This is a genomic window from Pseudomonas duriflava, from assembly GCF_007830155.1.
GTDB lineage: Bacteria > Pseudomonadota > Gammaproteobacteria > Pseudomonadales > Pseudomonadaceae > Chryseomonas > Chryseomonas duriflava.
Map to the genome: position 1 here is coordinate 57365 of NZ_VLKY01000005.1, position 57671 is coordinate 115035.

The following is a 57671-nucleotide window of genomic DNA, read 5'->3' on the forward strand; positions in this document are numbered from 1 at the left end:
CCAACGTAGTAGTTAGAGCGAACCGCCCAGGAGCTTATCATGACGAAACCTGACGACTACCCGGAAGACGTGCCAACCCCTGATGATATTCAGAGTGACCAGATACCTGAGCACAGCAAAAAGGAAAATCTCGACAAGATCAAATACGACTCCGAGGACATTATCCCGCCTGGTGTCTGGTAGATCTAGCCGCGCCACTAAATGCGGAGTGCCGATGACAGCTCTTGGCACCAGGCACTCCCTTGCCTCTGCTGTTAAGGCCGTATAAGACGCCAAAGACTACGGTATGATGCGCAGCCTATCAGTCAGCGTCATACCGGAAAATCTTGGCATGCGAACAATAGGGTATCTACTGGGTGCCGCAGTCTGGACGGTCTCCAGCCTGGCCTATGCAGTGGATGGGTACAAGAACCTGCACTTTGGCGACACCAAGCAAACCGTCCTGGCCAGTAAACTTTGTACGCTCACGGCCAAACGCTCCGCTATCGACGGCCTCGACTATTACGGGTGTGCTGATTTCAAATTAGGCAAGGACATCGTTGAAGCAGGTTTCTTTTTTATTGATGATCAGTTCTTGCGTTTATCTATTGTCACGCCACCTGAAAAGAGCTTTCTGATCGCCCAGGGCCTGAATGAGAAATACGGTCCGCCCTCCTCCCAGTCCACAGCCGAAGCCTTTATTCAGCTGGAAAAAAAGCCTAACCATCAGGCGTTTCTGGCATTTGATCACAATACGATCTTCTACAAGTTTTCGACCACCGCCACCATGAAGCGGCAGGCCTTGCTTATTTACACAGCACCGGATTATGAGCAGCGCTTGTTGAAAAAGCAGATCCAGAAGATCAATCCCGATCTCTGAGCAAATGAAGGCTGTCCGTTAGTCAAAATCCCTATCGCCTCACAGTACTTTTTTAACCGTTCTGACTGGCCTTGCCTGCCTGCGAAAAATTTACTTACATCTATTGAACAGTAGCATTTAGCCATTGTCATAGGCATCGACATGACGCTAGGTAGTCAAATCGCGGCTTATCTGGCGTACATGGCATACAGGGATGTTAAATAGGTCATGGAGGCAGTACGGGCAGCCTTGAAAAAAGCAAGGCCCAGCAGGTCAGGTAGCCGCTTAGCGGTATCGCCGAAATTCCTCGCTCTGGGCAATCTTTTTAATGCTTTTACAACAGGTTTCACGTTTCACTTTCATGAACACTGTACCCTTGTTATAGCCACGAAACCGTTTATCAAGGAAAGCGCGACGGCTCCGTGACGTTGGAGTTACCCAGTTGTTGATTCCATCCAAAACTCATCAAGACGCTTTTACAACAGTGCTTATTTGAATCAAGGACAGTTCAATGAACAGTAGAAATCTGTGGGTAGACTATGCCAAAGCCATTGGCATACTTCTCGTAGTGTATGGGCACGTTATTCGTGGCCTTATTAACGCTGGTGTAATAACAGTCAACATTAAGACGCATATGCTAATCGACAGCATGATCTATGCGTTTCATATGCCTTTATTCTTTTTTCTGTCAGGACTGTTTTTCTACAAGTCGTTATTGAGCCGTGACCGTAAAGGCGTCCTTTTCAACAAGGTCGATACCATCGTATACCCCTATATAGTGTGGTCCATTATTCAGGGCGTAACGGAAGTTATTCTGGCGCGCTATACCAACGGTTCGGCTACGCTGGGCGAGGTATTTTCACTGCTGTGGCAACCACGTCAGCAGTTCTGGTTCCTGTATATCCTGTTCCTGACTTTTGCCCTTTCCATCCTTTTGTACGGTAGCAAATCCAAGAAAGTGTTTACGCCTGTGTTGCTGACGTCTGCCTTGATCTACGTATTTCAGGAATATGCGCCCAGGCAACTGTTGCTCGACCTGACCATCCAGAACTTTGTCTACTTTGCCTTTGGCGTTTGGTTCGTAAACATCGCGGCCGCGATCGAGGCTCAACCCGCTCGGGTTGCTGTTGTAACACTCCTGATTACCGCAGGCTTGCAGTACCAGTTCCATATCGTGTCTCACCACTTCTACATGGAACGTGGGCTGATGACCCTACTGATTGCCATCTCGGCAATCCTCTTCCTTGTTAGCCTGTCGATGATTCTGGCCCGCCATCCGATCCAGTGGTTTGTCACTATTGGTACGCTGTCGATGCCTATCTATCTGATGCATATCCTGGCCGGGAGCGGCATTCGCGTGATCCTGAGCAAGTTCCTGCATATCGACAACGTTTATATACACATCTTTGGCGCCTGCCTGATTGGCGTGATGGCACCCATTATCGCAGCCAAGCTCCTGACAAGATGGAACATGAATTTCCTGTTCCAGGCGCCCACGTTGAATGGCCTGAAACGCCAACACAAGAGCGTCCCCAGAGAGACGACACATTCAGTCGCCTCCTAAGACTATATCTTTCAGAAGCCCGCGCATCCCGCGGGCTTTTTCATGGCTGCAATTTTGCGTTTCACGCTATTCTGCGCTGACGAGTAGCCTACGAAAGAGTGAATTTATGACTGATGCAGTCGAGAATCTTTTGATCGAACTTGAGCACTTCAGTATCTCTAACGATCAGAGCACCAGCGTACGAACCCAGCGTATGCTGAACATTACCCGGGACACTGGGGAGTTTCTGAGCGTTCTGGTACAGGCTACGAGTGCCCGTAGGATACTGGAGATTGGTACATCCAACGGTTACTCCACCTTGTGGCTGGCGAGGGCAGCAGACGTTACAGACGGAATGGTAGATACCATCGAACTGTCGGACTATAAGCTGGAACTGGCACGCCAGAACTTCGAGCGATCCGGACTAAAGCACCGTATCGTTCAACACGCCGGTGATGCCGGTGAGCACTTACGTACCGAAAAAACAGCTGGACTGGACCTCATTTTTCTCGATTCCGAACGTCGCGCCTATGCAGGCTGGTGGCCTGAGCTCAAGCGCATACTGCGCCCCGGCGGACTTCTGATCGTCGATAACGCCCAATCTCATGCTGAGCAAATGGCGCCTTTCAGGGCACTGGTCGAAGCGGATGAAGATTTCACGACCTGCCTTGTTCCGGTGGGCAAAGGCGAGTTTCTGGCGACTCGCCGCCCATGAGCCAATGTGATCGGCGGAGTCCCCAATCAAGGCCCAGGCGATTCAAGTCATCTGCCTCGCCTGGGAAAAGGTATCTAGAGGAGTTTCAGCGCCATTGAGTCGCAGTGAACTCATGGAATAACCCCCACCTCGCACAGCTGCCCCTGCTGCTGCCCATCCTTGCTCTTCAGCGAGCCGGGGTATATCACCCGCCATTCCAAGCTTTTTTATGCTTGATATGGACGCTGGCCATTCGGCTTTTCAACGCCTCGCTCGAAGGGTCGAAAAGCGCATCGCCTTCAGTAGCCAAAGCGGAGTAACTAACTGTATTGATCACAGCAAAAGCTGCAATCTTGCGAAAAAGGCTCATGACGATGTCCTCGCGGTCTGTGGGAAACAGGCGAGTACACAGTAGAAAACCAGGGCTTAACCGTGTCTGAATCAGGCCTTAATGCAGGCTGAACAGAAAAGCTTTAAAGCGAGCTGCCGGCGGCCGTTACAGGCCGCCGGCAGCTAAAGATCACTTATCGAGATGATAAGTGGTAACACGTTCCACTTCTTCCTTTGATCCCAGGAAGACAGCAACACGCTGGTGCAAGCCTTCCGGCTGCACGTCCAGGATACGCTGATAACCGTTGGTAGCCGCGCCGCCAGCCTGTTCGACCAGCATAGCCATGGGGTTGGCCTCGTACATCAGGCGCAGCTTGCCGGGCTTATCCGGTTCACGAGCGTCACGCGGATACATGAAGATACCGCCGCGGGTCAGGATACGGTGCACATCGGCCACCATGGAGGCGATCCAGCGCATGTTGTAATTCTTGCCCAACGGGCCTTCCTTACCAGCCAGCAGCTCGCTCACGTAACGCTGTACTGGCGGCTCCCAATGACGCTGGTTGGACATGTTGATAGCAAACTCAGCCGTAGAGGGTGGAATCGTAATGTTTTCATGGGTCAAAACAAAGCTGCCCAATTCACGATCCAGGGTAAACCCTTTAACGCCATCGCCCAGTGTTAGAACGAACATAGTTTGCGGGCCGTAGATAGCGTAACCAGCCGCTACCTGCTCAGTGCCCTTCTGCATGAAGGCCTCTTCGGTGGTATCACCAAAGGTCGCGCCACCATGGTCCTTGCGTAGGACCGAGAAGATAGTACCGACAGAAACGTTCACATCGATGTTGGACGAGCCGTCCAGCGGGTCGAACATGAGCAGGTAAGCCCCCTTAGGGTACTCACCCGGGATCTGATGGACCTTGTCCATTTCCTCGGATGCCATGCCGGCCAGTGTGCCGCCCCACTCGTTGGCCTCAAGCAGAATCTCGTTGGACAGGACGTCCAATTTCTTCTGCACTTCGCCCTGGACGTTTTCAGTGCCCATGCTGCCGAGCACACCGCCCAACGCGCCTTTGGACACTTCATAGCTGATGCGCTTGCATGCCCGAGCCACTACTTCGATAAGGAAGCGCAGGTCGGCTGGGGTCTTGTGACTACGGGTCTGTTCGATCAGATAGCGGCTCAGGGATACACGGGACATGGAAGGCTCCGGTAGAAATGTTCGCGCAGTGTAGCGCGGATGCTCAAGCTCCGTCTCAAGCCAAACGGCCAGCATGCCTTCGCCCACGGTGAAGGATTCACCGGACGAGTACCTGCAGGCCGTTATGGACGCAGCAATTCCACGGCTATGCTAACACCGCGGCCGAGCGCGAGGCTTTCGGCGCTGGAATAGACTGCGTGATCGAGTTCCAGTTCAGACCGTGCACTATCAAGAAGCAACAACCAGTGATGGCCATCACGCGCCGCAGGTAACCGGCAGGTCTGTGGATGATGCAGAGGCTGGAAACAAAGCCAGAGCCGCTCACCGACCAGATCGCCCGAACCATTCATGGGTGCCAGTAGAAATGCCAGGGGCGCTGGGTCGGGCTGTTTCCACCCGTCCTCGTGTAACGGCTCACCTTCCGGGTCCAGCCATCGGACATCAACCCATTCGCGAGAGGCCTGCCGGCCGATGAAATGTTCAGCCTGCAAAGCCTTGTAACGTCGGCGCAAGGCGATAAGCCGCTGGGTGAAGGCCCATCGCCGCTGTCCGGCAGGACTTGCTGCCAACTGCCAGTCCATCCAGGACATAGGGGTATCCTGTACATAGGCATTGTTGTTGCCATGCTGGGTACGCCCGAACTCATCTCCAGCTGTCAGCATGGGTGTACCGCCGGCCAATAGAAGCGTGGCAAGCAAGGCGCGCTGGTCCGCCGCACGTTGCTCAATAATGTGTGGATCGTCCGTCGGGCCTTCTACACCATTGTTCCAGCTGTAATTATCCTGCGTACCGTCACGGTTCTCCTCGCCGTTGGCCTCGTTATGCTTGTGGGCATAGGTGACCAGGTCTGCCAGCGTAAAACCATCGTGGGCCGTGATGAAGTTGATGCTGGCATCAATATCGCGCCCATGGTGATCGAACAGGTCAGCGCTGCCTGCCAAACGTGTCGCCAGGGCACCGCGCATTCCTGCATCGCCGCGCCAGAATTTGCGTACATCATCACGAAAGCTATCGTTCCATTCGCTCCACGGAGAACGGAACTGGCCGACCTGATACCCACCAGGGCCGATATCCCACGGTTCGGCAATCAGTTTGACCTGACGTAGAACAGGGTCCTGCTGAATGGCCTGCATCAGCGGAGCCTCCACACTAAATCCGGTCTCCAGCCGCCCCAGGGCCGGAGCCAGATCGAATCGAAAGCCGTCTACGCCAGCCGCTTGTACCCAATGGCGCAAGGCGTCCATGGTTAGCCGCAAGGCCGGCTCACGCTGCAAGGCCAGGCAGTTTCCGCAGCCGGAATCATTGATATACACGGCGGGATCATCCGGATGCAGCCGGTAATAACCACGGTTATCCAGCCCCCGCATGCACAGGGTTGGACCAAGCTCGTCGCCTTCACCCGTATGGTTGAAGACAACATCAAGAATAACTTCGAACCCAGCCGCGTGCAGCGCAGCAACTGTTTCGCGCAGCTCCATCAAAGCATCACGTCCCGCCAGACGGGGGTCGACAGCCATCATAGTGACAGGGTTATAGCCCCAATAATTAGCCAGCCCAAGCGCAGGCAGATGACGATCATCCGCCCAGGCGGCAATCGGCAGTAGCTCCAGCGTAGTGACCCCAAGCGTTTGCAGGTAGCTGATCACCGCAGGCTGGCGCAGCGCCGCCAACTGGCCGCGTAACGTCTTGGGCACCTTGGGATGCAGCATGGTCAAACCGCGAACATGCAGCTCGTAGATAATGGTTTGTCCACCAGAGTAACGCGGCCCTTCACCCGAGAAGGGAGCAAGGGCTGGTAGTACGATGGTTTTAGGGACATGGGCGGCACTGTCACGATGATCCGGCCGACCGGGGTGATCGGGATCAAAGCCAAATACGCTGGGGTGCAAGGTGAACGGACGATCCAGTGCCTTGGCATACGGGTCGACCAGCAGCTTGTGTGCGTTGAACAACAACCCTTCAGCAGGTTTGTACTCACCATAGGCACGCAACCCATACCGCAACCCAGCCCGCCCGCCTGGCAGATGCCCATGCCAGACACCGCCACGTTGCTCGTGAAAGACCAGCCGGGCTGTTTCCTGGTTGCCTTTAGCATCGAACAGACAAAGTTCGAGTCGCTCAGCCTCGGGCGACCAGACGGCAAAGTTGATACCATCATCCGTCAGCGTAGCGCCGAGTTCGAGGGGGTTACCGGGTTCCAAATAAAGCGCGTGACGAGGCACTGCCTACCTCCCTAAAAGCGGAATGACCGGCACGCCTTGCTGCGCGTACCGGTTCATCGGACCTCAAAGGGCCTGCCAGATATCCGTGGCGTATTCACGAATGGTCCGGTCTGAAGAGAACCAGCCCATACCTGCTGTGTTAAGAACCGCAGAACTCCACCAGCGATCCGGTTGGTTCCAGCGCTCTTCGACCCGTGACTGGGCGAGCCAGTAATCGTCAAAGTCGGCACAGACCTGAAAGCGGTCATGCCAGGTCAGTACATCAAGCAAGCCGTTGTAGCGAGAGGGATCATCAGGTGAAAAATGGCCGCTACGGATATCCGCCATCACGGCTGAAAGCCGCGGCGAGTTATTGATGATCTCGGAGGAATTACCACCCGTGCGTTGGCGCTCTTCCACTTCATCTGCTCGCAAACCGAAGATAAACATGTTTTCTTCACCAACCCGCTCGCTCATTTCAACATTAGCACCGTCCATCGTCCCGATGGTCAAGGCGCCATTGAGGCCAAACTTCATGTTGCTGGTACCGGACGCCTCAAGCCCGGCCGTGGAGATCTGCTCGGACAGGTCTGCTGCCGGAATGATGACTTCGGCCAGGCTGACGTTATAGTTCGGCAGGAATACCACCTTGAGCAGATCCCGAATGGACGGATCGTTATTCACGACCTTGGCTACGTCGTTGGCCAGTTTGATAATGAGTTTGGCCTGGTGATAGCTGGCTGCCGCCTTGCCCGCAAAGATTTTCACCCGCGGCGTCCAATTACCGTTGGGGTTGTTCTTGATGGCCTGGTACAGCGCGATGGTCTGCAAGAGGTTCATCAGCTGACGCTTGTACTCGTGGATCCGCTTGATCTGAACGTCAAAGATGGCCCCAGGATCAAGCGTAATGTCCATGTTTTTTCTTACCAGATCAGCGAACTGATCCTTATTGCGACGGCGCTGCTGGGCGAAACGCTCACGGAAATTGGCATCGTTCGCGTAAGGCTTTAGCCGGGGCAATACATTTTCAGGATCGTCTTGTACCTCATCGCCCAAGACATCGACCAAAAGATCAGTCAACGCCGGATTGGCCTGGTATAGCCAACGGCGGAACGTAATGCCGTTAGTTTTATTGTTGATTCGGTCCGGGAAGAGCCGGTGCATGGAACGGAAGACCGTCTTGCGCATCAGCTCGGTATGCAGGCCGGAAACGCCATTGATCTTATGTGACCCGATAAAGGCCAGATTACCCATGCGTACCCGGCGGCCATGGCTCTCATCGATAAGAGACACATAGGACAGCATGGAGCCATCGGTCTCGCCCCGTGCGCGCAGTGAGTCCAGGAACTGGGCATTGATCATGTAAATGATCTGCATGTGACGTGGAAGCAGGCGCTCCATCAGGTAGACCGACCACGTTTCCAGGGCCTCGGGCAGCAAGGTATGGTTCGTGTACGACAAGGTTGCTACCGTTGTGTCCCATGCAGCATTCCAAGGCACGCCGTGCACGTCTACCAGCAGGCGCATCAGCTCGGCCACGGCGATAGCGGGGTGTGTATCGTTGAGCTGGATAGCGTTGTGTTCCGGCAAACTCATGATGTCGCCATGCTGCTTGAGATGGCGGCGCGTAAGATCGGCCAGCGATGCAGCTACAAAGAAATACTCCTGGCGCAGGCGCAATTCCTGCCCAGCCTCGGTGCTGTCGGCCGGATAAAGAACACGGGAAATGCTTTCGGCACGGGCCTGATCGGCCACGGCCCCAATGTGATCCCCGGCATTGAACGTATCGAGCTTGATGTTTTCAAGGGGACGCGAACGCCACAGACGCAGCGTATTGGCTCCTTCACCTCCCCACCCCATGATTGGCGTGTCGTAGGCTACGGCTCGCACTTTTTCACTAGGTATCCAGACCTGACGGAGCTGGCTGCCCTCATAGGGCGTCACGTGCCCGCCAAAGCCGATTTCGTAGACGACCTCGGCCCGCTCGAATTCCCAGGGGTTGCCAAAGTCCAGCCAGTTCTCGGGCTGTTCCTGCTGGAAGCCATCGGCAATAACCTGCCGGAACAGACCATGCTCATAGCGAATACCATAGCCGTAGGAAGCGATGCCCAACGTCGCCATACTTTCCATAAAGCAGGCCGCCAACCGCCCTAAACCACCATTGCCCAACGCAGCATCCGGTTCAAGACCACGAATGCGTTCGAGGTCTACTCCCAAGTCCGCCAGAGCGCGGCGCGCCTCTTCGAGAATGCCGAGGTTGGAGAGACTATCGATCAGTAACCGGCCGATCAGAAACTCCAAAGAAAGGTAGTACACCCGCTTCTGCCCAGTCCGATACGCTTCGCGAGTCCGGCTCATCCAGCGATCCACGATGTAATCGCGTGTCGCCAGGGCGGTGGCCATAAACCAATCATGATCGAGTGCGCTTTCAGGGTCTTTGCCAACCTGGTAAGTCAGTTTGGACAGGATATTGGCACGCAGCGCAGCCACTTCATTGGGCGAGATAAAACGGGCTCTCGTCATCTAGTAACAACCTCGACATCAAACGATGGGGGTGACCGGTGAGCATGAGTGGAAATGTCTGTACGAGACGTCTCTACCGGCCCGTTATAACCGTATTACTTTCTTTGTAGGTGCAAACGTCAATAAGATCCAAACAGAAACAGATTTTTATTTAGAACCCCATGGCCCTCCGACTCGACACGCGCTTACCACTGCCATGCCAGACTCAGGCCCACGGCCTGCTGTGAGTCGCCTTCTCGGGCTTTGCTATAGGAATAGTTGGCACGTAGGGACAGGTCTTCGCTCAGTTGCTGCCGTACGCCAAGGGAAACCCGGTCCAGCCGGTCCGACGGGCGATAGCCGGCCAACGTGTAGCGCAGCGTCGGTACGGCGCGCTGTGACAGCGCTAGATCGGCCGCGTTGTCTTCAAACTCCTTTTCCCGCGCCACGTCTAGGAAGAGTTGCGTTGCTGCACCGAGCACAGCCTGCCCCTCCACGCCAGCGCCGAGACGTCTGGAGCGGCGCGTCTGATCGTCCACCGCCAGTGCTGTCGAGCGCTGACTCTGTTCGAGATAGCCATCCACTTCGATTCGGGCGTAATCGGCACTGATATAAGGAGACAAATGCCAGGCGCCTTGTGGTGTGGCAAGGTCAAAGCCCAAGCGGCCGCCAGCCGCCCAGAGCTGACCTCTAGTGTCACCTTTTTCACTGCGTTCGGCCGGGCCTAGGCTAAAAGTCCGTTGAAGATCGTTGTAATCGAGATAACCTCCCGACAGGCTTAGGTCAGCCCACCAGCGACCCTGCTGATACTGTGCGAAGGCTGTAGCGAAGTAACTGCGCAGGTCATACTCAGAATCACTGGCTCCCGTCTCAAGCGTCTGCCTGTAGAGCCCGGCGGCTATGCCCAGGCGCCAGGATTTGTTTACTCGATAGCTTCCGCCCAGATCCAGGCTATAGCCGTCGTTATTCCCGTCAGTGCTGGCCGATTGACTGTCGAGATCCTGTCGAAAGCCACCTGGCGAAATGAACCCCCGCCACTGGCCGATGGCTTGCCACCGATAGCGATCACTTGCCCACTCTGCCTGCAATTGTCTCTGGTGCCCTGTCAGCGAGCCATAGGCCATTTCAGGCAATAACGTTAGCTCCCAGGGTGCAGCAAGGAGCGAATAGGCATAGTCCGCAATCAACCGTTGGCCGGTGCTGGTTGGATGAACGCTGTCGTTGTAGAGCAGCCGGGTCGGGTCCGGTGTGGTGCCGTTCAGGCCATAGGTTGTGCTGGGGTTGTCGCAATCGTCGAAGCACGTCCCTGTCAGGTCTTGATCAGCCGCCAGTCCATAGGTAGCTGGATCAGCCAGCACTTCGTTCAGTAACAGCGGCACGTTTAGGGGAATAATATTGGCCTCGATCATTGAAAGACGCGCCACCAGTTCCGTGTTGAACACATTACTAAGCAGACTGGCGCCGCTTTGCTGGGCAGTACCATTAATATCGGGCGTTAATCCCAGGTCCGGCAGTAACCAGACCATAAAATACTGTCCGCCGGCCTGTTGCAAGGCGCTGACGCTGGCAGCCAGTTGATCGGCCGATGCGGCAGCCGTAGCCGGGCTGGTAATCAAGCCCTGGAGAAAGTCATTACCGCCGCCAGATAAGTAGAACAAGGTATCTGGATCGATACGTGCCCCTTGCTCGGCCAGTTCGACCAGATACCCGTCGCGCTGTCGAAGCGTAATGCCACTTACTGATACTACCGAGCCGTTTTCAGCAGTGATCGAGTCGTAAATTTGGTCGGTTCGGTATCCTCCAACCGCCCAGTTATTGCCATCGGGGAGTCCTAGCACAGCATTGGTCGGCGAGGTCGAAGGTCCAAGAGTTTGGGCGGAAAATCCTAGCCGGCTGCCCAATAGCATGACGCTAGTAGGGCCGATCACTTCGCCGTTGCCTGGCTGATAGGTAGGGCCAACCCGATTGGTGAAGCGTAGAGACGCACCAAGCGGACCGCCTACGTCAGGGAACTGACCGGCATCGCTCAGGCTGTCGCCGAACACCACAAGGTTCGAATAAGCGGAAGGCGCGGCTTGAGCGCTGATAGAAAAGGCCAGCATGGCGAACATGGGTACACACGCGGAGCGGACGGACATGGCATATCCCTGCGGTCTAGGCTTTGGACGATTCGATACAAATCGTCCAAAGCCTAGACCAGAGCCTCACCCATCGCCGCCAAAAAGTATCCGTTGCGACACATTACGCCAGTGGCAACTCAGCGCTGGCACTTTCCGCAGTAGACACTGGCCCGCTGGCCGAGCCGGATTTCCTTAAGCCCTGAGCCGCAGGTCTTGCAGAACTCCCCACCCCGCCCATAAACGAACAGTTCCTGCTTGAAATAGCCCGGCTTACCGTCTCCCCCGACAAAGTCTCGCAGGGTGGTTCCTCCCGACTCGATGGCCAGTGCCAGGATGCGCTTGATCTCTTGAGCCAGACGGTCATAGCGCGCCCGCGAGATACTGCCCGCCGCTCGCCGAGGGTCGATACCGGCGGCAAACAAGGCTTCAGTAGCGTAAATGTTGCCTACTCCCACCACGACGGCGTTATCCATGATGAACGGCTTGACCGCCATTGACCGCCCGCGGGAGAGTTCATACAGACGACGCCCATCAAAGGCGTCAGTTAATGGTTCCGGGCCTAGCGATTTCAAGAGAACATGCTCAAGCGGTGCGTGGGACCACAGCAGGGCACCAAACCGGCGAGGGTCGGTATAGCGCAGCGCCAGCCCTGACTCCAGCTCGATATCCACATGCTCGTGCTTGAGCGGCGGTGTGCCGATCGGCACCATCCGCAAACTGCCGGACATACCCAGGTGGCCAATCAGCGTACCGACTTCCGCACGGATCAGCAGATACTTGGCACGTCGCTCGACGGCTTCAATCCGCTGCCCGGACAGGCGCACGTCCAGATCTTCGGGGATTGGCCAACGCAGCCGGGCATCGCGAACGACAACGCGGACAACCCGCTGGCCCACAAGATGCGGCTCAATCCCACGGCGGGTGGTTTCAACTTCAGGTAGCTCAGGCATTCGGGCGTTCGCAATCAACCAGTGACGGTTCAGTAATTGATGCGTTCAATGCCCATTTCAAGGATGTTTTCCTTGAGCAGAGCAAAGTCATGATCCGACAGGCCTATATAGTCCAGAACGGCGGTACTGATGCTGTTCCATTCCGAATCCTGCCCTTGATTGCCCAATGCGCGATAACAACCGCAGATGTGCTCTGCCATCTTAAGAATGGCAAGCAGGTTTTTCATCGCAGAATCACCGGTAAAGTCGGCGCTAAACACCGTCTGGGCGGTGTGATGGCTGGCAATGGCATCGGCTACAGGGGTAGGCAGACGCCAGGCTCGAGCGATGAAATACCCCACTACCGCATGGTTAGTACTGAAGTGACGGTTCTCCACATCCACGATCCGTACCTCAGCCCCAACCCGACCATAGGCCTCTTCAAGCACGTTCATGTAGGATGGAAAACGCTTGAGCATCAGCGGAATGCCGCAATTATGAAACAACCCCAGGGCATAGGCTTCGTCTACCGGCTGGTAGCCAATGCGCTTGGCCAGGTGCAGGCAGGCATCGGCTACATTCTGGGCTGTATCCCAGAAGCGGTTGAGACTAACGATCGTCTCATCGTCCAGCTCTCCTTTAATCGACTGGGCGTTGATCAGATTGATAACCGCTCGGGTGCCCAGCAGATTGACAGCGCGGCGAATGGAGGTGATGCGGTTGGCCAGGCCGAAGAAAGGCGAGTTCACCAGCTTAAGCAGCGCACCGGAGAGTCCTGGGTCCTGGCTGATCAGACGCGCAATGGCTGTAGGGTCTGGATGAGCCGTAAGCTGCTCGAGATACAGGTCAACCATGATTTGCGGCTGCGGCGGGACGGTAATGCCCTGGAGCGCCTGACGAATCAGTTCATCCGAAAGAATGGGTTGCATGACGGATTCCCTGCGAACAATCCCTCAAGCCTAGCGAAAGAGTTGTCGCGTTACCATACGGATTGAACAGCTTTGCCTTTTTTAACACGCCCGACTGGGTAGATGCATCCCTGGTTGTCAGCCTACCGGCCAGGGCCCGACTGCTGGCAGCCGGGCCCTGCTTCTGTGCCGAGCCTCAGGCCTTTGCCTGAGCCCGAGCGGACAACAGTCTCATTTCACCAGGCCATACCCTACCGGGTACAACGGCGTCCGATTACCTTGATACGCCGCGTTCTCCCGGTTCTCGACCTGCTCCATCGACGCCGGTAGATCGACCGGCAGTTTGCCGGTGTACTTACGGGACTTGATCAACGTATCCAGCAAGACGGTATCCGAAACCCCAAAGTTACCAATCAACGCACCGACCTTGTCTTGCATTTTGGTCAAGATGGCAGGGCGATCCAGATACACGGTGACAATGGAAGGAACACCTTTGGCGCTGGCCTCATTGACCATCATCAAATCTTCGTTGTCGTCCGGATAATCCAGCGAGCCTTCATGCTGCCTGGCCCCAAAGAAGTACCCTGGATGGAGCAGCTCATACGGCGCCGTAGCTCGGATGATCGCCACGTCCGCTTCGTCAAGGCTGTCGACCACCGTCAACCCGGCTGCACGTGCCGCCGCGGCATCAACATGGTAGAGATACACTTTTTTGCTCTTGCCCAACGGTAGAAGATTGGCGTTTTTCAGGAGTACCAGCGAGTCTTTCTGCGCAGCGTCAGCAGCGCGCTGATGAGAGGCATCGCCTACGATGGAAGGTGCCTCGGACGCCTCAACATAGGGGTTTTCGAACAGCCCCACCTGGAATTTCTGAAGCAAGATCCGGTAGACGGACTCATTCAAGCGTCGCTCGGATAGCTTGCCGGTTTTTACCGCCTCAACAAGCAGCTCGCTTTCCTCACTACCCCCGATCTGATCCACTCCGGCCGTAACGGCTTTGGCAGTACGGTCTACCTTGGACAATGATTCAACGCCCCAGGGCATACCGATCGCAATAGACCCATCCGTGCTGCCGTTTTGGCAGATGTCATTGCAGTCGTTGGTAATCGCCCAATCGCTAAGGATGACTCCCTTGAATCCGTATTCCTTCCGCAATAGATCCTGCAACAGGAAACGGCTAAAACCGGCTCCCACCTGCTCTTCGATTAGACGCCCCCGGTAGTACGCATCCTTGAGGATCGAATAGGTGGGCATGACCGAAGCAACGTTGGCATCGAACGCACCGATAAAAGGAGTAATGTGCGGACGGATATCCTTTCCAAAGAAATCGGCATATTTGCCATAGGCATTGTGGCTATCCCAGCCATCTTCAGCTTCACCATAACCGACCCAATGCTTTACAACGGTTACGACACTACCGTCATTAAGATTCTTGCCGTTCTGCATACCCAGCACATAGGCATTAACGAGTGTTTTGGCCAGGTTTTCATCCTGGCCGAACGTACCGCTTCCTCGTGCCCAGCGGGGCTCGCTGTATAGATCCGCCTGGGGCGAAAGGGCCGTGTTGATCCCGACAGCCCGGTACTCCTGGCGCACGATATCCGCGAAGTTTTTTACGACCTTGGAGTCGCCAATCGCCCCCAGGCCAAGCGCCTCTGGCCACTTGGAGAAATAATCGGACTGAACGGTGGCCCCTTCTGTGTACAAAAAGGAGTTCCGCGGGTCGGTGCTGATGCTCAGCGGTATGCCCAAACGGGTTTCTTCAGCCATCTTCTGCAAGGCATTATTGGCGTTGGCAAACGCCTCTGGCTCGGCATCCAGTCGCGTAATAAAGGTGTTCAGCTTTTTGGTTTCAATGAGATCCCGAATAGCATCGACGTCATAGGCCGCGTTTCCCGTCTCGGCATCTGTAATTGTCGCCAACGTACCGTGCATCATGACACCGGCCTTTTCCTCCAGAGTCATGTGCGTGACCAGGTTCCGGGCGCGGTCTTCCGGCTGCAGCCGCCAATCCTCGTAGCGATTCACACGGCCATCGCGGTTCATGTCCTTAAAGCTCAGCTTACCGATTTTGATGATCGGTACGCCGCTTTCAGTAACCAGCTTGGGTTGATTCTGGGCATAGACACTAGCGGAGAGAGCCGCTAGGCCCACCAGGGTGACCATTTTTTTCATCATTGTTTTCCTTTTTTTCTTATGGATACCGACCACTTGGCCCGGAGCCGATAGACCATAAACAGGGTGGTCTATTGGCAGGCATGAGGCGTAAAGAGGTCAGAGACAACGAAACAACGCTGGCAAGACGACAGCTGGCTTCTTGAGGAACGTCTTGGGTTACTTACAAAACATAATCGATTCTATGTAGTAACGCGTACAGTGACGTAACAAAGTGGCGCAGGAATGTCACCGACTCGTTACGCAGCGCATGAGATATCTAGCTAACCTTATGGATTTGATAGTTTTCCTGGGATCTCTCTTCCGGTGAGCAGCAGGCTCGTCATGACATTGCTTAACGGTAATAAGAAATCTCAGGCCGTTCGTTTGCGCCCACTCATCGCATCATTTATCTGGAACAGCCGATCCATGGCCAGAGGAAGGCGGCGCGCCGCCGAGATCGGTATACTTCGTCCCTTTTTTCCGGAGCCATAGAATGTCCTTGCCCAGCCTGCGACTGAAAGCCAATGCCGAGCGCCGTCTGCGCGCCGGACATCTTTGGGTATACAGCAACGAAATCGACGTCGCCGCCACGCCCCTTACTACCTTCCAGCCTGGCGATCAGGCCGTTCTCGAAGCGGCCGGTGGCAAACCACTCGGCATCGTTGCGCTCTCGCCTCATAACCTGATCTGCGCACGCTTGATCTCGCGTGATACCAAGCATGTACTGGACAAGTCCCTGCTCGTGCATCGTTTGAAGGTCGCCCTAAGTCTGCGTGAGCGGCTATTCGACAAGCCGTTCTACCGCCTGGTCTATGGTGACTCTGACCTGCTGCCGGGTCTTGTAGTAGACCGTTTCGGCGATATCGTCGTCGCCCAGCTCGCCTCGGCCACCATGGAGCGGCACAAGGATGACGTCCTGGCGGCACTGCTTCAGGTGCTTAAGCCAGCCGCCGTGCTGTGGAAAAACGACTCTAGTGCCCGCGAGGCCGAAGGTCTGCCACGGTATGTGGAATCCGCTTATGGTGACGTGCCGGAATGGGCTGCACTTGAAGAGAACGGCGTAAAATTCGAAGCGCCTATCGTCGAAGGCCAGAAGACCGGCTGGTTCTACGATCACCGCATGAACCGCGCTCGCTTGGCTCCCTATGTTCAGGGCAAGCGCGTACTGGACCTGTTCAGCTACATTGGCGGTTGGGGTGTACAGGCCGCCGTGTTTGGCGCGAGCGAAGTGATGTGTGTGGATGCATCAGGTTTCGCGCTGGATGGTGTCGAGCGCAACGCAGCACTCAACGGCGTGGCTGAAAAAATGGTGTGCGTCGAAGGTGACGTGTTCGAAGCCCTGAAAGAGCTCAAGAGCGCCGATGAGCGTTTCGATGTGATCGTGGCCGACCCGCCCGCCTTCATCAAGCGTAAGAAAGATCTGAAAAACGGTGAAGGTGCCTACCGTCGTCTCAATGAGCAGGCCATGCGCCTTCTCAGCAAGGACGGCATTCTAGTCAGCGCTTCCTGCTCCATGCATCTACCCGAAGATGATTTACAGGAAATCCTGCTCAGCAGCGCACGGCATCTGGACCGCCATATCCAGCTACTCGAGCGCGGAGGGCAAGGACCGGATCACCCCGTGCACCTTGCCATCCCTGAGACCCGCTACATCAAGAGCCTGACCTGCCGGCTCCTGCCGAGCTGATGCTCTCCCCTACCGCCCGGCCTTGTCCGGGCGGTTTTTTATTCGCCCAACCCTACCAGCGCCATCCATAACGGAACGGTTACCACAGCCAGCATGGTCGAGAGAAATACCGCTGAACTGACGGTGCGGTTGTCTTCGGGCGTTCGGGCAAAAGCCAGCACATTCACCCCGCTCGGACAGGCCGCCATCAGCATCAACACGCTACGCGCCGCCGGGCTCAGCCCTGGCAGCCAGGCGCACAGGTTCCAGACGATCAAGGGAAACACCAGCAGCTTGGTAACGGTCAGCCCCCATACAGCAGCACTGGGCCGCAGCCGATAACGCGACAGGTTCACGCCCAGCACAATCAGGGCACAGGGAAGACCAGCCTGGGCCAGCCAGGTCGCCAGTTGCCAGAGCGGTGCCGGCAGGGTTAGCCCTGACATGTTGAGCGCAGCGCCCAGCATGAGTCCGATAACGAGCGGATTGGCCAGGCTCAGCAGCAATTCCCGTGTACTCACCCGCTCCTGGCCACCAAAGGCGACATAAAAGCTTTGCAGTGCAAATAGCGTCAGGCTATGCAGGGCCAGAACAGCAAACAGGTAGACCAGGTTTTCAGGTCCTAGCAGGCTGGAGACTAGCGGAATACCGATCAGCACATTGTTGGAATAACTGGCCGTCAGCCCCATGGCCGTCGGCGTGCCCAACCGCCTATGCACCACCAGATTAACCAGCAGGAAGACCAGCAACACCGGCCCAAAATAGCCCAATAGCAACATTGGCGACAAACCATGCTGCAGGTCCGCCTTGGCAATTCCGGTAAACAGTACTGCTGGCATAAAGATTTTAAAGGCCAGCTGCGTGAGGCCAGTCATGGACTCCGGACTCAGCCACTGCCGCTTCCCCAATCCATACCCCAATACGATCAATCCGAAGATCGGCAGGATTGCCAGAACAACCACCATGCGTCTCTACTCCTTGACTCACGCGCCCGAGATGCGCCAAAGAGGCAAGCATAGGCGGATGCTCTCGACCCGTCTCGTTTTTCACAGAAAGCACGCTTAGCGCTGCGTGACGTCTCTGGTCTGACCTGGCGGACAGACGTGCCCCATGCACGATAAACTGTGGGGCTGTTTTGGTTGGACTCGTCTCATGATTCTTGCTCACCCTGCCCGTGCCTGCGGTATCGACTTTGGCACCTCCAACTCGACCGTTGGCTGGCTACGCCCCGATACGGATATTTTGGTTCCCCTCGAAGACGGCAAGGCCACACTGCCCTCCGTAGTCTTTTTCAATACCGAGGAGCGACGTCCGGCGTATGGACGTCAAGCGCTAAATGAGTACCTGGAGGGCTATGAAGGGCGTTTGATGCGCTCGCTCAAAAGCCTGCTGGGCTCCAAGCTGCTCAAGAGCGAGACCAGCGTGCTGGGCAGCTCCATGCCCTTCAAGGATCTACTCGGGCTGTTTCTTGGTACGTTGAAAACACGCGCCGAGGCCTTGGCAGACCGGCCTTTCGAGAGCGTTGTGCTGGGTCGCCCGGTTTATTTCGTCGATGATGACGAGGCCGCTGATCGTGAAGCACAAGATATGCTCATTCAGGTGGCTCATAAACTGGGGTTCAAAGACGTGTCCTTCCAGTTCGAACCGATTGCCGCAGCCTTCGACTACGAGCGCACGCTGGATCGCGAAGCCCTGGTCCTGATTGTTGACATTGGGGGGGGCACCTCAGACTTTTCGCTGGTTCGGCTCTCCCCCGAACGTCGTCAGGCAGCAGATCGAGAAACCGACATTCTGGCAACCGGCGGCGTGCATATCGGCGGAACCGACTTTGATCGGCAGCTCAGCCTACATGGTGTGATGCCGCTGTTTGGTTATGGCAGCCTGATGAAAAGCCAGGCCCTCATGCCGACCAGCCACTACATCAACCTGGCAACCTGGCATACGATCAACAGCGTTTATGCACAGAAGGCGCAGATCGCCTTGCGTGACATGCGCTATGACGCTCAGGACACCTTGGGTATGGACCGCCTGTTCAAGCTTATCGAACAGCGTGCCGGCCATTGGTTGGCTATTCAGGTAGAAAGCAGCAAGATCGCGCTCACCGAGGCCAAGCAGCTAACGCTCAACCTGGATCGGATCGAATCCGGTCTGGCCGCTGAATTGACCCGCCAGGCATTCGAGGCGTCCATCGGACAGCTGCTGGATCGCATTCAGAGCGGCGTTAATCAGCTGCTGGCTTCAGCCGGAGTAACCGCCGCACACATCGACACGGTGTTCTATACAGGTGGCTCTAGTGGTATTCCCGCCCTACGCCAGTGTATCGACCAGCTCCTGCCTCAAGCAATGAAAGCAGAGGGCGACCAATTTGGCAGCATTGGCAGCGGTCTCGCCATCGAAGCATTCAAGCGCTACGGTTAACGGAATGGCGGCTTGGCCACTTCTCCGTTGAACTCAGCCAAGCCGCATTCATCAACTGCATTCAAGCCTTTACCTGGAGCTCTACCATGCCGTTCAGTATTGTCGAACTGCCTGCCTTTACTGTTATAGGACTCGAATACATTGCCGATGGCCAGGGCGGAAGCATCGCAGAGCTATGGCACACCTTCTTCCAGCGTGCCGATGCTCTTTCTGTACCTACGCCACCGCATGAATGGTTCGGCCTTATTCTCAGCCCTCCTCCCGCCGTCTTGCGGTATGTAGCTGGGATCAAGGTCGACGAAGACACTGCCACTCCGGAGGGCATGATTCGCTGCAAGGTGCCTGCGCAAAAATACCTGCAGTTCAGCCATGTTGGCCTGGCAGACAATATCCCGGACACGTACGACTACCTCTACGGACGCATACTGCCCGGACGTGGGCTAGAGCCTAAAAAAGCCATAAGCTTCGAGCACTACGATAAGCGCTTCAACGGGCCGGAGGACGAACGCTCGATAGTGGACATCTACCTTCCCATTTTTTAAAGCACCTGTTGGCATCAGGCGCTCCTGTCGCTAACCGATCAGAACATCACTCGAGCCGGTGACAATCACACCGCCATGTTCAGTAGCGCTGCCCAGATAGGCCAGTGGCTGCCCGTTGACCATTACCGTCGCGCTGCCAGTCGCAACTGTGTCACCACAGGCGGTGGAGTCACCGAGGCGCAAGGCAGGCAAGGCGTTGATCAATACATCCGGCGAGCCCGTTACGGCCGGATTTGAACCATGACCTGATTTCGGGCAGGCATTGGTATCAGAGAGACGAGCAGCGGGATAGGCCATGTACGCGTTCCTTGTGAACATGAAAGCGTCTAGTTTAGCGCGATCAACCGTTTTAGTGGCGTACCAGGTTCCACTTCAGTCTGATCGCTGTCTCATCAGCCAGCTTCCTGTTCTTTCAGGCTGGACAGGTAAGTCCCGGTCGGTGGACGATCGCTGAAATAAGCATGCACCCCTTTGAAGATCGACTGTGCCAAGGCGCGCTGATGACGCGCATCGAGCAACCGCTGACTGTCCCGATCATTGGACATAAAGCCGGTTTCGACAAGGATCGAAGGAATATCCGGCGACTTGAGCACAGCAAAACCGGCCTGTTCCACCCGCTTAAGGTGCAATCCTGTCACGCTGGATAGATGTTCAAGCACCCGACTGCCAAGATCCAGGCTCGACGAGATAGTAGCGTTCATGGACATGTCGAGGAGAACACCGGCCAGCACCGGGTCTTTGTTTTTCAGGATTTCATTGGCACCGATCAGGTCTGCATCGTTTTCCCGGTTGGCCAGCCAGCGGGCCGTCGTTGACGTCGCTCCATTTTCGGACAGGGCATATACCGAGGCACCGGAAGCTGTTCGGCGGGGGGCGGCGTCAGCATGTACCGAGATAAACATGTCGGCGTTGTACTTGCGCGCTATCTCGACCCGCTTACGCAGGGGTACAAAGAAATCATCATTGCGGACCAGCCGTGCCTTGTAGCCTTTCTGCTGGTTAATCATCTTTGCCAGGTTCCGGGCGATGACCAGCACTACATCTTTTTCCCGGTCGCCACGCGCGCTCAGGGCTCCTGGATCTTTGCCACCGTGACCTGCGTCTACCACAACAATAATATCGCGGCCCTTGCCTGCCCGATTGACCATCGGCGCAGAGGCCAGCACTGTGGCTGGCTCATCAACCAACGTAGGCACGTTGGGTACTTGAGCAGGCTTGAGGTCCAGCACCAGGCGATGACCGGCATTCTGGGCCGGCCCTAACAAAAAGCTGTCGAGGCTGACCGGCTGGGCCAGCTCCAGAACCACCCGGGTATCGGACGTGTTAAACGGTGCACTACGAATGGAACGTACCGGAGAGTTCTTGAGTACTATGCCATTGAGCGAGCCTGTCAATTGGGTATTGGCCAGATCAATGATGATCCGGTCCGGCGCAGAAAGCCGGAAGGTCTTGTAACGTACCGGACCACTCAGATCGAGGACCAACCGAAGCTTTTCGGCATCCTGCCAGGCACGCGCATTGGTTAACCGCTGAGGAAGCGCCAGTACAGGAAAAGCGACGGGAAGCGTCAGACTGGCCAGGAGCAGATTGAGCAGGCGACGACGGTTCATGTATCCCTCTGACATAGCAAAGAAATAATATAACAATGCAGATCATGCGCTCGCTTGGCGAGGCAATCAACTAGCATCGACAAGACTTCTTCCTTTTAAATCGGAAGGATAGGTGCTTTTTTTAATGTCATCTATAGCAACGACTATAAGCCGACAGTAGGTAGCAAAGGGGAAAAACCTGCCGTTGAAGCCTGTTCTACGGGCTCTAGGAGAGAGGCCAGTACAAAATGTCCTGGTGCTCGACACGCTTGGATACGAAAAACAGCCGAGGCTTGGTAAAAAGCCGACAGGTCAGTATCCGTCCTGAAGCCAAAGGCAAACTTACAGACCTGCCTCTTTCAAGCGAAGAGCATGGTTGACATACAGGCCGACCGGGTCCGTGCCATGCCCTACTACACCGGCCAGCTGATTGATGATATCGAGGTGGTCGAGCGGATAGTCGGAGCGAATCACAGTACCCAGATGGGAACTGAAACGCCCAACAAAACCGTCGTTCTGTTCGGCCTCCCGAGTAAAGGCCTGAGAGAACCGCAGGCAGATGCTATGAGTAGGGTCGAGACGATTGGCACCACGGCCCGAGAAGTGACCGTCGATAATGCCGGACCAGGAGTAGTAGCGCACCCCATTCACTTCAGCATCCCCCATTCCGCCCCAGGTAGACGGCAATCCCTGTGGATACTTGCTGTTGAACACTGCCATTCCGGCTGTGGTAAGCGCCTCCTGGCTTGCCAGAGCGTTTTGCGGACACCGATTGCTGCGATCGAGAAAAGCCATGAACTTAGCCATGCACTGGACATATTCAACGGCCAGTTGAGCCCGCAGGCTACTGGTGCGCATGGAGTATTGAAGTATGTCGGCCAGCTCGGAACCATGATTAGGACCAGCAACGGAGGTGACCGAAGCTACCCGCTCGGGGCAAACCGCGGCAGCATAGCGTGCCGATAAGGCGCCCTGGCTATGACCGATCAGGTTGACCCGTTCGGCGCCGCTGAGCGTACAGATGCGTTCGATTTCCTGTAACAGCTGCTCGCCCAGGACCTCGTTGGCTTGCGCCCCAGACAGGCGCACCGGATAGACCTGTGCGCCCGCTGCTTCTAGAGCCCCGGTAATGCCATACCAGTACGGATAACCGGCAATCCGCACGAACCCCAGCAGGCCATGAACCAGTACCAGGGGGTAGCGCGTCAGCGAAGGTAAATCGGTCATGCCATTCCTCTTGAAAACGTGTTCTTTCTCGATCGAACGTCTGACTCAGGACATTAGGGTACGCCTCCTCCTCCTATTGGGTTCCGCTGAACATCACGCTTTGGGTGAATTTATGAGCAAGCTCACCGTCCAAGCCTTACACAGGAAGAACACCCAGGAGAGTCCCATGTTTAAAAAGTCACTGCTCATTGTTGCACTACTGGCCACTGCGGCCGGTTGTAGTACCGTGAAGGACAAGGTCGATATGGCCAAGGATCGCGTCGAATACCGCGAGCAGCCCCTGGTACGCGACGTGAAGATGGGAATGACCAAAGAGCAGGTCCTGACGCTGGGTGGTACGCCGTCCAGTCAGTACACCCGCAAGGTCAAGCCGGGCTCTTGCAATAATTACGTGTTGAGCCGTGAAGGTCAGGAACAGGTGTATTCCATTGGTTTCGACAGCGCCGGCCGGGTCGACGCCAAGGGCTTCGAAACCTGCGAAAGCGCCGATCATTACTGATTGACTGTCGTCTCACTTCTTTTTTGGTCGTACCGCCAGGGTACGACCAGATCGATGAGCTCATGAATGTTGCTACATTCCGCTTTTATGCCGGCCTGAATCGCTTTCTTCCGTCTGCTCGGCGTCAATGCACGTTTAGCGCGCCGTTCGCCGAGCAGTCTACGGTCAAGCATATGATTGAGGCATTGGGTGCGCCCCACACAGAGGTCGACCTGATTCTGGTTAATGACAAGCCGGTTGGATTTGACCACCCGATTCAGCCCAACGATCGCGTGGCGGTTTATCCGGCGTTTCATGGCTTGGCATTAGGCGAAAACGCTCGCCTGCGCCCACCGCCCGCCGTACTGCATTTTGTAGCCGACGCGCACATGGGCGCCTTGGCACGTTTACTTCGCCTGGCCGGTTTCGACACACTGTACTACCCCAACATTTCAGACGACGAGATTGCTCGCTACTGCGAAACCGAACAGCGTATTGCGTTAACGCGCGACCGCGAGCTGCTCAAACGTAGCGTCATCGTTCATGCCTGCTATATCCGCTCGAACAAACCCGAGCGTCAGTTACAGGAGGTGTTTGAGCGCTATGAACTGGCTACCCATGTCGAGCCGTTCAGTCGCTGCCTGGTCTGCAATGGCCGCCTGTACCCTGTCGATAAACTTGCCGTCCTGCATCGTCTGCCGCCCAAGGTACAAGAGCAACATGAGCGCTTTCTCCAGTGCACCGGCTGCGAACGGGTCTACTGGGAGGGCACGCACTGGGCCAGTTTACGTAGCCAATTGGACGCCTTGCTACCTCCGTCGTAGTGATAGCGCTAGGCGGGATAGCAGTAAACCTTATTGCCTAAGACGTGAAATGGCCTACTGAATGCCATTACCTGCCTTACAAAAACACCGATTTATACAGCTCATTCCTGTTAGCCGTTTCGAGGCTCACTACGTCTCACTAAGCAGAATGGGAGGCTGTTTTACGTCGCTAATCCAGTACTTTCCTTACTTGTCTAACTCACTCGTCAAAAGACTGAACATCAGCGGTAATTAGTCAAAATCTTGTCCACTGCCGCTTGTGATAGTTTTTTTCGACCAATGTCATCAAGTTTTCCGAAAGTTGTTCGATAGATAGGCACATACGGATTTCACGTATTTCTATCGCTGTGGTGACTTGATGCCTAACGTTCAGAATTTGCACTCGACCGCTTTATCGAGTCCTCCAACATCATCGCACGCCGTTGTTACCCTGTCCGCTATTGTGCTCGGCATGATTCCAGCCGCAGCCGGCATTCTGTGGGTGGGCGGTGGTTCACGTCTTAGCTGGAGCCTGGCGCTGATTCTGCTCATTGCAGCCGCAGGACTGGCTGTCTGGAGCCGGTATCGCCATCACGCGCTACAAGACATGCTGGCCCATACCCATACGCTGCAAACCAAGGCGATAGATGAGCAGGAGCGCACCCAGGCCGCTCAAAGCGGGCTGGACGAGGTATGCATCGAGGTACTGCCGGTCTGGGCTCAACAGATCGAGGCGGCACGCAGCCACACGGAAGAAGCCATTATTCAGCTGACTGGACGTTTCGCCGAATTGGCCAGCCATATTCATGCAACGGTCGAAGGTTCACAGGATGGCAGCGGACAGGACTTAATCAACCTGTTGTCTACTAGCCAGAAAGAACTCAACGCTATTGTGGCCGCCCTGCGTGAAGCGCTTTCAAGCAAGGAAGTGCTGCAGCAGGAAATCACGCAACTACACAACTTTACCGGCCAACTACAGGCTATGGCCAAGGATGTAGCGGACGTTGCCAAACAGACCAACCTGCTCGCACTCAACGCTGCCATCGAGGCGGCACGCGCGGGCGAGGCTGGCCGTGGTTTTGCCGTAGTTGCCGACGAAGTACGCAAACTGTCCACCTTGTCCGGCGATACCGGAAACAAGATTGGCGAGACGGTAGCGACCGTCAACGCCGCCATTCTCCGTACCCTTGAAGCCTCGGAAGAATATGCCCGCCGTGACGCCCAGACGCTGGAGACCTCCGGCCAGGTCATCGAGCAGGTTATTACCCAGTTCAATGCCAGCGCCACGCACCTGCTGCAGCAAAGCGACAACCTGCGTCAGCAGAGCGAGACCGTAGGTGCCGAGATCGGCGATGTACTGGTCGCGCTGCAATTCCAGGATCGGGTCAGCCAGATGCTGTGCCATGTGCGCGACGACCTGAGCAAGCTGGAACAGCACCTGATTACTCGACGTGCAAAGGCCGCCCAGGGCGAATATTTGCCTCCAATCGATACCCGTGCCTGGCTCGATGAACTGGCCAAGACCTATACCATGGTCGAGCAGCTTGCCGTGCATCAGGGCAAGGCACCGGCAGCTGCCGCGTCGGCTGAAATCACTTTCTTCTAAGCATCAACCTTTTCGAGGCCATCATGAGCAAGAAAACCATCCTTATCGTCGACGACTCCCTTTCCATTCGGCAGGTCGTCGGCATGGCGCTAAAAGGCGCCGGCTATGACGTGATCGAGGGCTGCGACGGCAAAGATGCGCTGACCAAGCTCGACGGCCGCAAGATTCACCTGATCATCAGTGACGTGAACATGCCCAACATGGATGGTATCGCGTTTGTGACGGCTGCTAAAAAGCTACCGGCCTACAAGTTTACGCCGGTCATCATGCTCACCACGGAATCAGGCGCCGACAAGAAAGCTGCCGGCCAAGCGGCAGGTGCAAAGGCTTGGGTCGTCAAGCCCTTCCAACCTGCCCAAATGCTGGCCGCCGTATCCAAACTGATTCTGCCGTAACCCGCGCAGACGAGTACGTCATCATGTCCGAAGCCGTTGCCCAATCGTGTCATCGTGTGGCCCTGGACGGCCCGCTAACCATTTATACCGCTGCCGACAGCAAGCCCAAGCTGCTTGAGCCGCTCCAGGCTGGCCAGGAGGTCGAGTTCGACCTCGCCGGGGTAGATGAATTCGACTCCGCCGGCCTGCAATTGCTCATCCTGGCGAAGCGTGAAGCTGCCCGCCTGGACTGCCGCCTGAGCTTGTGTAACCACAGCCCGGCCGTAGTCGAGCTGCTTGAGCTGAGCGGCCTAGCCAGCTTTTTCGGCGACCCGCTTCTTATCCAGCCGCACAGCGCCTGAAGGTCACGCCATGAACATTGATGACGTACTGAAGATTTTTATTGCCGAAAGCCAGGAACTCCTCCAGCAAATGGAGGATGCCCTGCTGCAGATCGAGCAGAACCCGCAGGACCCGGACCTGATCAACGCGATCTTTCGGGCGGCACACACCATCAAAGGCTCTGCCGGCCTGTTTGGCTTGGACACTATTGTCAGCTTTACCCATGTAGCGGAAAGCGTACTGGATCGTATCCGTAGTGGTGAACTGGCTTTCGATGATGTCTTGGCGGCCCTGTTTCTCAAGGTCTGCGATCATCTGAATGGATTGGTCTCGCACATCGCGGCGGGTCTTTCGCTGGATGATCTGGATACGGCAGCCCAGGAGCAAGGCATGTCGCTGGTTGCCAGCCTCAGCCAGTATTTCGCTTTTCCGCTGATTGCCCCATCGACTGCTGACGAGACCGATGCAGTGGTAGCTCGCGAGCCGGGCGAAGCGCCTAGTGAGCACTGGCATCTGTCCTTGCGTTTCGGCCCGGACGTACTGCGCAACGGCATGGATCCCCTAGCCTTCCTGCGCTACCTCAATACCTTTGGCCGTATCGTCCATATCGTTACCCTGACCGAACACGTACCGGCCGCTGCCGACATGGACCCGGAGACCAATTATCTTGGTTTCGAGCTGGCGTTCGAGACCACTGCAAGCAAGGAAACTATCGAAGGCGCATTCGAGTTTGTCCGCGAGGACAGCCTGATTCGTATCCTGCCGCCTGATAGCAAGACCGTTGATTACATCCAGCTGATCAATGAACTTCCCGAGGAAGACCTGCGCCTGGGTGAAATGCTGGTGCGCTGCGGCACACTGACTCAAGCCGAACTGGATGATGCGTTACGCAAGCAAGCCGAGCCGGAATCACCGTCCGAACCCATTGGCCAGATCCTGATCAATGAGCAGGCCGTACAGCCTCCCGTGATCAATGCCGCCCTGCAAAAGCAAAAGCAGGTCAAGGAAAGCCGCAGCGCCGAAGGCAACCTGATTCGCGTTGATGCAAACAAGCTCGACCAGCTGATCAACCTCATCGGCGAGCTGATTATTGCAGGCGCCGGTACACAACTGATCGCCCAGCAGAGCGGCATGGCTGAACTGGTGGAATCTACCGGCGTGCTGTCGCGGCTGGTCGAGGAAGTTCGTGACTCCGCTCTAACACTGCGTATGGTGCAGATCGGCACCACCTTCAACCGCTTCCAGCGTGTGGTGCGCGATGTCTCCAAGGAGATTGGCAAAGACATCGTTCTGGAAATCACCGGCGGCGAAACCGAACTGGATAAGACCGTCGTCGAGAAAATTGGCGATCCGCTAACGCACCTCGTACGCAACTCCATGGACCATGGCATCGAGCCGGCGGCGGTGCGTCTGGAGCGCGGCAAGCCCGTCCAGGGCACGGTGCGTCTGAATGCCTATCACGAATCCAGCAGCATTGTGATTGAAGTGTCGGACGACGGCGGTGGCCTGAACAGGGACCGCATCCTGCGCAAGGCCATCGAACGCGGCCTGGTCAATGACGGGCAGAACCTGACCGACAAAGAAATCTTCAATCTGATCTTCGAGCCGGGTTTCTCCACGGCAGATCAGGTCAGCAGCCTGTCTGGCCGTGGCGTCGGCATGGACGTGGTGAAAAAGAACATCACGGCCTTGCGCGGCAGTGTTGAGCTGGACAGCGTGGAAGGCGTCGGTACGACCACCCGCATTCGTCTGCCCCTGACCCTAGCGATTATCGACGGCTTCCTGATCGGCGTTGGCAAGGCCAGCTATGTTGTACCGTTGGACATGGTTGAGGAATGTATCGAACTGACTTCGGACCAGTCATCTGCCGCCCGCCAGAGCCGTAGCGATTATCTTGATCTACGAGGCGACGCCCTGCCCTTCGTACGTCTGCGCGAGCTGTTCGCTATTGATGACGAGCCCCCACGGCGGGAGAACGTAGTGGTCGTGAACTATGCCGGTAACCGCGCCGGATTGGTCGTGGATCAACTGATGGGCGAGTTCCAGACAGTGATCAAGCCCCTTGGCAAGATTTTCGACAACAACCGCGCGCTAGGTGGATTCACCATCCTGGGCAGCGGCTCTGTGGCATTGATCCTAAGTGTGCCAGGCATGATTAGCGCCATCGCACAACGACAGCCTGCGCTCAGCAGTGCTGCCATACCCACCCTTTCCTGATTGAGACGATCATCATGAACGAAACAAGAAAAATGGTGCTACTGGTCGTGTCGGCACTGCTGGGTATCCTGGTTTTGGCAGGTGCTGCGCAGTACCAGATCAGTCGTGTGTTCGAAGCGGCTAACTTTGGTAACGTCAACTCCGTTCCCAGCCTGCTCGCCATCGCCGCTATCAACGATCCGACCAACAAGTCGGTCAGAGCCACGTTTCTCCACCTACAAAGCAACGACCCCGTTGAGAAAGGTCAGTTGGCTCAAGAAGTAAGCGACTTGCAAAACAGCATCAAGGACGCACTAAAACAATACGAGAAGCTTCTCAATAACGACGAGGACCGTCGTTTGCTTGAGCAGGACTATGAGGCGATTACGGCACTGGAAACGTTGCAAAACAAGCTTCTTCTATTGTCCCAACAGGGGCATATGGATGAAGCGCGAGAGATGCTGATGGCCAACCGGCCTGTATTCATCAAACTTTCCGACGCCCTGAACAACCACCGCTTGTTCAACCAGCGCCTCGGTGAGCAAAGCGCCCATGAAGCCGAAGTCATCAAGACCAACGCAACCATCATGTCCATCGTTATCGCCTTGGTCACGCTGGTCGCGATCAGCCTGATCGGCTTCTTCATCATTCGCAATCTGCAACAGGTTGTGGCTGTAGCCAATCGCGTTGCGCTAGGCGATCTGCCTGAGGACATCGTGGTCAAGGCAAACGACACAACCAGTCTGATGGCAGCCATGAAACGCATGGTCGGCACGTTGCGCAGTTTGCTCGACGAAATGAATCACATGTCGAAAGAGCACGACAAGGGTGACATCGAAGTCTTCATTCCAGCCGAAAAATTCGAGGGCAGTTACCGCACCATGGCCCAAGGCGTGAATACCATGGTTGGTAGCCACCTTGACGTTCAGCAGAAAGCCATGGCCTGTGTGAAAGCGTTTGGCGAAGGCAATCTTGATGCCCCCCTGGAGCGTTTCCCTGGCAAGAAGGTGTTCATCAACGACAATATCGAACAGGTCCGCGCCAACATCATGCAACTGATCGAAGACATGCAGCACATGTCGCACGCGCATGACAAAGGCGATATCGATGTTTTCATAGAAGCTAAACGCTTCAACGGTTCTTACCGGGCCCTTGCTGAAGGGATCAATACCATGGTCGATGGACACCTTGAGGTTCAGCGCAAGGCCATGGCGTGTGTAAAAGCGTTTGGTGAAGGCGACTTGTCCTCCCCACTTGAGCGCTTCCCCGGCAAAAAAGCAGTGATCAATGACAACATTGAACAAGTGCGCACCAATATCCAGCGCCTGGTAAGTGATGCCAACACATTGAGCAGTGCGGCCATGGTTGGTCAGCTGGCCACACGTGCCGATGCCAGCCAGCATAAGGGTGATTTCCGCCGTATCGTCGAAGGTATCAACGGGACGCTTGATGCGATTGTAAGCCCCGTTAACGAGGCCATGAGCGTTATGTCTGGTCTCGCCCAAGGTGACCTGAGCCGCACGGTACAAGGCAACTACCAGGGTCAGCTGCTTGAGCTTAAAGAGTCTATTAATAGCACTGTCAACAGGCTAAACCAGGTTATCAAAGATGTTCGTGATTCAGCCGATGCCTTGGCCAGCGCTTCGGAAGAGATCTCCGCTACCGCCCAGTGCATGAGTCAGGCCTCTACCGAGCAGGCAGCCTCGGTTGAAGAAACCAGTGCCTCCATGGAGCAGATGTCTGCGTCCATTACCCAAAATACCGAGAACGCCAAGGTGACCGATGGCATGGCAAGCAAGGCCGCCAAGGAAGCCGCCGAAGGTGGTAAAGCGGTAAAGGACACCGTAGCTGCGATGAAAACCATTGCCGACAAGATCGGCATCGTGGATGACATCGCCTACCAGACCAACCTGCTGGCACTGAACGCGGCCATCGAAGCGGCACGGGCCGGTGAGCATGGCAAGGGCTTTGCCGTGGTGGCTGCCGAAGTACGCAAGCTGGCCGAACGTAGCCAGATTGCTGCCCAAGAGATTGGCAACGTCGCTAAAGGCAGCGTAGATCTGGCCGAACGTGCGGGTACGCTGCTGGACGAGATCGTTCCGTCCATTGGCAGAACATCCGATCTGGTGCAGGAAATCGCAGCGGCTTCGGAAGAGCAGAGTTCAGGTGTCAGCCAGATCAACTCAGCCATGGGCCAACTCAGCCAGATTACGCAACAAAATGCTTCAGCCTCTGAAGAATTGGCGGCAACGGCCGAAGAAATGAGTAGCCAAGCTGAGCAGTTGCAGCGCTTGATGAGCTTTTTCAATAACAGCAGCCATTCAGCAGTAACTGATCTTCAGCGTGCCCTGGATCATGCTCGTCCGCTTACCGAGCAGGTACGCGTCAAGCCCCAAGCCTACCCGCACGCTGCAACAGCGTCGGGCGTGCTACCAGACGGCTTCGTTCGCTTCCAGAACTGACGATCGTAACGGGAGCCTGTTTTCAACCAGGCTCCCTACTAACCCTAGACTTTTTTGACTCAGGTTTGCCAAAGGGCTTACCTGTGAGGCTGATCATGACTGTTACCAAGAAAATGCTGCTTCTGGTGCTCTCTGCCTTGCTCGGTGTAGCACTGCTTGCAGGAACCGCTCAGTACCAAATCAATCGTGTATTCGAAGCAGCCAACTATGGCAACGACAATACTGTGCCTAGTCTCTTGGCTATCAATGCGGTTAACCAAAGCGTCGATAGCGCCATCAAGAATATTTACCTTCACATCCTGAGCACCGAGTCAGCTCAAATGGCTCAGGTTGAACAGACACTTAAGTCTATTCACGAAGACCTTGAGCAAGGCTTGAAGCGCTACGAAACGCTTCTTTCAAACGACCAGGACCGCGTACTGCTTGCCAATGATCGTGAAGCACTCAAAGGCTTGAGTGAGTTGGAAAACAAGGTATTGCTTTTGTCCCGCCAAAATCTTACGGAAGAAGCCAAGGCAGCGATGCTGGCGAGTCTTCATATTCTTGAAAACGTAAGTCAGGTACTTAGCGCCCACATCACGTTCAATGAAGAACTAGGTCAGGAAGGCGAGAAGACAGCAGCAGCCATGAAAGGGGCTGCCACGCTTATCTCCATTCTGATTGCACTGGCCACCCTAACCGCCATAGGACTTATTGGTTTCTTTGTCACCCGTAACCTGCTCCGCCAACTAGGCGGGGAGCCCGCCCAGGTCGTGATTATGGCCAATCGCGTGGCCGCCGGCGACCTGCCGGATGACATCGTGCTCAAGGCGGGTGACACCACCAGCTTGATGGCCGCCATGAACCGCATGGTAGAAACGCTACGTGGCCTGCTCACCGAAATGAATCGTATGTCCACTGAGCACGACAAGGGCGAAACCGATACTTTCATTCCGGCTGAACGGTTTGAAGGTAATTACCGCTCCATGGCTCAAGGCGTCAACGACATGGTCAAAGGCCATATTGGCGACCAGCGCAGCGCCATGGCCTGCGTGAAAGGTTTTGGTGAAGGTAACCTGGACGCCCCGCTAGCTCGCCTGCCGGGCAAAAAAGCGTTCATTAATGACAATATCGAGCAGGTACGTGCCAACATCAAGGCACTTATTAGCGATACCCAGCAGCTCAGCCAGGCAGCCATGGCCGGTCAACTTAATAGCCGTGCCGACGCTACTCAGCATCAAGGTGACTTCCGCCGTATTGTCGAGGGTATCAATGGCACCCTGGATGCCATCGTGGCCCCAGTGAGCGAAGCCATAGATGTTATGGGCGCCATCTCCAAAGGCGACCTGAGTCGCACAATCGAGGGTGATTACCATGGTCAGTTGCAGGAACTCAAAAACTCCGTCAACAGCACCGTAAACAAACTGTCCCAGATCATTGCTGATGTCCGCGATTCGGCTGATGCGCTGGCCAGTGCCTCGGAAGAAATTTCGGCTACCGCTCAGAGCATGAGCCAGGCCTCCTCCGAACAGGCAGCTTCGGTTGAAGAAACCAGCTCTTCCATGGAACAGATGTCTTCCTCAATCGCACAGAACACCGAAAATGCCAAGGTGACCGACGGCATGGCCAGCAAGGCTGCCAAGGAAGCTGTTGAAGGCGGTCAGGCTGTGCGCGAAACCACTACGGCCATGCAAAGCATTGCCGACAAGATTGGTATCGTGGACGACATTGCCTACCAGACCAATCTGCTGGCGCTGAACGCAGCCATCGAAGCAGCACGGGCCGGTGAGCATGGTAAGGGCTTTGCCGTTGTGGCTGCCGAGGTACGAAAGCTGGCCGAGCGCAGCCAGGTTGCCGCCCAGGAAATTGGCAACGTAGCCAAGGGCAGCGTTGCCTTGGCTGAGCGCGCAGGCACGTTGCTAGACCAGATCGTTCCTTCTATTACCAAAACGTCTGACCTGGTTCAGGAAATCGCTGCTGCATCGGAAGAGCAGAGTTCAGGCGTGGGCCAGATCAACTCGGCCATGGGGCAGCTCAACCAGATTACGCAACAAAATGCTTCAGCCTCTGAAGAATTGGCGGCAACGGCCGAAGAAATGAGTAGCCAGGCCGAAAAGCTGCAGCAACTGATGAGTTTCTTCTCAGCCAGCCGTGCAAGCGCCGACCTGCAACGTGCCATTGATCAAGTCGTGCCGGGCTTTAACAAACAAAGCCACAGCAAAGAGCGGGTCGCGGCGTCACGTCCACTGCGTACAGGTTCGTCGCCGGCAGGATTTGTCCGGTTCGAGGAATAAGCCATGAACACTGAACTAACCACTGCCTTGAACGCAGGCGAAGCCGAGCGCCAGCACCTGACCTTTGTTGTCAAAGGCGAAATCTTTGCCGTAGATACCCTTTGCGTGCGGGAGATCATCGAGTACGGCCACCTCACGGTGGTCCCGCTGATGCCCTCCTTCATCTGTGGCGTGATCAACCTGCGTGGTGCGGTTGTGCCCGTGATTGACCTGGAAGCACGCTTTGGAGGTACCGGCACGGTTGTTACGCCGCGTACCTGCATCGTCATTCTCGAAGTTACGGATGATGATCAATCCCAGGTCCTGGGCATCGTAGTGGACGCGGTCAGCGAAGTGCTTGAAATACCCTTGGAGGATGTCCGTCCTTCTCCGGCGTTTGGCAGCCGGATCCGCACGGACTTCATCCAGGGCATCACCAAAATCAACGACGCGTTCGTAGTCCTGCTGAACGTCAGCCAAGTGCTGTCGATCAGCGAGATCGCCGGGCTCGTCAATGTTCCAGAAACCGCTATGGCCTTCGGTAGCGCGCGCACAGCGCTCCCGCAGCGCTCGTTGTAATCTTTCGGAGTCATAGCCATGTTTAAAGACATGCGTGTTACGGCCAAACTTGCCTTAGGTTTTGGCGCCGTCGTCGCCCTGCTCGTCATCGTGATCCTTGTCGGCATAGTCAACATGGGGTCTATGAAAAAATCAGCGGACACCATGTCCCTGGATCGTTTCCCAAAGACGGAAATGAGTAATGACCTTATTCAAAACACATTGAGTAACGGTCGCTTGCTGCGCAATATTTTGCTTAATGACGATGTGAGCAAGCGCTCTGAATACATTGATCGGGTCAATGAATACCGCAGCTCGAATTCTGAAATCATCAGCCAGCTCGAAAAAAGCGTTCACTCCGAAGAAGGTATCAAGCTTGTCAAAGCCGCCATGGCTGCTCGCGACGCACTTCAGAGTAAATATGCGCAATTCTTTAAACTGGCCGAGTCAGATAGAGATCAAGCCGTACATTACTTACTGGATGAGTTCACTCCAACCAATAATGCCTTTGTTGACACCCTTACAGCGCTCAATCAGTACATGAGCGATGAAATGGATGAGGCAGGCGTCCAGGCCACTCAATCGTTTGAGTCCGCTCGCCTGCTCATGATCTCTATTGGGATCGCAGCCGTTGTAATCGCCACGATCCTGGGCTTCATCATTGCCCGCAGCCTGATCAAGCAGTTGGGTGGCGAGCCGTCCTATGCGGCCGCGGTGGTCAGCCGTATTGCCGCAGGTGATCTTAGCGTTAACGTAGAGACCAAGGCCGGTGATACCACCAGCATGTTGGCCGCTATCAAGGGCATGACCGACAAGTTGGCCCATATCATCAGTGAGGTACGCGGCTCAGCCGATGCCCTGTCCAGCGCGTCCGAGCAGGTCTCTGCGACGGCACAAAGCATGAGTCAGGCTTCGTCCGAGCAGGCGGCATCGGTTGAAGAAACCAGCGCCTCCATGGAGCAGATGTCTGCGTCCATCGCGCAGAATACCGAAAATGCCAAAGTCACCGATGGCATGGCCAGCAAGGCTGCCAAGGAAGCTGCCGAAGGTGGCAAAGCCGTGAAGGATACGGTGTCGGCAATGAAGACTATTGCTGACAAGATTGGCATCGTGGATGACATCGCCTACCAGACCAACCTGCTGGCGCTGAACGCGGCCATCGAAGCGGCACGCGCCGGTGAGCATGGCAAGGGCTTTGCCGTCGTGGCTGCCGAAGTACGTAAGCTGGCCGAGCGCAGCCAGGTTGCCGCCCAGGAAATCGGTGAAGTGGCCAAAACCAGCGTGGCTCTTGCCGAGCGTGCCGGCGGTCTGCTCGACGAAATCGTGCCCTCCATTGGCAAGACCTCGGACCTGGTTCAGGAAATCGCGGCAGCCTCGGAAGAGCAAACGTCAGGGGTTGGCCAGATCAACACCGCCATGAGCCAGTTGAGCCAGATCACCCAGCAGAATGCTTCCGCCTCGGAAGAGCTGGCCGCCACATCAGAAGAAATGAGCGGCCAGGCCGAACAGCTGCAACAGCTCATGGAATTCTTCACGCTCAGCAATAGCGTTGGCGCTACTCACTCAGAGGCTCCACGTAGTCAGCCACCGGCTGCCGCACCGGCTCGCAAATCCGCTCCTAAGCGTGATTTCAACCCGGCCTCGGGGCAACTGGCCGGTGTGCCAGCCGGCTTCGTTCGCTTCAAGGACTAATCGCCATGAGTGTTCATAGTGCTAACCGAGTCACCGTGGCGGCCCAACCGCCACGGCAATACCTGACCTTCTCGTTGAACAACGAGATGTTTGCAGTAAGCACAACCTGCGTGCGGGAAATCATCGAATATGGGCCGGTTACGACCATGCCCATGATGCCTCGCAGTATCCGCGGCGTGATCAACTTGCGCGGGGCTGCTGTGCCAGTGCTTGACTTGGGCGTACGCTTCTCTGGCGTACCCACCGAAGCCAGTCGCCGCAGCTGCATTGTAATGCTGGAGCTGAGTGTTGAAGGCCGCCAGCAGGTTTTCGGCATTATCGTGGATGCCGTTAACGAAGTTCTGGAGATCGCTCAGGAGGCTATCGAGCCTACGCCCCGCTTCGGCACGCACATCCGCACCGATTTCATCCTCGGAATGGCCAAGCGGGATAACGGTTTCGTGATTCTGCTGAACATCGATCAGGTCCTCAATGCTGAGGATGTTCGTTACTTAGCGACCCAAGCCTGATCCCGGACGGTAACCATGGACAACCTCGCCCTTTCCGATAGCGAGTTCAAGAAGTTTCGCGGCCTCATCTACGAGGTCGCGGGCATCAGTATGTCCGAAGCGAAGAAACCCTTGGTCAGCGGACGGCTGGCCAAGCGGGTTCGCCAACAGGGCCTGCCGAGCTATAGCGCCTATTTCGACGTGTTGATGCGTGACCGGGCCGAGTTTCAGGCGGCTGTGGATCTGCTCACAACCAACGAGACCTATTTTTTCCGCGAGCCCAAGCACTTCGAGTTCCTGCAAACGGTCGCCCTGCCAGAATTACGTGACCGCGCTTCGCTCCGAATCTGGAGTGGCGCCTGCTCGACGGGCGAAGAGCCGTATACGCTGGCGCTCGTTCTTGCCGACACATTGGGCATGCGCCCCTGGGAAATACTGGCGTCAGATATCAGCACCCGGGTGCTGGAAAAGGCCCGCCGCGGCCAGTACCCCCTGGACGACGCCGAAGGCATTCCAAAGGCGATGCTGCATAAATATTGCTTCAAGGGAATCAGCCAGAATACCGGGACATTTCTGGTAGGCCCGGACCTGGCATCGCGTATCACGTTTCGGCAGATCAACCTCAACACCACTCTTCCGGATGTTGGCCAGTTCGACGTAATTTTTCTGCGCAACGTAATGATTTATTTCGATAACGACACCAAGCGTCAGGTCATGCAGCGCCTGGTCAGCCATCTACGGCCAGGCGGCTATTTCATGATCAGTCACTCGGAGAGCCTCAACGGCGTTACCGATGCGCTGAAAATGGTCAAGCCCTCCATTTACCAGAAGCCTTATGCGTGAGCCGGGGACGGTTAAAGAGGTTTACCTGAGACCAGGCGAGCTGCATTTTGGCGGCGCCGACACGCGTATCCATACGCTGCTCGGCTCCTGCGTGGCCCTGGTGTTCTGGCATCCTCATCGCCTGTTGGGTGGTATGTGCCATTTCCTGCTGCCTACCCGTAGCAAGGCGCCGCTTACCCGCAGCCAACTTGATGGACATTATGGCGACGAGGCGCTGGCCCTGTTGCTTCAATCCATCCAGAACGTCGGTGCTCACCCCTCGGAGTTCACCTTGCGCATTTTTGGCGGGGGCAACATGTTTCCCGGGATCGCCCGAAACGAGAAAGATCACATTGGTCTGCAGAACGTCAAGGCAGCTAAACGCCTGCTTCAAGCCCACGGACTTGTCTGCAGTGCCAGCCATGTAGAAGGCCTCGGCCATCGTCGACTTTTCTTTTCCATTTGGGATGGGCAGGTCAGGCTCGAACAATCACCGCCTGCGTTGCCTGTGTTAAGGCCAAGAGAGCGTACATGAACACCATTAAAGTTCTGATCGTCGACGACTCCGCCGTGGTACGGCAAGTCCTGTCTACCACGCTGGCCGCCGATCCGGCCATTGAAGTCCTTGGCGTCGCGGCCGATCCGCTTTTCGCCATGGAAAAAATGAACAAGCAGTGGCCGGATGTCATTGTTCTGGATGTTGAAATGCCTCGCATGGACGGCATTACCTTTCTCAAGAAACTCATGTCCGAGCGCCCTACTCCCGTGGTGATCTGCTCGACCCTGACTGAAAAAGGTGCTGCCACGACCATGCAGGCACTTTCGGCAGGGGCGGTCAGCTTTGTTACCAAACCCCAGGTGGGACTAAAGCAGTTCCTGGTTGAAAGCAGTCAGGAGTTGATTTCAGCTGTTAAGGCCGCCGCTCGTTCCCGACCCCGCCGTATCGCCTCGGCACCGGCAGCCAGCGTACAACCCAAGTTCAACGCGGATGTCATTCTGCCGCCTGGCCAGGCCATGGCGCGTACCACTGATACCGTGGTCAGCATTGGCACCTCTACCGGTGGCACCCAGGCACTTGAGCATGTTCTTACCGCCCTACCTCGCGTCTGCCCCGGTATCGTCATCGTCCAGCACATGCCCGAGCGTTTTACCGCCGCCTTCGCGGAGCGTTTGAATAACCTCTGCCAGATCGAGGTGCGCGAAGCCCAGCACGGCGACCGGGTGATTCCAGGACGCGCCCTGATCGCGCCGGGTGGCCGTCACATGTTGCTCAAACGTAACGGCGCCCAGTATCAGGTCGAGATTGTCGAAGGCCCTCCGGTGAGCCGACATTGCCCTTCAGTGGACGTGTTGTTCCGCTCCACTGCCCGCTGTGCCGGCAAGAATGCCCTGGGCATTATCATGACCGGCATGGGCGATGATGGTGCCCGCGGGCTTAAGGAAATGCGCGACGCCGGTGCCCGGACCTTGGGCCAGGACGAACAGAGCTGCATTGTCTACGGTATGCCCAAGGAAGCCTTTAAGCTCGGTGCCGTTGAGCGCGAATTGCCGCTGGATCAGATTCCTGCGGCAATTCTGGGCCTGAACCGATAGAAATCGGCCAGCGGTTAACGCCAGCAGTCGGCTGCCGCCCCAGTGCCGGTAGCCCCCTTGGCGCCTTGAGCGCTCAACGTCAGGTTACCGCATTCGGTGTCCTTGGCTTGCGTACCGGCTGCCGTGGCGGTCAGTAGATAAGGGCCGTAACTGGAGTAATCGCTGCTGGTATCGGTATTAACTGTGATAGACAGAGTGTAATAACCGTTGTCGCTACTGACCGTGCCATTGCTCGTATTACGCATGGCCAAGTCTGCCGCCGTGCTGGTGTACGCATAGTTCTGTGCGTAATACCGCTCCAACCGCGCTGCCGCCTCGGTGAGCAGCGCCTGCCCCTCGCTACGGTGCGCCCGGATAACGTAACGGCCATAACTGGGAATCGCCACTGCCGCCAGGATAGCGATGATCACGACCGTGATCATCACCTCGATGAGTGTAAAACCTTGGGTTCGCTTGTGCATTCGTTCAGTCAGCCTGGTTGGAGATAACGCGCCAGGTCTGGCGACGATTGGATGTACCGTCAAGAATCACGCTTGAGTTGAGATCGCTACTGCTATCTGCGCTCGTCCCGCTGAGCGAGATAGTGCCATCGCTGTAGACGAAAGGTGTCACTCCACTCAAAAGCCCTGACAGGGCCACCCGCGAATAGGAGGTTGACGTACCCAGTAGCAACGAATCGGTTCCTCCCCCTTTATAAGGGTCCAGCGCATAAAGATAAGTTTCTGCTCCAGACTCGCAGGGATCATCGTTGGGTGTTAACGAACTCATGATTAGCGTGTCACTTAGCAGGAAAGGCTTGCTAATGACCATCTCTCCAGTTAACGGGAAGTTAATATACCAACCGTACTGACCGCTCTTGTTTGTCGAGGGGTCATACCAGCTCACCGTATTGTTGGAGACTGTATTAGCCGTCGTACTAAGGCTGGTGCCCGTCGTACTCGTATAGGTAATCGTCTCATCGCCACCAATTGTTTGCTGCTGCAGATTGGCATAGGTCAGCGAAGGCGTACTGGTTGCACTGCTGCCATCGGTCTGCCGGTCCCAAACCCCATAAATGGTCATGGCCTTGGTTGTATCCGCTGCCGCATCGCCACTTTCCAGGTACTTGCCGGTCCCGAAGATCACGATGTAACCGGTCCCTGTAGGATGCTTGACCAGATAAGGGCTGGCGGTAATGGGCTGAACAAGCGTGGTCGCCCCGCTTTGACTGCTGGCCTTGGCGGTATAGAGCGGATTAGTTGAAAAGGCTACTTTCAGATTGCCTGCGGTGGTGGTGCTCGTCAGGCTGTCGCCGATCAGGTCGAAGCGCCACAGGTTGCCATGCAGGTCGCCCGCATAAACGTAGTCGGCAATCAGATCACCGTTGATATCAGCAACATAAGGCGAGGACAGTCCGTTGGCTGTCGTACTGCTGTCGCTGACTTCAAGGGCGTTACCAATCCGACTACCATCCGCCACGCTCATGAGATACAGCACAGCCTTGTCGTTGGTACTATTGTAGCCATTAGCCAGCACAACACCCCACTCGCCAGTGTGTAAGCGGGTAATCACTGGCTTAGAGTAGGTAAAGCCTAACTCACTATACTGGCTATCGCTGGCGCTCTTTTCCCATAACAGCTTGATGTTGTCCGGATCAGTAATATCGAGCGCGAACACGGCGCGACCGCCGCCACGAAGGGTTCCAATCAGAACCGTATGCCAGGCCCCGTCGAAATACACATCACCGGTAACCGGCGTACCGTCTACGTAATACTGGTGTGTACTGGTGTAATTAGGATCGCTGAGCTTGTAGAGGTTATCGAGTACTGCAGTGGGAATGAAGGCAAAGACCTCTTCACCGTCATCATTGAAGGCATGCAGCATACCGTCATTGGCGCCCACATAAATGCGGGTATCCCGATTAGCCCATGTGGTCTTGAAATCGCTGTAGCTAGTGCTGCTCGAACTGACCGTAGCGTTCATAAGTGCTGTCGAACTGCTGGGCGCCGCTACGCGAGCGGGGGTCGAATCAATGATATCGCCCAGAACATGCCCACGAACCCGGAACGAAGGCGTTGTAGACGAGCTTTCATAGGTTCGGTCACCGCGCAAGTAGTCGACACGCTTGGAGCCGTAGGAATCGGTAGTGCCGCTTAAAGTCTTGTTCAAGGCACTTTGTTGCGTGGAGGTGAGGTTACTCCAGGCAAACGAGGCCAAGCCATCAGTGGCTGCACTACTAGCAATATAAATCTTGCGAGAGGTGTAATCCTTCTCATCCAGTAAGCTCTGCGCACTCCACTGCTCTGTACTGCTGGACGTGCTGCGCAAGTACTTTGTTACGTCGCCGCTCCAGTCCGAGCTGGAAAAGGTCGGCACGTAGGTATAAGTCGAGGTGTAGTCACTTTCCAACAGCGGAGAGGACGTCTGGCTGGCGCTTGCGCTAGTCGTTTGCGTTATGCGGTTAACAATCTCCTCCATGGAACTGACAAGCTCATCAGCACTTTCGGCACTAAAGAACTCGCCACGTGAGTTGATAGCGGCATGCCATAGATCATAAACATTGTTGTAACTGGCTGACTTCGCTTCTGGCCAATTTAATGTTCCAGCTGCAATAGACTCATAGCCACCTGCAAAGGTATTTCCATCCCATGCGGGATTGGTCAACGCACTACTTAAACCAATACCAACATAAAAGCCGGTCAGATGCTGCCATGTAGCAGGATCGTTTTTAGGATTCCAATAAGCGCTTAGAGAGTTACTACCATAGGTAACGCTACCGTTAACAGCCGTATAAGAAGGCACATTATTATCAAGGCCAGACTGTGCATCCGTTGCCCAATATTTAAAAGCCAAATCAGCCAGTGTGCTTGAGTATGAATCCTTGTAAGGCGCTTTAGGGCTGTAATTAGTTTTATCTGGGAGGGTCATTGTAGCGCCGTCATAATTACCGGAGCTGTACGCTGAGTTCCATATCCCATCCGTTACCATCAAGCTATAACTAGCCCGGCAAGAATACTGAGGCGATTGAGTTGTGCCTGGCGAAAAAGCATAAGGTCCGTTTAGGCCAGTCGTTTGGAGCAATTCCCCTACACGGTTAAGTGACTGTAAAAGCGGGGTGCTTTGGTTGTAATAAATGTCCCCAAGCCAATTGAAAAACGCTACGCGGTGTGCACCAGAGAATGCTCTCAACCGATTGTCATAGGCACTTGTACTGCTATTGCTGATACCCCGGCAGTTAGCGCTGCTGGCACTGAGAATACAGCTACTACTATCCCCAAGCGCTTGCCAACCCAAGCGAACCGTATCCGAAATATCAATTAGCGAGAGGTTAGTGGCCGTTTGTGCAGCTAGTGCACGGCTACGGTAAAAAGAATACCAGTTTGCAAAGTTCTGGCGCTCGTCGCTACCGTTAGGGCCCGACGTACTAGACACGATCACAAGCCTGTAACAATCATCGTTTGTTGTTGCTGCGCTGGTACAGGCACTTAGTGTTTTGTCATAAACGTAATAGTAAGCAGGTACGCCAGCTTTCGTATTATCGACAGTCGTAGTGGTAGTCCTACTGCAGCTATAGGTAGTTGTAGTTTTCCCTATGCCGTTAGCGTTCGAATTATCTTTGCCGTTACTACTGGAATTATGAATTCCTGTTGAACTACCGTGATTGGTACCATCTGAATTATTCGTAGTTACGGCCGTACAGGTAGTTGTATATGTTGAGGAGCCGCTAGTGTAGGTTCCACTACAGTCATAATAACAATTGACTGTTTCTGTCGAAGCTTGCGAGCTGCTTACCGTCTTGAAATCTGCTTCAGGATTCTCTGCCAATACACTAGCGCCATTTGTACTCAAACCACTATTAGCATAGGCACTGCCACGAGTAACATTGACATCGGTACTTGTCAGGTTAGGGTTATAACCCCAGCTAACCTTATAGTCGTTACTTAAATCAACCGCACCTAAATCAGTTCTGAAACCGTTGACGTAAGCAGAGGTAAAGCTGGTGGTCAGCTGCGTTTTTGTAACAGCACCTGTGCTTGAGTTGTAGCTAACCGCATAGGGTGCGGTATATGTAACATTTGGGTTGTAATAAAGACTATTAAAATCCGAAGACTTACTTCGGCGGCTTTTCCTAACGGTATCGCTCGAATAATAATCATCAGGAACTATCGTTAACTGCATACTGGTGGAGTTGTCGATAGTTACAAAAATATTCGGCCCGACCCCTGTTGTTAGAAATAGAGGCTGCTGGCTTAAACTTAAAGAAGCCGCTTGAGCTTGTGCCAAGCAACCTATTACCCCAAAAATACCGAAGCCAATAAGAAAGTTGCGTACGATACGCCTGTCCATGTGCTTATTCATTTTTCTACCTTGACAATACTTTGCAAGATCACTGGGATACGCTTGCCACTATCTTTGGCAGCGGCCGTAATACGGTAGTAATAAACGCCCTTGCCCTCAGTAATTTGAGTAACATCAGTCGTATTTTTAGACGTTGTCGCAACAGGCGTAATAACCCAACGAGGCGCCACAGAGAAACTGGAGGTTCCGTCATAGCCGCTGTAGGCCACTGACTGGCTGGCCGTGCCACTGGCATCAAGCGCAGTGCCCGCCCAGGTCAACGCCAGCTCGGTCGTACTAAGATCATATGCCTCCGTCAGGATGCATACGTTACTGCCGATGGCTGCCACACTGACCGGGCAGCTGGAGTATCCGGAGCTGGATGATGAAAAAAGCGTATCGCTCAGATTGAGTAAGCGCCGCTCCCCTTCCCGCAAGGCTGACTCAGCGGCATTAAACGCGCGCGTTCGTTCAGCCAGGTTGCCGCTGACATGGGTCTGCTGAGTTGTGATCCGCATGCTGGACGTTGCGATCAGCGTGATCAGCAGTAGCATGATCAATGCGATAAGGAGGGTCGCGCCTTGCTGGCGTTTAGGCGAGGCGTTCATTGCATGAGATTCCTAAGCATGACGCTTCCCTGAACGATTTGCATGGCATGGGATGTGTCGGTAAGCGAGCGCCCCGTCAACTCGTTCCAATGGGTCACGACATTGCTGCTAACACCATCGAGTACGGCCGATTGAGTGGAAAACAGTGCGGCATAGCGAATAGCTTGATTACCATCGGTGCTATCCGGTAAGGCGAACCAGAGAAAATCTGCCAATCCACTAACCAGAACCTGGGCGCTGGAACCTTGGGCTGAGCACGTCAACGTACCGGCACCAACCGTAGTGCTGCTTACGTAACTGATACGGCTCAAGACATTCGCGCCCGCCGCGATCACGTTACCCAGACAGTCCAGATCCTTGCCGTCTTCGGCGCCTTGATAACGAAAGCAGATACCTGTTTTGTCCGTTGTGAACTGGACGGTCTGCCCTGCGGTAAAGGCGGGGCATCCGTTACTGCTTGCAAGGGCAGGAAAAGCCACCTCCATCGTAGTCTGGTCAAGCACATTGGCGCGAAAGCCTGCCCGTGCGAGCTGTTGATCAACAAGGCTCAGAGCAAAGAAACCATTTTCCTGATTGTTGACCTGCCCTTGGTGATAGAGATAGCTGCGCTTGTTATCCAAATAAATCTGAGTGACACCCAGAATCAAAAAGGCCCCCAAGGTTAAGGCAATCATCATTTCGATAAGCGAGAAACCGTGCTGAACAGAGCGAGCTCTCATGATCACAACTCCGCTCGTACGGTGTAATAGCAAATGCTATTCGTGCAGCCGGCACCGTTCTCGGTGTCGTCTTGCCATGCCAGGACAATCATGACTACCGAGCGACTGATGCTTTCGCAGGCGCCGTAAGGCAGGCTGCCCGAGGCTGGCGGCGTCTTGCTGGGGCACACAGCAAAATTGGCCTTGATCAAGGCATCCGTAACAGGCAATAGCGCCTTGACCTGCTTGAGCCAGCACGTCATGTCTTTGCCTGCTACGGTGGAACCGCCTGAGCCACGCTTCAGTGTGGCGCAGGTTTCGCCTGAAGCGAGCGCCGTTGTCGTGAATGCACTGCCAGCTACTTTGTAGTAAGCGCTGGTTGTACCGAACAGGTCGTCGCTCAAGGCGCCGTCCGGATTGCTACGCATCATTTCAAGTAGATCGTCAGCCAGCATTACAGCATTACTACGTAGCGTGGAATTCTGTGCCAGTTGCACGCTACGCGCCTGCAGGGAAGCCATGCCCAAAAGACCGACACATAAAATCAGCAGGCTCACCAGCACTTCGATCATGCTGAATCCCGCCATGGCATAAGAGTGACGGGCCATATCAACTGCACCCTGTCGCAAGGCTGGACGGCGTGAAATCGCTCATGACGATATTTCCACTGGTTGACAGCGTAAGTAGCTTGCCCGTACTCGAACTGTCGCTCGCGCTGCATACCTGGATAGTTACTACCTTTTCCAAGGTGCCATTAGGCCGGAATACCACTGTATCAACGCTACCGGTCGTATTAGTGCCTGTGGCCGCCAAGCCAGCAGTGTCGTACCGGCGTAGAACCTCGGCCGACATTACGGGGGTCTTTACTGTCGAGACTGTTAGCCCCCCCGTCCAATCAGTTGTGGTCGGCGCCTTAACCGTGACGCTGACCCCACGGCTCACCGCCTCGCTACGGGCATACAGCAGAACACTACGCAGCTCGTTAGCTGCTGTTTGAATGCGATTGGTATGAATCAGGGATTTGAAACTGGGTACTGCCACTGTCACGAAGATACTGATCAAGCTGATCACAACCAATAATTCGATTAATGTCAGCCCTTTACTATGGTTACCGCTCATTTTCGAATACCCACGCGAAAGCTCGGCAATTATTGCCGGTCTTCTAATGATTTCCTGCTTGAATCGTTATGAGACTAAAGAGATGGCGCAAACTACCGCCGCGCTCCAAATGATGTCGTCATGGTAGGGATTACGCAGTCCCGACACAGCCTGCAGAGGACAACTGGGCTAACGAAAATGATGACTGGCGCTTTGTATTAACTTTATTTCCGAAGTGTATCCAATTCAATACAAAGCTATTAGCAACTGCTTTTAGAAAACACTTAAACCTTGCACGAGCCACTTTCAAAACCACCTTAACCCAATAAAAACAAGGCGACAAACTTCACCAGCCAACCGCCCCTTTAACTTTTACCTAATAATTAATAATTAATAATTAACTTTAGCCAACAGAACCCAAAGCACTTAAGTATTTAATAAAAAATAAAGCCGAGCATAAAGTCTAAAAAACTATTTATTTTAATAAACCAATATTTCTCATTAAATGAGATTCCTTTAATATTCAACAACCCTTTATAAAGTTTGCCTACGAACTTATAAACCAGAGATAACCAATATCGCGGCCCTTGGACAGAAACGATGGCATAACATTGATCAAGACGTCTGCTTTATGACAGCTTGGCGGTAGCACGGCGTGTATAGCTTTCACCTGTCCCCGGGTAAGCGTACAATGAGATATTCCTCGCCCGTATCCCCTGGCGAGTCTGTGAGCCTGGGCCGGCCACGTGGAGATCCCGCGTTGCCCGACCGGCCAGAGCCCGACATTCGGTCCACTTCCGTTTGCATCGTGCCCTAACCGCGCTCACGATAATCTGAGCTTATTAAACGCTCGCGTGCTCTAAGCGTCTGTTGCTACCTTTATAGCTACACGGCTGATATGCCGCAGTGTTCAAACAGCCTTACCGTGATAAGCAAAAAAGCCGCCCCGGAGAGCAGCCTCCCATGCCTGATTACCGCTCGAAAACCTCTACCCACGGTCGCAATATGGCCGGCGCTCGTGCCCTGTGGCGCGCCACCGGAATGAAGGATGAAGACTTCAAAAAGCCGATCATTGCGATTGCCAACTCCTTTACTCAGTTCGTACCAGGCCATGTGCACCTAAAGGACCTGGGCCAACTGGTAGCGCGCGAAATTGAAAAAGCTGGCGGCGTCGCCAAGGAATTCAACACCATCGCCGTAGACGACGGCATCGCCATGGGCCATGACGGCATGCTTTATTCCCTGCCGTCCCGCGAAATCATCGCGGATGCCGTGGAATACATGGTCAACGCCCATTGCGCCGACGCCCTGGTGTGCATCTCTAACTGCGACAAGATCACTCCCGGCATGTTGATGGCCGCTCTGCGCCTGAACATTCCTGTCGTGTTCGTATCTGGCGGCCCGATGGAAGCTGGCAAGACCAAATTGGCCAGCCACGGCCTGGACTTGGTCGATGCCATGGTCATCGCTGCCGATAGCACAGCCTCCGATGAAACGGTAGCCGAATACGAGCGCAGCGCCTGCCCCACCTGCGGCTCCTGCTCCGGCATGTTCACGGCCAACTCCATGAACTGCCTGACCGAAGCATTAGGCTTGGCCCTGCCAGGTAACGGCTCGCTGCTGGCGACCCATGCCGACCGAAAGGAATTGTTCCTCCAGGCTGGCCGGACCGTCGTGGAGTTGTGCAAGCGCTACTACCAGGAGAACGATGCATCTGTCCTGCCGCGCAGTATTGCCTCGTACAAGGCGTTCGAAAACGCCATGACGCTGGACATTGCCATGGGCGGCTCTACCAATACCATCCTGCACTTGTTGGCGGCGGCTCAGGAAGCCGAGGTGGAGTTCGATCTGCGCGCCATTGATGCCCTGTCCCGCAAGGTGCCACAGTTGTGCAAGGTTGCGCCAAACATCCAGAAGTACCACATGGAAGATGTACACCGGGCCGGTGGCATCATCAGCATCCTGGGTGAACTGGCCCGCGGCGGCCTGCTCCACACGGACCTTCCGACCGTGCATAGCAAGACCCTGGGCGAAGCCATCGAGAAGTGGGACGTGACCATTACTCAGGACGACGCCGTGAAGACCTTCTTCAAGGCCGGTCCGGCCGGTATCCCGACACAGGAAGCCTTCAGCCAGGCGACCCGTTGGGACACACTGGATGACGACCGCGCCAATGGGTGTATCCGCAGCGTTGAGCATGCTTACTCTCAGGAAGGCGGTCTGGCCGTGCTATACGGCAACATTGCCCTGGACGGTTGCGTGGTAAAGACAGCTGGCGTGGATGAGTCCATTCATGTCTTTGAAGGTTCGGCCAAGATCTTCGAAAGCCAGGACGCTGCGGTTAAAGGCATCCTGAACGACGAAGTGAAAGCCGGCGATATCGTGATCATTCGCTACGAAGGTCCGAAAGGCGGGCCGGGCATGCAGGAAATGCTGTATCCCACCAGCTATCTGAAGTCCAAAGGTCTGGGCAAGCAGTGTGCCTTGCTTACCGATGGTCGCTTCTCGGGCGGGACCTCGGGCCTGTCCATTGGCCACGCTTCTCCAGAAGCCGCAGCCGGCGGTGCGATTGGTTTGGTGAAAGATGGCGATAAGGTTCTTATCGATATTCCCAACCGTAGCATTAACCTGCTCGTTAGCGACGAGGAGCTGTCCCACCGCCGCATCGAACAGGACAAGAAAGGCTGGAAGCCTGCCGCACCGCGTACACGCCGCGTGACTACAGCATTGAAAGCCTATGCCCTGCTGGCAACCAGTGCTGATAAAGGTGCTGTTCGTAACAAGGCGATGCTGGACGACTGATCTACCCTAGCCGGGCAGCTCAGGCTGCCCGGTTCTCCAGTCGAAAATATCCCAACAGAAATGCACTTTTTTGGGGCATTCCACCAAGAGCTTATCCTGCATGAAGCGCCTGGAATATACAGGCTTAAGGCGCATCCTAGAGCCATAGGATCGCTAAAGTAGTGCGCAACAGGCAAGTATGCTCTCCCTCTGCAAGCAGTGTTCTGCTTCGTATTGTGACTAGTGTTACCGTGCCACTGTTACGTTTTGCACCGTTGAAGTGCAAGTCAGAGAAAATTCACGACTCAACGCCCTCTTTTGGTTCTTTTCTGGAGCCACTAATCCCCTCGCTATAAACGGCGCAGCAAGGCCAGTGGCCATCCCTACCAGCACTGTTCATAAAAACATACGCCTTGTTCGAAATATGGATCAATTTCTGCATAGGCATCCGGGCTATTTCCTATTCTCGAGAAGTAACTCGTATGAGCTCAACACATCAAAGCGGTTTTGTACGCGTACTGGGCCGAAAAGAAGTCCTGGCGCTGGCTTTTGGCGCCATGATCGGTTGGGGCTGGATTGTCATGACCGGTGAGTGGATCCGTTCTGCTGGCAGTCTAGGCTCCATTCTGGCGTTTCTAATCGGTGGCCTCGCCATTATTCTGATCGGTTTGACCTATGCCGAACTGGCAGCAGCCATGCCGCAGGCAGGCGGTGAGCATAGCTACAGCTACCGAGCGCTCGGGCATTTCAGTTCGTTCATTTGCACCTGGGCCATTGTGCTCGGCTACATTTCGGTGGTTGCGTTCGAGGCCGTAGCCTTGCCTACGGTGGTGGACAATCTCTTCCCCGGGTATCAGGTAGGTTTTCTCTGGAATGTCGCCGGCTGGGATGTCTATGCATCCTGGGTAGCGGTTGGGATGGCCGGATCGCTGATCATGATGATGGTCAACTATTTCGGCGTAACAACCGCTTCGCTGCTGCAAAAGGTAGTGGTACTGCTGATCGTGGTGGTTGGCGTGATGTTTATCAGTGGTGCGCTGTTTACCGGTGAGACCGCTAACATGGAGCCGCTGCTGGTAGGCGGTAGTGCTGGGGTCATGACGGTCCTAATCATGGTGCCGTTCATGTTTGTCGGATTCGACGTTATTCCTCAAGCGGCCGAAGAGGTCAATCTGCCTCCACGCGACATCGGCAAGTTGCTAATCGTCTCGGTAGTCATGGCGGTCGTCTTTTACGCGTTGATGATTCTTGGCGTCAGCCTGGCCCTGCCGGTCAGTGCGATCAGTGCTGACGTACTGACCGTGCCGCAAGCCATGCAGGCAGTTTATGGTGCGCCCTGGGCAGCCAAACTGATGATCATGGCAGGCCTGGCCGGTATCATTACCAGCTGGAACGCGTTCTATATTGGCGGCAGCCGCGCCATTTACGCCCTCGCCCACTCCGGTATGTTGCCCGCGTTTCTGGGCAAGCTGCACGGCCGCTACCGCACCCCAACCAACGCCATTTTGCTGATTGGCCTGATCAGTACCTTTGCTCCGCTGCTGGGCCGTAAAGCGCTGGTATGGTTTGTGGACGCTGGCAGTCTCGCCATCGTTATCGCCTACCTGTTTGTAGCGATTTCGTTTGTTGTCTTGCGACTGCGCGAACCCAACATGCCGCGTCCGTTCAAGGTAGCGGCTGGCCTGCCGGTAGGCATTCTAGCCGTCGTACTGAGCCTGGCACTAACCATGATGTACATGCCGTTCAGCCCATCGGCGCTGATTCCAGTGGAGTGGGCCCTGTTCATATCCTGGATGGTCATTGGCCTCATCCTGTATGGATACGCCCGTAACCGTTATGGTGTGGCCTATACGGAACAGGCGATGCGCCGCGAGCTGTCCTGACACCATAAAGGCGCCTAGCGGCAAGGTAAACTGACCGCTTCTCTCATGGAGGGGCTGCGAGAGAGGCGGTCATGTACAGCCTTGTTACTGATACTCACGCTGAGCGCTGATCTTCAATAGTCGATACACATAAACCCCTACGATTGTCAGTAGCACCACTTTGGAGCCTGGGTCCATAAACTGGGCTACCCGATCGTATTCGGTATGCAATACATACCCTGCCACAGTCAGCACTGTCGTCCAGATCAACGAACCTGCCAGTGTATAAAACAGAAACGAGGGCAATGGCAGACGTGCAATCCCGGCCGGCACTGAAATCAATGTGCGAATGGCGGGCACCAAACGCCCAAAGAAAACCGCCTTGTTACCATGGGCCTGGAACCATAGCGATGCCTCGCCTACATCCTTAGGCGATACCGTCAGCCAGCGACCATACCGCTTGGCCAACCGTTTCATGCGCTCCTCTCCCAGACTGGCTCCGGCGTAATACCAGGGTAATGCGCCCAGAAAAGACCCCATTGTTCCTGCCAGGATAACCCCTACGATATTCAAATCGCCTCGCGCTGCCAGAAAGCCCGCCAGCGGCATGATGACTTCCGATGGAATCGGCGGGAACAGATTTTCCAGAAACATCAGCGTCAGGACACCCAGATAGCCTCCTTGCTCAATCAGCCCAATAATGGTCTCGAACACTGTGCAGTCCTCATAAGCAACGATAAATAACCGGTCAGCCTTGTCAGCTACCGAAAATAATGATTTTCACGATACGTACAGTGAAGGCCTCTGCTATGCGCTTTCACAGGGCAGTAAGACAGCGAGACCGTAAAAAGTTGATCCTACGGTCCAGGCTGTTTATTACCAGACGTAAACCAGAGCACTTCACTCAACAGAGGCGCAGGTGCTTTTGCCCGCTTCATCCGTCTGTGCCAAACAGGCTGTGCGGCACGGAAAGACGCCAGTACACTTGCCGCCTTTTGCGGAACTGCCCTATGCGCCAGTCGGAACCCCCACTGCCTTCTCGTCATGAATTGGTCTATGGCCTGGATGGCCGCCCTCGTCTTCCTATCGCCCTGCTCGCCGCGTTACAACACCTGCTGGCCATCATCGTTCCTATCGTCACACCAGGCCTTTTGATCTGTCAGGCACTAGGCGTGTCATCCCGAGACACCAACCTGATCGTGTCTATGTCGCTGGTTATTTCGGGTATTGCCACGTTCGTGCAGTGCCGCCGGTTCGGCCCGTTCGGTGCAGGCCTGTTGATCGTTCAGGGAACCAGCTTCAACTTCGTGGGCCCGCTGATCGCCGGCGGTGCACTAATGGTTAAACAAGGCACTCCTGTAGAAGCCGTCATGGCGGCCATTTTTGGCGTAGTCATGGCCGGCTCCTTTGTGGAAATGGGTATTTCGCGCATCCTGCCGTTCGTGAAGCGCCTGATCACGCCGCTGGTAACCGGTATCGTGGTATTGATGATTGGCCTGACGCTGATCAAGGTAGGCCTGATCAGTATGGGGGGCGGCTTCTCAGCCATGAGCCAGGGGACCTTTGCCAATGGAGAGAACCTGCTGCTCTCCGGCGTGGTGCTGGCTATTATCGTCGTGCTCAATCGCGTCCGCATCGTGTGGGTGCGTAGTGCCGCCATCGTGCTGGCTTTGCTGGCTGGCTATGGGCTGGCAGCGTACCTGGGCCGATTGGATTTTACCGGCATGCACGAAGCGCCGCTGTTCCAGGTACCGGTACCCCTGCATTTCGGCCTGGGGTTTTCCTGGGCATTGTTCGTGCCGATGCTGGTGATTTACCTCGTCACCTCACTGGAGGCCATCGGCGACGTAACCGCCACTAGCAAGGTTTCGCAGCAGCCCGTCGAAGGCCCCGTCTGGATGGCTCGGATCAAAGGCGGTGTTCTGGTCAATGGTGCCAATTCGCTGCTGGCCGGTCTGTTTAACAGTTTTCCCAGTTCGATCTTTGCGCAGAATAACGGTGTGATCCAGCTGACCGGCATCGCTAGCCGTCATGTCGGCTTGTGGATTGCGGTCATGCTGGTCCTGCTCGGCCTGTTTCCTGCGGTAGCCGGCATCATTCAGGCTGTGCCCGAGCCGGTACTGGGCGGCGCGGCTCTTGTCATGTTTGGGGCTGTGGCAGCCTCCGGGATCAATATCCTGGCCGGTATTCAACTGGATCGCCGCGCCCTGCTGATCATTGCCGTTTCCCTGGCGTTGGGCTTGGGTGTTTCTCAGGTTCCTGAGTTCCTGGCGCACATGCCAGCGGCCCTGCGAGATGTTTTGAACTCCGGCGTAGCCACAGGCGGACTGTGTGCCCTGATCATGAATTGGTTCCTACCGGAGCCTCGCCATGACGAAGGGACAGAACAGCCATAACCGATAGGACATCGGCGTGTTTTGAACACGCCGATGCCTGCCTGGCTGCTCTGTTTTCAACATTTCCCGGCCTTAGAAGTCGAATGTTTCATTCACTCGCTCTACCTGCGGGAAGCCAACATGCTTGAAAACACAGCCCAGATCATTCGCGTCGGTCTTATCGCCGATACCCATAACCTGCTCCGTCCCGAGGCGTTACAAGCTTTGGAAGGTAGCGATCACATCATTCATGCCGGAGATATTGGCAAACCCGACATTCTTGAACGGCTACGTGAAATCGCTCCCCTTACGGTCGTTCGCGGCAATAACGATACCGCTGACTGGGCCATGGCTATTCCTGAAACAGCGGAGCTTACCTTTGGCGATGTACGAATCTACCTGATCCATATCCTGCAGGATTTGAAGATAGACCCGGCCGCAGAGGGGATTCGCGTGGTGGTCAGCGGACACTCACACAAGCCCAAGCTGGAAGAGCGTGACGGAACCCTTTACTTCAACCCCGGCAGCGCCGGCCCTCGGCGCTTCAAACTTCCCATATCTGTAGGCCGGCTGACGCTTCGCGGCAACGAGGTAGAGGCCGAACTGCTTACCTTAGGTTAGCGCTAGCCCTACCCCTAAATCATGGCAGGCAAAGGCTTGAAGCCTTTTCAGGCATGCGATTTCCAGCTCACAGTAAAGGCTTGGCTACCGCTACCGGTACACGTTGCCGCTGCCCGGCACAGGCAAAATAAATCGCCCCGCCCAGGAGCGAACCGGTAAACCAGCCATAATCGTAGAACCACGTCATGACTCCTGTCGTCAAGGCGATGAGTGTCAACACGACCGGAATGCCAAATGCTACGAAACCTGCAACGTTATAGGCTGGATAAATATCGTCTTGGTACAACCCGATCAGGTTGAGTTGCTGCTTTTTCACAATGAAGTAGTCCACCACCATGATTCCAGCAATAGGGCCGAGCAGGCTGGAATAACCTAGCAGCCAATTGGAATAGATACTTTCCAGGCTGACGTCCGAAACGATCCAACCGAGCTTTTTGAGCAGCTCATGCGCCATTAGCGCTAAGCCGACAAATCCGGTGATAAGCACTGCCTTGGTCCGATTGATGTATTTAGGCGCCAGGTTCTGAAAGTCATTGGTAGGGGATACGATATTGGCAGCAGTATTGGTCGACAGGGTAGCTATGACGATCAGAGCCATAGCCAAGGCTACCCAGAGGGGACTTTGGATATGGCCAATCAGAGAAACCGGATCGGAAACCGTCTCGCCCACCAGCGAGGCCGAGGCTGCGGTCATTACCACACCGAGCGAAGCGAATAGAAACATGGTAACCGGCAGGCCGATTACCTGACCGACAATCTGGTCTTTTTGGCTTCGAGCATAGCGGCTGAAATCGGGGATATTGAGTGACAGCGTTGCCCAAAAGCCCACCATAGCGGTCAGTCCAGCAAAAAAATACTTCATGACGCTTTCATCGGCTGGCCGCTTGGCTGGCTGCGCCAGCAGCTCCGTCATCGAGACATAAGGCATTGCCCACATCAGCAAGCCTACACCCACTAACAGTAGAAGCGGAGCAGACAGCGTTTCCAACCACTTGATAGATTCAGCGCCCCGGATTACGACCCACAGGTTTGCCGTCCAGAACAGCATGAAGCCGATCACCTCCCCCGCCCCGCCCAAATCTTTCCAACCCTCAAAAATTGAGCCGAGAAAAAGATGAATGGCCAGACCACCAAACATTGTCTGAATACCAAACCAACCACAGGCGACCACAGCTCGGATCAAACACGGCACGTTAGAACCTAAAATTCCAAACGAACTGCGTAACAGCACGGGAAACGGTATACCGTATTTTGTTCCTGGAAAGGCATTCAGAGTCAGGGGAATCAGGACAATAAGATTGGCGACTAGAATGGTAAACAGCGCCTCGCCTACAGACAGTCCAAAATAAGCGGTCAATACTCCGCCTAACGTGTAAGTAGGCACACAGATCGCCATACCCACCCAGAGCGCAGCTATATGCCATTTGTTCCAGGTTCGCTCGGCCACCCGCGTGGGCGCCATATCGTGATTGTAGCGAGGACTGTTCAGAACATCCGGGCCAGCCTTCAACTCATACAAACCATGGCGGCTAGTCGCCTCTGATCTACTCTGTTGCATCGCAAGCGCTCCTGATTCTTATCGTACGCGGTAGACGAATAGGCACGGTGAGGTCAGATGTACTCTCAATAAACGTGCCCAAACGAATCAAGAAACGAAGGTTTGCTGGGTAGATATGCCAACTTATTGAAATAAAAGAAAATTATTTTTGAGTCGACTAGAGATGAGCTTTGCTTGATGCGACAGACAAGTGATTGAGCAATAGATCAGGAATCAAACTGGTGCACCCGCGTCCTAACCGTCAGGCTATGCCGCTAGGCAAAAAGCGGTAAGCCGCTGAATTTTTTGATAAATAGGAAAAAGCGAACCTGCAACAAATTGGTGAGCCGCTTTCACCAATTTAGGGAACTTGGCTGATAGGGTTTATAAGTTAGCCAATACATTAAAATCCATAAACATTATCCGTTCTGGCTCAGCGGTGCCTGTAACAACGCTGCTAGAACCAACTCCAGAGGCTAATCTTGGCACGAGCATTACAAGCCGTTCTCGCCAAGGTTAACCACGGATTTCAGAGAACCAGGCAGTTACTTTTTGCCCCCGTCCTTGAACTGATCCTCTATGTAAGTAATTTTGGTCTTGCCATGCGGGGCCGGATTACCATTCTCATCCAGATTCACAAATACGATTTTGTCGATGGTCAAGATACTCTTGCGAGTGATCTTGTTGCGGACCTCGCAGCGCAGCGTAATTGAGGTGCGACCAAACTCGGTTGCCGTAATACCCAATTCGATGATATCGCCAATGCGAGAAGCGCTAACGAAATTGATTTCAGAAATGTACTTGGTTACGACTCGCTGATTACCCAACTGAACGATGGCGTAGATCGCAGCTTCCTCATCAATCCACTTGAGCAGGCTCCCCCCAAACAACGTGTTGTTAGCATTCAAATCTTCGGGCTTGACCCACTTGCGGGTATGGAAATTCATCGTCAGCGTCTCCTTGAGTCCTTGCTGTGTTGCTAAACCGGTTCAGTTTTAGAGACCTTGGCACAAAGGTCGTTCCTCTGCATGCAGTCGATTACTGATCATCATGAATCCGGCACACCTACAAACCTGGCGGATTGCCCGCTATACTGCCTGCCCATGACGGTTTCGATATCGTCACCCGCCATCCCACCGAGGGGCGCTGCAGCAGGAGTCCTCCTGTCAGGCTCGGGGGAGCGTAGCCGCAGACCCGCTCTGCACACGCATCAACGGCGCCCATTCGCATCACCGGGTTTGTCCTCCTGCATACTGTGTCGACTGCCGTCGCTATGCCTGGACATCCGATTACTTCAAACGAATGGAGAGCTACATGAGCGCTGTTATTACGCCTGCCGATTTTAACGACTACAAGGTTGCCGACATTTCCTTGGCTGCCTGGGGCCGCCGCGAGATCATCATCGCCGAGTCGGAAATGCCGGCCCTGATGGCCTTACGCCGTAAATATGCGGATGAGCAGCCACTTAAAGGCGCCAAGATCCTGGGCTGCATCCACATGACCATCCAGACGGCCGTTTTGATCGAAACCCTGGTTGCCCTGGGCGCTGAGGTCCGCTGGTCGTCCTGCAACATCTTCTCGACCCAGGATCAAGCTGCCGCCGCTATTGCCGCCGTCGGTATTCCTGTCTTCGCCTGGAAAGGCGAAACCGAAGAAGAGTACGAGTGGTGCATCGAGCAGACCATCCTGAAGGATGGCCAGCCATGGGATGCCAACATGGTTCTTGACGACGGCGGTGACCTGACTCAGATCCTGCACGACAAATACCCGAACGTTCTGGAAGGCATCCATGGCGTTACCGAAGAGACCACTACCGGTGTGCATCGTCTGCAGGACATGCTGAAGAAAGGCACCCTGAAGATTCCGGCAATCAACGTCAACGACTCGGTTACCAAGAGCAAGAACGACAACAAGTACGGCTGCCGTCACAGCCTGAACGATGCTATCAAGCGTGCCACTGACCACCTGCTGTCCGGTAAGCAAGCGCTAGTCATCGGCTATGGCGACGTGGGTAAAGGCTCGGCAGCCTCCCTGCGCCAGGAAGGCATGATCGTAAAAGTATCTGAAGTCGATCCTATCTGCGCCATGCAAGCCTGCATGGACGGCTATGAAGTCGTTTCACCCTACAAGAGCGGCCTGAACGATGGTACCGAAGCAAGCGTTGACGCCGACCTGCTGGGCAAGATCGATCTGATCGTTACCACGACCGGTAACGCCAATGTGTGCGATGCCAACATGCTGAAAAATCTTAAGAAGCGCGCCGTGGTTTGTAACATTGGCCACTTCGACAACGAAATCGACACCGCTTTCATGCGCAAGAACTGGGCATGGGAAGAGGTCAAGCCGCAGGTGCACAAGATTCATCGCACCGGTAAAGACGGTTTCGATGCACAAAATGATGACTATCTGATCCTGCTGGCGGAAGGCCGTCTGGTAAACCTGGGCAATGCTACCGGCCATCCAAGCCGGATTATGGACGGCTCCTTTGCTAACCAGGTCTTGGCACAGATCTATCTGTTTAACGAGAAGTTTGCCGACCTGCCCGTAGTTGAGAAGAGCAAAAACGTCACTGTTATGGTCCTACCGAAAAAGCTTGACGAAGAAGTCGCGCTGGAAATGGTTAAGGGCTTCGGTGGTGTGGTTACTCGCCTGACACCGGAACAGGCTGCCTACATTGGTGTTGAACAAGACGGCCCGTTCAAGCCGGACACTTACCGCTACTAAGAGAAGTGAGAAGAGGCGGCTCTCCCGTCCTCTTTTCCAACCCCCAAGGGTCCGCCAGCGGGCCCTCGGGAATGAGCGCCGCGCTCCAGGAAGATTCCATGACTACCATTCAACCCAGCGTCAGTTTCGAGTTCTTCCCAACGAAGACCGAAGCCGGGCATGAAAAACTTTTGAATACCGCTCGTCAGTTGACTGACTATGCGCCTGAGTTCTTTTCCTGCACCTACGGTGCCGGCGGCTCTACACGAGACCGCACCTACAACACGGTATTACAGCTAAGTAACGAAACCCGGATTCCTACGGCACCTCACCTGTCTTGTGTAGGCGACTCGAAGGCTGAACTGCGTGCCCTGCTCGAGCAATACCGCAGCGCCGGAATCAATCGGATCGTAGCCCTTCGCGGTGATTTGCCCTCTGGCATGGGGCTCTCCAGTGGCGAGCTGCGTTATGCCAACGAGCTGGTCAGCTTTATTCGCGAAGAGACCGGCGATCATTTCCACATTGAAGTGGCTGCCTATC

46 protein-coding genes, 4 pseudogenes and 1 riboswitch (1 of these 51 cut by a window edge) are annotated in these 57671 nt (G+C 55.1%); of the genes and pseudogenes, 29 read left to right on the top strand and 21 right to left on the bottom strand.

Going from position 1 to position 57671, the window contains the following annotated elements:
• Nucleotides 1-39: 39 nt before the first annotated feature.
• The 4 genes from IQ22_RS23155 (at nucleotide 40) to IQ22_RS08465 (ending at nucleotide 3096) form a co-directional block, all read left to right on the top strand.
• Nucleotides 40-183, top strand: a complete 144-nt coding sequence (locus IQ22_RS23155) for a hypothetical protein (RefSeq protein WP_158635418.1) — start codon at nucleotides 40-42, stop codon at nucleotides 181-183.
• 148 nt (nucleotides 184-331) lie between these two features.
• The gene (locus IQ22_RS08455; protein WP_145140727.1) at nucleotides 332-859 is read left to right on the top strand and encodes a hypothetical protein; all 528 of its coding nucleotides are present in this window, start codon (nucleotides 332-334) and stop codon (nucleotides 857-859) included.
• Between the two features lie 490 nt (nucleotides 860-1349).
• Complete coding sequence (locus tag IQ22_RS08460) at nucleotides 1350-2402, top strand: acyltransferase family protein (protein ID WP_145140728.1); 1053 nt, start codon at nucleotides 1350-1352, stop codon at nucleotides 2400-2402.
• A 106-nt stretch (nucleotides 2403-2508) separates the two neighbouring features.
• Nucleotides 2509-3096: an O-methyltransferase gene (locus IQ22_RS08465; RefSeq protein WP_145140729.1), complete on the top strand. Its 588-nt coding sequence runs from the start codon at nucleotides 2509-2511 to the stop codon at nucleotides 3094-3096.
• A 184-nt stretch (nucleotides 3097-3280) separates the two neighbouring features.
• Here IQ22_RS08465 and IQ22_RS23160 read toward each other — a convergent pair whose 3' ends face one another.
• From IQ22_RS23160 to IQ22_RS08500, 8 genes are all read right to left on the bottom strand, one after another.
• On the bottom strand, nucleotides 3281-3445 hold the full coding sequence (locus IQ22_RS23160) for a hypothetical protein (protein ID WP_158635419.1): 165 nt from the start codon (nucleotides 3443-3445) through the stop codon (nucleotides 3281-3283).
• A gap of 150 nt (nucleotides 3446-3595) precedes the next feature.
• Entirely contained in the window at nucleotides 3596-4606 is a 1011-nt protein-coding gene (locus IQ22_RS08470; RefSeq protein WP_145140730.1) for a class 1 fructose-bisphosphatase, read from the bottom strand.
• Between the two features lie 122 nt (nucleotides 4607-4728).
• A complete protein-coding gene (gene glgX / locus IQ22_RS08475; protein WP_145140731.1) occupies nucleotides 4729-6828 on the bottom strand; it encodes a glycogen debranching protein GlgX in 2100 nt (699 codons plus the stop codon).
• Nucleotides 6829-6891: 63 nt separating this feature from the next.
• Nucleotides 6892-9330, bottom strand: coding sequence for a glycogen/starch/alpha-glucan phosphorylase (locus IQ22_RS08480; protein WP_145140732.1), 2439 nt, complete (start codon nucleotides 9328-9330; stop codon nucleotides 6892-6894).
• Nucleotides 9331-9515: 185 nt separating this feature from the next.
• Entirely contained in the window at nucleotides 9516-11447 is a 1932-nt protein-coding gene (locus tag IQ22_RS08485; protein ID WP_244309035.1) for an autotransporter domain-containing SGNH/GDSL hydrolase family protein, read from the bottom strand.
• A gap of 119 nt (nucleotides 11448-11566) precedes the next feature.
• The gene (mutM, locus tag IQ22_RS08490; protein WP_145140733.1) at nucleotides 11567-12379 is read right to left on the bottom strand and encodes a bifunctional DNA-formamidopyrimidine glycosylase/DNA-(apurinic or apyrimidinic site) lyase; all 813 of its coding nucleotides are present in this window, start codon (nucleotides 12377-12379) and stop codon (nucleotides 11567-11569) included.
• 29 nt (nucleotides 12380-12408) lie between these two features.
• Nucleotides 12409-13287 (bottom strand): HDOD domain-containing protein, encoded by an 879-nt coding sequence (locus IQ22_RS08495; protein WP_145140734.1) that lies wholly within the window; start codon nucleotides 13285-13287, stop codon nucleotides 12409-12411.
• Nucleotides 13288-13497: 210 nt separating this feature from the next.
• Nucleotides 13498-15441, bottom strand: a complete 1944-nt coding sequence (locus IQ22_RS08500) for a glycoside hydrolase family 3 protein (protein ID WP_145140735.1) — start codon at nucleotides 15439-15441, stop codon at nucleotides 13498-13500.
• 475 nt (nucleotides 15442-15916) lie between these two features.
• On the opposite strand from IQ22_RS08500, the gene IQ22_RS08505 reads away from it, so the two are divergent.
• On the top strand, nucleotides 15917-17110 hold the full coding sequence (locus tag IQ22_RS08505) for a class I SAM-dependent rRNA methyltransferase (protein WP_145140736.1): 1194 nt from the start codon (nucleotides 15917-15919) through the stop codon (nucleotides 17108-17110).
• A 38-nt stretch (nucleotides 17111-17148) separates the two neighbouring features.
• Here the strand turns inward: IQ22_RS08505 and IQ22_RS08510 are convergent, their stop codons facing one another.
• Complete coding sequence (locus IQ22_RS08510; protein WP_145140737.1) at nucleotides 17149-18054, bottom strand: AEC family transporter; 906 nt, start codon at nucleotides 18052-18054, stop codon at nucleotides 17149-17151.
• 187 nt (nucleotides 18055-18241) lie between these two features.
• Here IQ22_RS08510 and IQ22_RS08515 point away from each other — a divergent pair, with 187 nt between their 5' ends.
• Together IQ22_RS08515 and IQ22_RS08520 are read left to right on the top strand one after the other, a co-directional pair.
• Entirely contained in the window at nucleotides 18242-19507 is a 1266-nt protein-coding gene (locus IQ22_RS08515) for an Hsp70 family protein (protein ID WP_145141170.1), read from the top strand.
• Nucleotides 19508-19593: 86 nt separating this feature from the next.
• Entirely contained in the window at nucleotides 19594-20049 is a 456-nt protein-coding gene (locus tag IQ22_RS08520; RefSeq protein ID WP_145140738.1) for a GyrI-like domain-containing protein, read from the top strand.
• A 30-nt stretch (nucleotides 20050-20079) separates the two neighbouring features.
• On the opposite strand, the gene IQ22_RS08525 is transcribed toward IQ22_RS08520, so the two are convergent.
• The 3 genes from IQ22_RS08525 to IQ22_RS08535 all read right to left on the bottom strand — a co-directional run bounded on the left by IQ22_RS08525 (nucleotide 20080) and on the right by IQ22_RS08535 (nucleotide 22865).
• A complete protein-coding gene (locus tag IQ22_RS08525) occupies nucleotides 20080-20346 on the bottom strand; it encodes a PAAR domain-containing protein (RefSeq protein ID WP_145140739.1) in 267 nt (88 codons plus the stop codon).
• Nucleotides 20347-20441: 95 nt separating this feature from the next.
• Nucleotides 20442-21659 carry an N-acetylmuramoyl-L-alanine amidase gene (locus IQ22_RS08530; RefSeq protein WP_145140740.1) on the bottom strand — a complete coding sequence of 406 codons (1218 nt, stop codon included), beginning with the start codon at nucleotides 21657-21659 and terminating at the stop codon, nucleotides 20442-20444.
• Nucleotides 21660-21980: 321 nt separating this feature from the next.
• Nucleotides 21981-22865, bottom strand: a complete 885-nt coding sequence (locus tag IQ22_RS08535) for an esterase/lipase family protein (RefSeq protein WP_145140741.1) — start codon at nucleotides 22863-22865, stop codon at nucleotides 21981-21983.
• A 166-nt stretch (nucleotides 22866-23031) separates the two neighbouring features.
• Here IQ22_RS08535 and osmE point away from each other — a divergent pair, with 166 nt between their 5' ends.
• From osmE to IQ22_RS08605, 16 genes and pseudogenes are all read left to right on the top strand, one after another.
• The gene (gene osmE / locus IQ22_RS08540) at nucleotides 23032-23364 is read left to right on the top strand and encodes an osmotically-inducible lipoprotein OsmE (protein ID WP_145140742.1); all 333 of its coding nucleotides are present in this window, start codon (nucleotides 23032-23034) and stop codon (nucleotides 23362-23364) included.
• A 62-nt stretch (nucleotides 23365-23426) separates the two neighbouring features.
• Complete coding sequence (locus tag IQ22_RS08545) at nucleotides 23427-24167, top strand: Mut7-C RNAse domain-containing protein (RefSeq protein WP_145140743.1); 741 nt, start codon at nucleotides 23427-23429, stop codon at nucleotides 24165-24167.
• A 586-nt stretch (nucleotides 24168-24753) separates the two neighbouring features.
• Entirely contained in the window at nucleotides 24754-25752 is a 999-nt protein-coding gene (locus tag IQ22_RS08550) for a methyl-accepting chemotaxis protein (protein ID WP_425298851.1), read from the top strand.
• Between the two features lie 23 nt (nucleotides 25753-25775).
• Nucleotides 25776-26147, top strand: coding sequence for a response regulator (locus IQ22_RS08555; RefSeq protein WP_145140745.1), 372 nt, complete (start codon nucleotides 25776-25778; stop codon nucleotides 26145-26147).
• A 23-nt stretch (nucleotides 26148-26170) separates the two neighbouring features.
• The gene (locus tag IQ22_RS08560; protein WP_145140746.1) at nucleotides 26171-26488 is read left to right on the top strand and encodes an STAS domain-containing protein; all 318 of its coding nucleotides are present in this window, start codon (nucleotides 26171-26173) and stop codon (nucleotides 26486-26488) included.
• 10 nt (nucleotides 26489-26498) lie between these two features.
• Complete coding sequence (locus IQ22_RS08565) at nucleotides 26499-28685, top strand: chemotaxis protein CheA (protein ID WP_145140747.1); 2187 nt, start codon at nucleotides 26499-26501, stop codon at nucleotides 28683-28685.
• 32 nt (nucleotides 28686-28717) lie between these two features.
• Nucleotides 28718-29926: pseudogene (locus tag IQ22_RS23545) on the top strand (MCP four helix bundle domain-containing protein); the annotation flags it as partial.
• A gap of 99 nt (nucleotides 29927-30025) precedes the next feature.
• Nucleotides 30026-30971: pseudogene (locus IQ22_RS23550) on the top strand (methyl-accepting chemotaxis protein); the annotation flags it as partial.
• A 250-nt stretch (nucleotides 30972-31221) separates the two neighbouring features.
• Nucleotides 31222-32202 (top strand): annotated as a pseudogene (locus IQ22_RS24075) (MCP four helix bundle domain-containing protein); the annotation flags it as partial.
• 189 nt (nucleotides 32203-32391) lie between these two features.
• Nucleotides 32392-33399, top strand: a pseudogene (locus IQ22_RS24080) (methyl-accepting chemotaxis protein); the annotation flags it as partial.
• 3 nt (nucleotides 33400-33402) lie between these two features.
• On the top strand, nucleotides 33403-33957 hold the full coding sequence (locus IQ22_RS08580) for a chemotaxis protein CheW (protein ID WP_145140750.1): 555 nt from the start codon (nucleotides 33403-33405) through the stop codon (nucleotides 33955-33957).
• Between the two features lie 18 nt (nucleotides 33958-33975).
• Nucleotides 33976-35628, top strand: coding sequence for a methyl-accepting chemotaxis protein (locus IQ22_RS08585; RefSeq protein WP_145140751.1), 1653 nt, complete (start codon nucleotides 33976-33978; stop codon nucleotides 35626-35628).
• Nucleotides 35629-35633: 5 nt separating this feature from the next.
• Nucleotides 35634-36137, top strand: a complete 504-nt coding sequence (locus tag IQ22_RS08590) for a chemotaxis protein CheW (RefSeq protein WP_145140752.1) — start codon at nucleotides 35634-35636, stop codon at nucleotides 36135-36137.
• Nucleotides 36138-36152: 15 nt separating this feature from the next.
• Nucleotides 36153-36959, top strand: a complete 807-nt coding sequence (locus tag IQ22_RS08595) for a CheR family methyltransferase (protein WP_145140753.1) — start codon at nucleotides 36153-36155, stop codon at nucleotides 36957-36959.
• A complete protein-coding gene (locus IQ22_RS08600) occupies nucleotides 36952-37473 on the top strand; it encodes a chemotaxis protein CheD (protein WP_145140754.1) in 522 nt (173 codons plus the stop codon). Before IQ22_RS08595 ends, IQ22_RS08600 begins: the two co-directional genes overlap by 8 nt.
• Nucleotides 37470-38531: a protein-glutamate methylesterase/protein-glutamine glutaminase gene (locus IQ22_RS08605; protein ID WP_145140755.1), complete on the top strand. Its 1062-nt coding sequence runs from the start codon at nucleotides 37470-37472 to the stop codon at nucleotides 38529-38531. Before IQ22_RS08600 ends, IQ22_RS08605 begins: the two co-directional genes overlap by 4 nt.
• Before the next feature lie 14 nt (nucleotides 38532-38545).
• Here IQ22_RS08605 and IQ22_RS08610 read toward each other — a convergent pair whose 3' ends face one another.
• The 6 genes from IQ22_RS08610 to IQ22_RS08635 form a co-directional block, all read right to left on the bottom strand.
• Nucleotides 38546-38992 (bottom strand): type IV pilin protein, encoded by a 447-nt coding sequence (locus IQ22_RS08610; protein WP_145140756.1) that lies wholly within the window; start codon nucleotides 38990-38992, stop codon nucleotides 38546-38548.
• Between the two features lie 4 nt (nucleotides 38993-38996).
• The gene (locus IQ22_RS08615) at nucleotides 38997-41942 is read right to left on the bottom strand and encodes a pilus assembly protein (protein ID WP_244309037.1); all 2946 of its coding nucleotides are present in this window, start codon (nucleotides 41940-41942) and stop codon (nucleotides 38997-38999) included.
• 923 nt (nucleotides 41943-42865) lie between these two features.
• Entirely contained in the window at nucleotides 42866-43456 is a 591-nt protein-coding gene (locus IQ22_RS08620; protein ID WP_145140757.1) for a pilus assembly PilX family protein, read from the bottom strand.
• Nucleotides 43453-44175, bottom strand: coding sequence for a PilW family protein (locus IQ22_RS08625; protein WP_244309039.1), 723 nt, complete (start codon nucleotides 44173-44175; stop codon nucleotides 43453-43455). The genes IQ22_RS08620 and IQ22_RS08625 overlap by 4 nt, the downstream gene beginning before the upstream one ends.
• 2 nt (nucleotides 44176-44177) lie before the next feature.
• The gene (gene pilV, locus IQ22_RS08630; protein WP_244309041.1) at nucleotides 44178-44762 is read right to left on the bottom strand and encodes a type IV pilus modification protein PilV; all 585 of its coding nucleotides are present in this window, start codon (nucleotides 44760-44762) and stop codon (nucleotides 44178-44180) included.
• Between the two features lies 1 nt (nucleotide 44763).
• A complete protein-coding gene (locus IQ22_RS08635) occupies nucleotides 44764-45273 on the bottom strand; it encodes a GspH/FimT family pseudopilin (RefSeq protein ID WP_145140759.1) in 510 nt (169 codons plus the stop codon).
• A gap of 942 nt (nucleotides 45274-46215) precedes the next feature.
• Between IQ22_RS08635 and ilvD the strand changes: the two genes are divergently transcribed.
• Nucleotides 46216-48054: a dihydroxy-acid dehydratase gene (gene ilvD / locus IQ22_RS08640; protein WP_145140760.1), complete on the top strand. Its 1839-nt coding sequence runs from the start codon at nucleotides 46216-46218 to the stop codon at nucleotides 48052-48054.
• A 461-nt stretch (nucleotides 48055-48515) separates the two neighbouring features.
• On the top strand, nucleotides 48516-49916 hold the full coding sequence (locus tag IQ22_RS08645) for an APC family permease (protein WP_145140761.1): 1401 nt from the start codon (nucleotides 48516-48518) through the stop codon (nucleotides 49914-49916).
• An 84-nt stretch (nucleotides 49917-50000) separates the two neighbouring features.
• Here the strand turns inward: IQ22_RS08645 and IQ22_RS08650 are convergent, their stop codons facing one another.
• Nucleotides 50001-50609, bottom strand: a complete 609-nt coding sequence (locus IQ22_RS08650) for a DedA family protein (RefSeq protein ID WP_145140762.1) — start codon at nucleotides 50607-50609, stop codon at nucleotides 50001-50003.
• Between the two features lie 296 nt (nucleotides 50610-50905).
• Here IQ22_RS08650 and IQ22_RS08655 point away from each other — a divergent pair, with 296 nt between their 5' ends.
• Together IQ22_RS08655 and IQ22_RS08660 are read left to right on the top strand one after the other, a co-directional pair.
• Nucleotides 50906-52291 (top strand): nucleobase:cation symporter-2 family protein, encoded by a 1386-nt coding sequence (locus IQ22_RS08655; RefSeq protein WP_145140763.1) that lies wholly within the window; start codon nucleotides 50906-50908, stop codon nucleotides 52289-52291.
• Between the two features lie 120 nt (nucleotides 52292-52411).
• Nucleotides 52412-52891 (top strand): metallophosphoesterase family protein, encoded by a 480-nt coding sequence (locus IQ22_RS08660; RefSeq protein ID WP_145141176.1) that lies wholly within the window; start codon nucleotides 52412-52414, stop codon nucleotides 52889-52891.
• Nucleotides 52892-52958: 67 nt separating this feature from the next.
• On the opposite strand, the gene IQ22_RS08665 is transcribed toward IQ22_RS08660, so the two are convergent.
• Both IQ22_RS08665 and IQ22_RS08670 read right to left on the bottom strand, forming a co-directional pair.
• Nucleotides 52959-54449, bottom strand: a complete 1491-nt coding sequence (locus IQ22_RS08665; RefSeq protein WP_145140764.1) for an NCS1 family nucleobase:cation symporter-1 — start codon at nucleotides 54447-54449, stop codon at nucleotides 52959-52961.
• Between the two features lie 524 nt (nucleotides 54450-54973).
• Complete coding sequence (locus IQ22_RS08670) at nucleotides 54974-55375, bottom strand: acyl-CoA thioesterase (RefSeq protein ID WP_145140765.1); 402 nt, start codon at nucleotides 55373-55375, stop codon at nucleotides 54974-54976.
• 185 nt (nucleotides 55376-55560) lie between these two features.
• Nucleotides 55561-55657: riboswitch (S-adenosyl-L-homocysteine riboswitch) on the top strand.
• 85 nt (nucleotides 55658-55742) lie between these two features.
• On the opposite strand from IQ22_RS08670, the gene ahcY reads away from it, so the two are divergent.
• Both ahcY and metF read left to right on the top strand, forming a co-directional pair.
• Nucleotides 55743-57152: an adenosylhomocysteinase gene (gene ahcY, locus IQ22_RS08675; RefSeq protein ID WP_145140766.1), complete on the top strand. Its 1410-nt coding sequence runs from the start codon at nucleotides 55743-55745 to the stop codon at nucleotides 57150-57152.
• Between the two features lie 98 nt (nucleotides 57153-57250).
• On the top strand, nucleotides 57251-57671 hold the 5' end (the start) of the coding sequence (metF, locus tag IQ22_RS08680) for a methylenetetrahydrofolate reductase [NAD(P)H] (protein ID WP_145140767.1). 428 nt of this gene lie beyond the right edge of the window; only the first 421 of its 849 coding nucleotides appear in the window; it begins with the start codon at nucleotides 57251-57253; its stop codon lies off the right edge, out of view.

Coding starts and splice junctions, on each gene's coding strand:
- IQ22_RS23155 (WP_158635418.1), top strand. CDS start 40: ATGACGAAACCTGACGACTACCCGGAAGACGTGCCAACCCCTGATGAT.
- IQ22_RS08455 (WP_145140727.1), top strand. CDS start 332: ATGCGAACAATAGGGTATCTACTGGGTGCCGCAGTCTGGACGGTCTCC.
- IQ22_RS08460 (WP_145140728.1), top strand. CDS start 1,350: ATGAACAGTAGAAATCTGTGGGTAGACTATGCCAAAGCCATTGGCATA.
- IQ22_RS08465 (WP_145140729.1), top strand. CDS start 2,509: ATGACTGATGCAGTCGAGAATCTTTTGATCGAACTTGAGCACTTCAGT.
- IQ22_RS23160 (WP_158635419.1), bottom strand. CDS start 3,445: ATGAGCCTTTTTCGCAAGATTGCAGCTTTTGCTGTGATCAATACAGTT.
- IQ22_RS08470 (WP_145140730.1), bottom strand. CDS start 4,606: ATGTCCCGTGTATCCCTGAGCCGCTATCTGATCGAACAGACCCGTAGT.
- IQ22_RS08480 (WP_145140732.1), bottom strand. CDS start 9,330: ATGACGAGAGCCCGTTTTATCTCGCCCAATGAAGTGGCTGCGCTGCGT.
- IQ22_RS08485 (WP_244309035.1), bottom strand. CDS start 11,447: ATGTCCGTCCGCTCCGCGTGTGTACCCATGTTCGCCATGCTGGCCTTT.
- mutM (WP_145140733.1), bottom strand. CDS start 12,379: ATGCCTGAGCTACCTGAAGTTGAAACCACCCGCCGTGGGATTGAGCCG.
- IQ22_RS08495 (WP_145140734.1), bottom strand. CDS start 13,287: ATGCAACCCATTCTTTCGGATGAACTGATTCGTCAGGCGCTCCAGGGC.
- IQ22_RS08500 (WP_145140735.1), bottom strand. CDS start 15,441: ATGAAAAAAATGGTCACCCTGGTGGGCCTAGCGGCTCTCTCCGCTAGT.
- IQ22_RS08505 (WP_145140736.1), top strand. CDS start 15,917: ATGTCCTTGCCCAGCCTGCGACTGAAAGCCAATGCCGAGCGCCGTCTG.
- IQ22_RS08510 (WP_145140737.1), bottom strand. CDS start 18,054: ATGGTGGTTGTTCTGGCAATCCTGCCGATCTTCGGATTGATCGTATTG.
- IQ22_RS08515 (WP_145141170.1), top strand. CDS start 18,242: ATGATTCTTGCTCACCCTGCCCGTGCCTGCGGTATCGACTTTGGCACC.
- IQ22_RS08520 (WP_145140738.1), top strand. CDS start 19,594: ATGCCGTTCAGTATTGTCGAACTGCCTGCCTTTACTGTTATAGGACTC.
- IQ22_RS08525 (WP_145140739.1), bottom strand. CDS start 20,346: ATGGCCTATCCCGCTGCTCGTCTCTCTGATACCAATGCCTGCCCGAAA.
- IQ22_RS08530 (WP_145140740.1), bottom strand. CDS start 21,659: ATGAACCGTCGTCGCCTGCTCAATCTGCTCCTGGCCAGTCTGACGCTT.
- IQ22_RS08535 (WP_145140741.1), bottom strand. CDS start 22,865: ATGACCGATTTACCTTCGCTGACGCGCTACCCCCTGGTACTGGTTCAT.
- osmE (WP_145140742.1), top strand. CDS start 23,032: ATGTTTAAAAAGTCACTGCTCATTGTTGCACTACTGGCCACTGCGGCC.
- IQ22_RS08545 (WP_145140743.1), top strand. CDS start 23,427: ATGAATGTTGCTACATTCCGCTTTTATGCCGGCCTGAATCGCTTTCTT.
- IQ22_RS08550 (WP_425298851.1), top strand. CDS start 24,754: ATGCTGGCCCATACCCATACGCTGCAAACCAAGGCGATAGATGAGCAG.
- IQ22_RS08555 (WP_145140745.1), top strand. CDS start 25,776: ATGAGCAAGAAAACCATCCTTATCGTCGACGACTCCCTTTCCATTCGG.
- IQ22_RS08560 (WP_145140746.1), top strand. CDS start 26,171: ATGTCCGAAGCCGTTGCCCAATCGTGTCATCGTGTGGCCCTGGACGGC.
- IQ22_RS08565 (WP_145140747.1), top strand. CDS start 26,499: ATGAACATTGATGACGTACTGAAGATTTTTATTGCCGAAAGCCAGGAA.
- IQ22_RS08580 (WP_145140750.1), top strand. CDS start 33,403: ATGAACACTGAACTAACCACTGCCTTGAACGCAGGCGAAGCCGAGCGC.
- IQ22_RS08585 (WP_145140751.1), top strand. CDS start 33,976: ATGTTTAAAGACATGCGTGTTACGGCCAAACTTGCCTTAGGTTTTGGC.
- IQ22_RS08590 (WP_145140752.1), top strand. CDS start 35,634: ATGAGTGTTCATAGTGCTAACCGAGTCACCGTGGCGGCCCAACCGCCA.
- IQ22_RS08595 (WP_145140753.1), top strand. CDS start 36,153: ATGGACAACCTCGCCCTTTCCGATAGCGAGTTCAAGAAGTTTCGCGGC.
- IQ22_RS08600 (WP_145140754.1), top strand. CDS start 36,952: ATGCGTGAGCCGGGGACGGTTAAAGAGGTTTACCTGAGACCAGGCGAG.
- IQ22_RS08605 (WP_145140755.1), top strand. CDS start 37,470: ATGAACACCATTAAAGTTCTGATCGTCGACGACTCCGCCGTGGTACGG.
- IQ22_RS08610 (WP_145140756.1), bottom strand. CDS start 38,992: ATGCACAAGCGAACCCAAGGTTTTACACTCATCGAGGTGATGATCACG.
- IQ22_RS08620 (WP_145140757.1), bottom strand. CDS start 43,456: ATGAACGCCTCGCCTAAACGCCAGCAAGGCGCGACCCTCCTTATCGCA.
- IQ22_RS08625 (WP_244309039.1), bottom strand. CDS start 44,175: ATGAGAGCTCGCTCTGTTCAGCACGGTTTCTCGCTTATCGAAATGATG.
- pilV (WP_244309041.1), bottom strand. CDS start 44,762: ATGGCCCGTCACTCTTATGCCATGGCGGGATTCAGCATGATCGAAGTG.
- IQ22_RS08635 (WP_145140759.1), bottom strand. CDS start 45,273: ATGAGCGGTAACCATAGTAAAGGGCTGACATTAATCGAATTATTGGTT.
- ilvD (WP_145140760.1), top strand. CDS start 46,216: ATGCCTGATTACCGCTCGAAAACCTCTACCCACGGTCGCAATATGGCC.
- IQ22_RS08645 (WP_145140761.1), top strand. CDS start 48,516: ATGAGCTCAACACATCAAAGCGGTTTTGTACGCGTACTGGGCCGAAAA.
- IQ22_RS08655 (WP_145140763.1), top strand. CDS start 50,906: ATGCGCCAGTCGGAACCCCCACTGCCTTCTCGTCATGAATTGGTCTAT.
- IQ22_RS08660 (WP_145141176.1), top strand. CDS start 52,412: ATGCTTGAAAACACAGCCCAGATCATTCGCGTCGGTCTTATCGCCGAT.
- IQ22_RS08665 (WP_145140764.1), bottom strand. CDS start 54,449: ATGCAACAGAGTAGATCAGAGGCGACTAGCCGCCATGGTTTGTATGAG.
- IQ22_RS08670 (WP_145140765.1), bottom strand. CDS start 55,375: ATGAATTTCCATACCCGCAAGTGGGTCAAGCCCGAAGATTTGAATGCT.
- ahcY (WP_145140766.1), top strand. CDS start 55,743: ATGAGCGCTGTTATTACGCCTGCCGATTTTAACGACTACAAGGTTGCC.